The sequence below is a fragment of the Amycolatopsis sp. WAC 01416 genome (genome assembly GCF_003947485.1).
Taxonomy (GTDB): domain Bacteria; phylum Actinomycetota; class Actinomycetes; order Mycobacteriales; family Pseudonocardiaceae; genus Amycolatopsis.
The window spans coordinates 1-57,671 of the sequence record NZ_QHHX01000008.1 but is presented as its reverse complement, the minus strand read 5'-3'; the positions used below and the strand labels follow the sequence as shown (position 1 = coordinate 57,671).

The following is a 57,671-nucleotide window of genomic DNA, read 5'->3' as shown; positions in this document are numbered from 1 at the left end:
GAGGACTTCCACGTGACGGACAAGGAAGCCAGTGCCCGCGCCGACCGCGTCCTCGCCCTGCACCCCGGCGTCGAGGTCGGCGGCGGCACCGTGCCACCCCTGGCACCCTTGACGGCTCAGGCCGCCGCCGAGGGCGCGATCGGCGGTAGCCAGATCGACGCCATCATCCGCACCCTCGCCCGCATCCCCTCCACCGTCCCCGACGAAGACATCCGAGCCGGGGAAAAGATCCTCGTCGACCTGGCCCGGCACGCCGGGCCTCGGCAGATCGCCCGCGCCGGACGGCGCCTGCTGGACAAACTCGACCCCGACGGCAAAGAACCCCGCAACGAAGACCCCCAAGACACCCGCCCAGAAATGCGGTTCATCAAACACCGCGACGGCACCCTCGGCCTGAAAGCCACCCTCGACCTGGAAACGTATGCCCGGTTGAAGTCGGATTTGGATCCGCTGGCCAAACCCCACAAGGCCATCGACGGTGTCCGGGACTCCCGCAGCCAAGACGAACGCTACGGCGACGCCTTCACCGACTACGTCCGACTCAAAACCACCAGCCGGAACCTTCCCGGCCAAGCAGGAGAAGCCACCCACATTTTGGTCACCATGTCCTACGACGACCTCATCCGCGACATCGGCGAAGCCCACCTGGATCTCGTCGGGCCGATCAGCGCCACCGACGCCCGCATCCTCGCGTGTGATGCTCGTGTGCGACCAGGTGTCCTCGGCACCGCAGGCGAACCCCTCGACATAGGGCGGTCGAAGCGGACCGTGTCGCTCGCCCAGAAATACGCACTCACCCTCCGAGACGGTGGCTGCGCCTTCCCCGGCTGTGACATGCCCGTACCGCGCTGTACAGCACACCACATCGTTTTTTGGCGACACCACGGCGAAACCAAAATCGACAACCTCGTGCTGCTCTGCACCAAACACCACCGGCTCATCCACCACAGCGAATGGAAAGTCCAGATCGCCCAGGACGGACTGCCGGAGTTCACCCCGCCCGCCTACCTCGACCCCACCGGAACACCACGGAGGAACACCATGCACCTCAGGATTTAGGCCGACCCCTGTGGACCAGCCGCCGAAACGAGTTGTCGAACCTCAGCTACCCGTCGAGAAACCGGGTCGGCCAAACGACACCGAGTCCCACGACGAGCCCGCATCCTCGACCCATCGTGCCAACGAGCAACCGAGCCTCAACCACCTGTCCGAGGATCGAGCTCAACGGTGCCGTCACCGGCTCCGGATCTCGGTCCCTCGCCTCAGGTTCGTCACCAGCGCCGTCGACTTTCCCGTGACGGCGGCCGCGAGTGGTCGTTCGAGACCAGGAAGGCGTGCCACGCGAAGCAAAAACCGGCGCGCCTGGAGGAGGAGCCGGTTCGCGGGCAGGAACCATCGTGCGCCTCGTCGGGCGACGTGTTGCTTCTCCTTCACCACCGGGCGGACCAGCTTTTCGTACTGTGCGAAGGCGGCCTCGATCGAGCGTGATCGGGTGAGTTGTTCGGCAAGGACGAACGCGCCCGTGATCCCGAGCGAAGCGCCTTGGCCGGCGAGAAGGGAGACTGCGTAACAGGAATCGCCGACGAGGACGACCCGGCCGCGGCTCCAGGACGGCATCTCGATCTGCGCGACCTGGTCGTAGTACACCTCGCGGGGAGGAGGGCAGAGATCGAGGGCCCTGGGCACCGCCCAGCCGAGCGAGCGATAGTTCGCGCGGAGTGCCGCTCGCGCGTCGTCGGGCAGGGCCGGATCCGTCGTGCGGTGCACGGCGAACGCCGCGAGTTTGCCGTCGCGGAGACCGTAGAAGCCCATCTGCCTTCCGATGGTGTCGGTCAGGCAGAACCGTTCCCCCACCTGCGCGCGGATCTCTTCGTCCTCGAAGACGAAGGCCGCCGTGTGGAAACCGAGGTAACGCAAGTACCGGCTTTCGTCACCGAAGACCAGTCGGCGCACGGTCGAATGGATTCCGTCGGCTCCGACCAGCAGGTCGGCTTCGAGCGTCTCGCCGTCCGCCAGGGTGATCCGCACGCGGTCACCGAGGTCATCGACGCCCGCGACGCCAGTGCCGAATCGGAGGTCCACTGTGGATGGAAGGTTCGTACGCAGGACGTGTTCGAGGTCGGGTCGCATGATGCTGCGGAGCCTGCCTCGCACCGACTTGGCGAACTGGACGTAGTCGATCGCCGCCCGGCGGCGGCCACGTTCGTCCAGCAAGCTCGCTTCGTTCACCTGGTATGCCACGTCTTCGACCTGAGGCAGCAGGCCCATCTCCTCAACCGCGTCGAAGCCGGGGCCGAAGAAGTCGATCATGTAACCCTGCTCCCGCGGCCCTGTGGCACGTTCCAGCACCACTACCTCGACGTCCGACGCCGCGAGCCTGTGCGCCAGCGCCAGTCCAGTGATCCCGGCACCGCAAATCGCCACCTTCATCGGGGTTCCTCCCTTTCGGTTCAGCCGACCAGCCTGCGCAGGACGGACGGAGAGACGGCGCGGCCGAGTTCCGGGCCGAGCGCGCGATGCAGCAGAAGCCCGTCCACGGCGGCGAAAAGCACCGCGGCCGTGTCTTCGGCTTCGGCCACGCCGTGCTCCGCCAACCAGCCGCCGAAGCGGGTGCGCATACCGGCGAGGATTTCGCGGATGCCCTCACGCAAGGTGTCGTCACGGGTCGCGGTGAGGTAGGCCTCGGCGAACAGCAACGACATCGGGTCGGTGCCGGAGTACTCGCCGACCGACGCCAGCAGCGCGTCCACCGCGTCTTCGGGCGTCTCGACGGTTTCCAGCGCCGGCTCGAAGGCGACGGCGACCTCTCGCATCGCCCCCAGTACGGCCTCGATCAGCAAGGCCTGCAGCGAGGGGAAGTGGTAGTGCACAACGCTCGGCGTGACACCCGCACGGTCGGCCAGGATCCGGGTGCTGACCGCGGACCAGCCGAGTTCGGGCACGAGCGCGACGGCCGCTTCGAGCAACCGCCGCCGCACGGCCTGACCGCGTTCCGCTGCCGGGGATCCTGCCATCGTCGCCTCCTAGGGCGTTCGTCCTGTACGACTGCCCTGATCGTATGCCCGGATCCAGCCGCCGCGCAAACCCGGAGGTCACACCACGTTCAGGAGCTCCACCACGCGTTCCGCGGTCGCGACGCTGGATTGCGGGTTCTGTCCGGTGACGAGGTTCCGGTCGACGACGACCTTGCTCGACCAGGCGGCCGCCGGAGTGACGATCGCGCCCCGTTCCCGAAGCCGCGCCTCGACGAAGAACGGGCTTTTGTCCCCTAGCCCGCCCTGGCGCTCCTCCTCGTCGCTGAACGACGTCATCGAGCGGCCGGCGAAGGTGAACGAGCCGTCGTCGCGGCGCGCGCTGAGCAAGGCGGCGAGTCCGTGGCAGAGCGCGGCGATGGTCTTGCCGCGCGCGTCGGCGTCGTTCAGCAGGCGGCCGAGGTCGGCGTCGTCCACCAGGTCGGTCATCGGACCGTGACCGCCCGGCAGGTAGAAGGCGTCGTAGTCATCGGCCGAGACGTCGGAGAGCTTGAGCGGCGCCGCGAGGTCCAAGCCCTTGAGGTAGTCGGCGAACTTCGCGCCTTCGGCCGGGTCGACGCCGCCGCGTTCGTCGAGGCTGATCGGGTCGACGGTCGGCCGGAGCCCGGACGGCGTCGCGATCTCCACCCGGTGACCCGCCGCCACGAGCACGCGGTGCGACTCGGCGACCTCCTCGGCCCAGAACCCGGTCGGGTGGTCTCCGCCATCGGTGAGCCGCACGTGGTCGGCGGCCGAGACGATCATGAGAATCCGTGCCATGACAGTTCCTTTCCGTTTCGCGGGGCGGTGTGCCTCGCTGACGGCTTCAACCGCGTCTTCGCCGCGAGTACTCCACGCCGTCGGCTACTATCCATAAGATTTCTTATGGAAGGTGGCTTGCATGCCCAACTTGGATCGGCTGGCGACCTTCCTGTCCATCTACCGTCAGGGCTCGCTCTCCGCGGCCGCCGCCGAACTCGGCCTGACCCAGCCCGCCGTCACCGGACAACTGCTCAAGCTCGAGGAAGAACTCGGGGAGCGACTGTTCGTCCGGTCGCGGCAGGGCGCGGCGCCGACCGCCCGCGCAGCCGAACTCGCGGTCAGGATCGGCACCAGGATCGATGAACTGCGCGGTGCTCTGACCGCTGCCGACGACGAGGGCCAGTACCGCGAACGCGTGGCGTTGGGCGGCGCGAGCGACGGCATGGCGACGCGGTTCTTGCCCGCGCTCGCCCCGCTGACCGAACGCGGGCTACGGCTCACCGTCACGCTCGGGCTCGCCGACGAACTCCTGTCCGCCCTCGATGCCGCACGTCTGGACCTCGTCATCTCCTCGGTCCGGCCGCGGCAGCGCGGTATCACCGCGATCCCGTTGATCGACGAGGAGTTCGTCCTGGTCGCCGCGCCCGCGCTCGCGCGGAGTGTCGATCCCGCGTTGCTCGCCGCCGACCCGGTGCCCGCGCTGGCCCATCTGCCGCTGATCGCGTACGCCGACGATCTGCCGATCGTCCGCCGCTACTGGCGCAGCGAATTCGGGCGGCGGCCACCGAACCGCGTCGCGATGGTCGTTCCCGACCTCCGCGCGATCCTCGCCGTCGTCGTCGCGGGCGCCGGAGCGAGCGTGCTGCCGCGCTACATCGCCGCGGCCGCGCTCGAAGCGGGCTCGGTCGCGGTCGTGCACACCCCGGTGGTGCCGCCGCTGAACACCATCTACCTCGCGCACCGGTCGGGGACGGCACGGCCGGTGGTGACCCTCATCCGCGACAGGTTGCTGGAACGCGCTCGCGCCTGGGGCTCGCTCTGAAACTCCGGACGCGGCAAAAATAACCTCTTTCCGCATCGCGACCACCGCGAGGCTTGCTCCTCCGAAACCTTTCTTGGAGGACACGTGGTCTCGAAACCCCGCCTGGCACTGGGCATGCTCGTCTTGGTCGCGTTGGCGGGTGGATTGCTCGCGTTGCTCATCTCGCTCGATGTCGGCGCCTTCTGGGCCAAGACGCTGCCGCTCGTCTTCCTGGCCGGCGGGGCGGCCTTCGCCCAGTCCCTCGGCCTGTTCAACAAGGCGCCCAAGGATTAGGGGGTTCGTTCAGGCGCGCTGAGGCGCGAAGGTCCGGCGATAGTCCTGCGGGGAGACCCCGACGACCTTGTGGAAATGGTGGCGCAGCAAGGCTCCCGAGCCGAAACCGCAGCGGCGCGCGACCTCGTCGATGCCCATCGTCGTCTCTTCCAGCAGCGACCTCGCGTGCAGGACCCGTTGCGTCGAAAGCCATCGGTGCGGAGTGGTGCCCGTCTCGGCGACGAACTTTCGAGCGAAGGTGCGCTCGGACATCCGGGCCCGGCGGGCGAGATCGGCGACGGAGTGGTCGAGGGCGATGGTGTCGAGCATCCAGGTGAGCACCGGCTGGAGGCTGTCACCGGTGCACTCCGGGATCGGCACCTCGACGAACTGCCGTTGCCCGCCCTCGCGCTGCGGCGGCACCACCATGCGCCGGGCGATCGCGGTGGCCGCGGCGGAGCCCAGTTCGCGCCGGACCAGATGCAGGCAGGCGTCGATGCCGGCGGCCGTTCCGGCGCTGGTGATGATGTCGCCGTCGTCGACGAAGAGGACGTCCGGATCCAGCTGCGCCAACGGGAACCGGTTCCGGAACCTGGTGCTGTGCCGCCAGTGGTTCGTGCAGCGCCGTCCGTCGAGCAGGCCGGCGGCGCCCAGTACGAAAGCGCCGGTGCAGACCGAAAGCAGCGTGGCTCCCCGCGCCGAAACCGCGCGAAGCGCTTCGAGGACCGCGGGCGGATACTCGTCGCGCACATCGCAGGCGGGGACGACGACGAGGTCCGCGTCCTCGGTCGCTTCGAGACCGTGTTCCGGGGTCACTTTGACGCCGTGGCCGAGGCTGAGCGGCTCTCCCGCCCGCTCCCCGCACACGCGGAAGTCGAGCAGTGGCACTCCGTCATCGGTGCGGTCGTAGCCGAACACCTCGCAGACGACACCGAACTCGAAAGGGGCGAAGTCGTCCAGCAGTACCACGGCGACGCTCTTCAGCATGGCCCGAGCATAGCTGGCAGGATCTTGACGCACAACGACAGAACTGCCACTTCTGGCAGGATATCTCGTGGCGCAAACTTACTGCCATGACCGCAATCATCGTGACCCTCGCCCTGATCGCCCTCGTCACCTACCTCCTGAACCGCAACCACACGCGGCACGGACGGCCGGACGTCGCCGGTGGCGACCCGCTCACCAGGCCCTTCCGGCGGGGCGGCGCGACAGTCTGAAGCCACTCCGAAGGCCACGATGTCGATGACCCGGTGTCACGAGAGACACGTTCCCCGCCGGGGCCGCTGACGAAGCCCACATCCGCCGAGGTCAAACCGCATATACCGGTTTAAACCTCTTCGCCCGCATTTTCTGCCGGTTACCAGTTTTCTGGTTAGGGTGCAGTGGTGCAAACGGGTTAACACGGGCGGAAGGAGATCGCGCTGTCATCGGCGCGTGGCTGAACATGAGTTCGCAGGACGGTAAACAAGCGGAAGAAGAGGTAGGCGCGGAGACCGCGACAGACCTCGCCCACGCACCGGATACGACAGGCCCGGGCCATCCGCCCGATGAGCACGTCCCCCTCGACCTCGCCTCCGAACGCCCCGCCGAGACCGACCGGACCGTTTTCGGTGTGGCCGCGGCACTCGCGCTCGCGATCATCGTCTGGGGTGTGCTGGCCCCGGAAAACCTCGCGAGTGTCGCGTCGACCCTGTTGAACGACGCCGTGATCCCGTACGGCGGCTGGGCTTTCGTACTGACAGCGAGCGGTTTCGTGCTCTTCGCGGTCTGTCTGGCCATAAGCCGCTACGGCCGGATCCCGCTGGGCGGGGACAAGGAACTGCCCGAATTCCGGACGTCGTCGTGGATCGCGATGATGTTCAGCGCCGGCATGGGCATCGGCTTGATGTTCTTCGGGGTGTACGAACCGGTCTCCCACCTCGCGAGCCCGCCTCCGGGCACCGCGGCCCCGAATTCCGACGAAGCCGTCCACACCGCGATGGCGACGACGTTGTTCCACTGGACCGTGCACCCGTGGGCGATCTACGCGGTGGTCGGTCTCGCGATCGCCTACAGCACCTTCCGCAAGGGCCGCACCCAGCTGATCAGTTCGGTGTTCGCGCCGCTGATCGGCAAGCGGCGCACCGAAGGCCCGCTGGGCAAGGCGATCGACATCATGGCGATCTTCGCCACCCTGTTCGGTTCGGCCGCGTCACTCGGCCTCGGCGCGCTGCAGGTCGGTGGCGGGATGGGCGCCGTCGGCTGGATCGACGACCCCGGCAAGGGCCTGCTGGTCGCGATCATCGCGATCCTCACCATCGCGTTCATCGCTTCGGCGGTTTCCGGTGTGGCCAAGGGGATCCAGTGGCTGTCCAACATCAACATGGTGCTCGCCGCGGTGCTCGCGGTGTTCGTGCTGGTGGTCGGGCCGACCGTGCTGATCCTCAACATCGTGCCGGGTGCGATCGGCGACTACTTCCGCGAACTGGCGGAGATGTCGGGCCGCACCGGGATGACCGGTGGCGCGGAGATGCAGACCTGGCTCGGCGGCTGGACGGTCTTCTACTGGGCGTGGTGGATCTCGTGGACGCCCTTCGTCGGCATGTTCATCGCGCGGATCTCGCGTGGCCGCACGATCCGGCAGTTCATCTTCGGGGTCATCGCGATCCCGAGCGTCGTGAGCCTGATCTGGTTCGCGATCTTCGGTGGCGCGGCGATCAGCAGGCAACGGGCCGGGACGGACATCGCGGGCGCGGACAGCGCCCAGTCGGCGACGTTCGAACTGCTCGAGACCCTGCCTTGGTTCATCCCGATCGCGATACTGGTGATGATCCTGGTGTCCATCTTCTTCGTCTCCGGTGCCGACGCGGCGTCGGTGGTGATGGGCACCTTGTCCCAGCGCGGAAGCGTGCATCCGAAGAAGACCGTCGTGATCTTCTGGGGCGTGCTGATGGGCGCCGTCGCGGCGGTGATGCTGCTGGTCGGCGGGAACAAGGCGCTGACCGGTCTGCAGAACCTGACGATCCTGATCGCGGTGCCGTTCGTGTTCGTGATGGTCGGGTTGTGCGTGTCGGTCTGGAAGGACCTGCGCAACGACCCGCTGATGAAGCAGGAAGACGCGATGATGTTGTCGCTGAAGGAACTGCACGAGGAACGCACGAACGGCCACGGCCGCCGTCGCATCCTCGGACGGTCGAAGCAGCGCACCTGATCCCGTAAAAAGTACATGAAGGCCCCCATCCTTGCGCCTAGCTACAGGATGGGGGCCTTCATGTACTTCAGGCGCGTCCGATGGCGACGAAAGCGCACAACGCGAGGTAGCCGAGGTCCAGCAGCGCGACCATCGGCTCGCGGCGGCGCAGCCGTACGACCACGGCGCCCGCCATGACCAGCGCCAGCCCGAGAGCGGCCAGCGGCACGAGTTCCGGCGCGATGTCGAGCAGGGCCGGAAGGATCAGGCCGACGGCGCCCAGGATCTCGACCAGCCCGATGAACTTCACGGTGCCCGGGCTGAAGTCCAGCACCCAGCCCGCGGCCGACGCCACCCCGGCGATCTTTTCCCGTTGCAGGAACAGTTTCCCGATGCCGGACACGACATACATGACGGCAAGCAGCCAGGCGACGATCCACAGTGCGATGTCCATCAATGCCCCGCGAACTGGCCGGGCGTGTAGTCGCCCGCCGGCTGCCGGGTGATGACGTTCAGCCGGTTGAAGGCGTTGATGAGCGCGATCTGGGTCACCAGCGCCACGAGCTGCTCGTCGTCGTAGTGCTTGGCGGCGGCCGCCCACGCCTCATCGGTGACACCGGCGCTGTCGGCGAGACGGCAGCCCTGCTCGGTGAGCTCCAGCGCGGCGCGCTCGGCCTCGGTGAAGACCGTCGCCTCTCGCCAGCAAGCGATCAGGTTCAGCCGGGTCGTGGTCTCCCCCGCGTGCGCCGCGTCCTTGGTGTGCATGTCGAGGCAGCCCGAGCAGCCGTTGATCTGGCTGGCCCGGATGTTCACCAGTTCCCTTGTCGCCAAAGGAAGTTCGCTGCTGTCGACGACTTTCGCGGCCGAAGCGAGGTGCTTCACCAGCTTCGGCGCGAGAGCGGTCTTGAGGAATTCGAGCCGTGCCTGCATGGGATTTCTCCTTCTCGTCGGTGTTCACTTACTTCGACGAGGAGGACTCCCGAGAGGTAACACCCATGGCCGCGAGGCGACGCGGGTCACTCACGGACTCGATTTCGACGATGCGGCCGTCGACGATGGTGCAGGACATCACGCCGAGCAGCTTGCCGGTCTTGCTCCACGACACGATCCCCGCCTTGCCGTCGACCAGCGCGGGACGGGTGGTGACGGCGGCGCGCGCCCCGCGCTGGACCCGCGTGGCCACCTCGGCCGCACCGAGCCGCACGACCTCTCCGTGCCTGCTCCGCGAACGCCACGTCACGTCGGGGTCGAGCACCTCGATCAAACCGTCGAAGTCTCCCTCGCGCGCGGCCGCGAGGAACGCCTCGACGACAGCGCGTTGCCGCGGCTCGTCGGCCGGGCGCTGTCCCCGGACCTTCCGGCGAGCCCGGCTGGCGAGCATCTTGGCCGCGTCGGCGGATTTGCCGAGGATCTCGCCGACGTCGGCGAACGGGACCCCGAACAGGTCGTGCAGCACGAAGGCCAGCCGCTCGGCCGGGCCGAGGGTGTCGAGCACCACCACCAGCGCCACGCCGACCGATTCGGCGAGCAGCGCGTCCTCTTCCGGCGAGTCCTCGAGCACGAGCAGCTCGGGCGGCTCCTCGTAGGAATCCTCGGGGCGGGTCTTGCGGGAACGCAGGGCGTCGATGCAGACGCGGCCGACGACGGTGGTCAGCCAGCCGGACAGGTTGTCGATCGTGTCGGCGTCCTGCCGGGCCAGCCGCAGCCAGGCCTCCTGGACGGCGTCCTCGGCGTCCGCGCGCGAACCGAGCATCCGGTGTGCCACGGCCACCAGACGCCCTCGCTGCTCCTCGAACGCGCTGGCCAGGGCTTCGCCGGTCATGTCGATACCTTTCTCGCGCCGAACCCGTCATGGACATGACGAGCGCGACGCGAGAAAGGTAACCGATGGAGCTCGCCTGAAGCCGGCTCAGACGTCCCGGATAGGCGTCTTCACGACCTTCTTCATGCCGGGGTTCGACGTCTTCGGCTTCTTCGTCTTGCCGGGTTCGGGCTCCGGCTCGGGTTCCGGTTCCGCGGTCGAGCCGCCGATGCCGGAGTCGATCGCCGCCGTGACGATCAGGTTCCGCTCGTCGGACGAGATGACCTCGCCGTCGAGGAGTTCCTGCGTCACGGCTCGCACGTAGGTCACGAACTGGTCGTTCGACGAGTAGTCCGACTCGTCGTCGATCACGTCGTTGATCGTGCAGCCGTTGCCGGTGTCGCGGTTCTCGACCTGGCTGTCCGCCGTGCCGAGGATCACGGTGTCACGGACGTCGGAGTCCGGGCAGGCGTCCGGGCCCGGCGGCGGGCCGACGATGGTGAACGCGCCGCCCTGTAGCGCCGAGACGTTGCCCGCCTTGTCCGAAGCGCGGTACGCCAGCGTGTGCGTGCCGAGCTCGGTCACCTTCACCGGCGCGGTGTAGACCGTCCAGGCTCCACCGTCCAATTGGTACTCGATCTTGTCCACACCGGACCCGGCGTCCGTCGCGGTCAGGTTGATGGTCGCGTCTTCGATGTACGACCAGCTTCCGTCCAGGTCACCGCTCACCACCACCGAAACGGTCGGCGCGGTGCTGTCGTCTCCTTCGACGATGGTGAACGTCGCCGTGCCTTCCGCCGAGACGTTGCCCGCCTTGTCGGTGGCGCGGTACTTCACCGTGTGCGCGCCGACGACGGTCAGCGCGAGCGGCGCCGAGTACGTCAGCCAGGGGCCACCGTCCAACTGGTACTCGACCTTGCCGACACCCGAACCGGCGTCGGTCGCCGTCAGGGTCACGGTCGCCTTGCCGACGTAGTTCCCGGCGGTGTCCTTGGTCCCGGTCACCTCGGAGGTCACCGTCGGCGCGGTGGTGTCACCACTGACGATGGTGAAGTGCGCCATGCCCTCCGGCGAAACGTTGCCCGCCTTGTCCGAAGCGCGGTAATGGACCATGTGCATCCCCGGCGCGGAGACCGCGACCGGAGCGGTGTACGCGGTCCACGCGCCTTCGTCCACTTTGTACTCGACCTTGTCGACGCCGGTGCCGGCGTCGGTCGCGGTGAGCTTCACGGTGGCGGTGTCGACGTAGTTGCCCGCGGTGTCCTTGGTGCCCGTCACCTCGGAAGTCACCGTCGGCGGAGTCGTGTCACCTGGCTGCCCGGTGACGACCGTGAACGACGACATCCCTTCCGGTGAAACGTTTCCCACCTTGTCCGACGCGCGATAGTGGACCATGTGCGCACCGGCCGCGGAAACCACCACGGGTGCCGTGTACGCGGTCCAGGCACCGCCGTCGAGCTGGTACTCGACCTTGTCCACACCGGACTGGCTGTCCGAAGCGGCCAGGTTCACCGTCGCGGAACCGACGTAGTTCCCGGCGGTGTCCTTGGTGCCGGTGACGTTCGCGGTCACCGTCGGCGGGGTGGTGTCGGCGCCGCCGCCGTCGGTGACGACGAACTCGCCGAACATCTTGCTGTGCCCCTGGATCGTGCAGTAGAACCGGTACTTCCCCGGGGTCAGCGTCACGGTCGCCTGGTGCTCGCCGTTCTTCTCGTCATAGGGGTTGGCGACGATGTTCAGGTTGACGTCGTGGTTGTAGCCCGGCGTCGACGTGTCGAACGTCAGCGTGTGCGACATCGTCGAGCCGAGCGCTTCGGTGTTCTTGAACAGGATCGTGGTCTCGCCCGCCACCGCGGTGGTCGGCGCGCTGAGGTAGTGGTCGGTGCTGTCGCCCGCGGTCCATTCCAGGGTCTGGACGGGGGCGGCGACGGCGGGGGCGGAGGAGCTCGGTAACACCAGGCCCAGTATCGCGAGCGCCGCGGCGAGCAACGCCGCGACGAGGGTTCTTGGGGACATCGCAGGGAAACCTTCCGTACAAGGGAGACCGGCCGGGCACGCGAACCCGCGCGCCCGGCCGGCTTTCGCGCTACAGCTGCCGCACCCGGATGTTGCGGAACTCCATCAGGTCGTTGTCACCGTGGTTCTGCAGACCGATGAACCCGCTGACGAACTGCCGGAAGTCGGTCGACGGGTCGCCCGCCCGCGACGAGTTGATCCCCGGCGCGTTCTCGAACTCGTTGATCACGACACCGTTGCGGATGATCGTGTACTTCTGCCCGACGACCTTGACTTCGTACTCGTTCCAGGTCCCCTTCGGCTTCACACCCGCCTGGTCCAGCGGCCGCGGGTCGAAGTTGTAGATCGACCCGGTCTTCTGCGGTTCACCGGCGGCGCCGTCGTACAACTGCACCTCGTGGCCGCAGAAGATCGCGACCCATGCCTGCGACGTCCTCGCCGAACCGACGGTGCCGCAGCTGCCCGGCGGACGCTGCTCCAGCGGAGTGCGCGGATCCGGGAACCGGACGAACACACCGCTGTTGGCGCTGCCGTTCGGTGCGATGTCCTTGAACTGCAGCTTCACCGAGAAGTCGCCGAACTGCCGTGCCGAGTACCACAGCATGCCCAGCCCGCCCGACGGTCGCAGTGACCCGTCCGGCTGGATGGCGAACTGCCCGGACGGCGCCTGCGACCAGTTGCGGAACGACTCGGGCGTGCCGTCGTAGATCGCGTCGTAACCGGTGACGCCCTTGTTGCCGATGGGCGACGCGGCGGCCGCGGCGTTGATCTTGTCCGACTCGGCCGCGTTCAGCACCCCGAGATCGCCAAGCCGGTCCACGGCCTGGGTGACGTGGTTGACGAAACCGGCGTGGGAGGTCCACGTGCTCTCGTCGTCGATCATGTCGTCGACCGTGCAGCCGCCACCGGCGTTCCGGTTGGTCACCCCGGTGTCGGTGTCACCGATGGTCACCGTGGCACTGGAATCCGCCACGAAACACCCGACGCTCACCGAGTTCCGCGCGGTCACCGTCTCACCGTTCGCGTAGGTCACGGTCAGCTTGGCGGTGTACAGCCCGGTGCGCGGGTAGGTGTGCCGCGGGTCGGGCTGCGTCGAGATCGTGCCGTCGCCGAACTCCCACTTGTAGGAGACGCCGCCGGACTTCGACCCGGTGAAGGCCGCGGTGAGCGGCTTGTTCTGCACCATGGTCGACGCCGCCGCGGCGGACGGGGTCGCCTCGCCGCCGGTGTAGCTGATCTTCAGCAGCTTCTGGTTGTTGGTCAGGGTGAAGAAGCCGCCGCCGTAGTCGAGCGCGTACAGCGCGCCGTCCGGCCCGAACTTGGCGTCCATCCACTGGTTCAGCTTGTTGTCGCCACCGCCGGTCGGGATGATCTGCCGCACGGTCTCGGCGAACACCGGCGGATCCTGCTTCGAGACGCCGTTCGGGTCGACGGTGACCGCGATCCGGTTCTGCCCGTTGCTCTGGTCACCGATGAACCACTTGTCGTTCCAGTAGGCGGGCCACGCCACCCCGCTGTTGGTGTTGACCAGTTCGCGGTGATAAGTCGGCCCGGTCATGACCGCCTGGCCGCCGCCCTTGAGGTAGGGCTGCGTGTAGGTGGCTTCGGCCGCGTTGTACGTCGGGACGGAGCTGTTGGGCCGGTTGGGGAACACCGGTCCGCCGCCGTCCGGCGCGTACCAGATCATGTTCTTCTTGATCGGCGGCAGGTTCACCAGGCCGGTGTTTCGCGGCGAGGTGTTGACCGGGTTGTCGCAGTCGTACCAGCCGGTGAGGACCGCGGCGTCGGTGCTGCTGCGGTCGCGGTACGGCTGCTTGTTGCCCATGCAGTACGGCCAGCCGTGGTTACCAGCCTCGGTGATGACCGTGGCGGTCTCGTACTTGGCCGGGCCGAGTTCCGGACTCGGCGAGGACGCGTCCGGGCCGACCCAAGCGGCGGTCAGCCAGTTGGTCTTTTTGTCGACTTGCAGACGCGAGATGTTCCGCACGCCCATCACGTAGATCTCGGGCCTGGTCTTGTTCCCGGGGTCGTTGGCCTCGGGGAACAGGTTGCCGGCCGGGTTGGTGTAGGTACCGTCGGCCTCGGGGTGGATCCGCAGGATCTTGCCGTTGAGGTCGTTGGTGTTACCGGCGGTGCGGCGCGCGTCCTGGAACGAGACGCCCTTGTAGTCCTGGGTCCAGTTGTTGCCGGAGTACCCGTTGGAGCCCTGCGACGAGTTGCTGTCACCAGAACCGATGTAGAGGTTCCCGTCCTTGTCGAAGTCCATGCCGCCACCGGCGTGGCAGCAGCTGTGGACCTGGACGTCCCACGACAGCAGATCCTTGCGGGTCGCCTGGTCCAGCGTCTGGTTCTTCAGGTCGTAGGTGAACCGCGAGACCGTGCGCTTGCCGATCCGCTTGTCGATGTCGACCGACGCGTGCGGCATCCAGTAGGCGTACATGAAGCCGTTCTCGCTGAACTTCGGGTCCAGCACGAGGCCCAGGAGGCCTTCCTCGTTCTTGACCAGTTCGTCGCCGCTGCCGCGGTTGCCCATCACCTTCAGCGTGGTGAGCAGCTTCGGCTTCTTGGTGACCGGGTCCCACTGGTGGATCGTGCCGCAGCCGGCGCCGATCTCGGGGTTGGTCCAGTCGTTCGGCGCGGGCACCACGTTACCGGCGCAGGCCGCGCGGCCGATGTAGAAGACCCGGCCGTTCGGCGCGATGGTGAGCCCGTGCGGCTCGCCCATCTGATCCAGCTGACCGGTCTGGTTGATCCCGGTCAGGCGTTCGACCTTGTAGTTGGCCGCGATTCCCGCCTTGCAGTCACCGCGGACCATGCCGGTGGTCCACTTCAGCGCGCCCAGGATGTGGCTGCGGAACTGGGCTTCGCCATAACTCGCCTCGGTCCGGCCCATCCCGGTGTAGAAGGAACGTCCGCCGTCGTAGTCACGGCACCACGAGATCGGGTGGAAGGCGCCGTTCGCGCCGACACCCGGCTTGTAGGTCGATTCCTCGACCTGCGCGACCGTGTGCACGGTGCCGACCGGGTTGACCTCCCAGTTGAGCCACCGGTCCGTGCGGACCCACTTCTGGGGCAGGCCCGCGGTGGCCGGGTTCGCCTTGTCGAGGACGTCGACCGTGGCCTCGGCCGGAGCGTTCTCCGGCGGCGGCGGAGTGGTCGACTGGTCCTTGAACAGCTTGAAATCGGCCAGCTGGGTAGCCGATTCACCGGCGTTGGCGGTGATGTTCAGCCGGTAGTTCGAGTAGGCCGTGGTGTTGGCGAAGGTGAAGGTGCGGCTCTGGAACCGGTCGGCGAACACCTCGTTCGTGCGGGTGTCCAGATCGGTCCACGTGGTCCCGTCGTTGGAGCCCTGCAGGGTCCAGCTCTTCGGGTCACGCCCGGCGAAGTCGTTCGCCGAGACGAGCGCGTAGCTGCTCACGGCGACCGGCGCGGCCAGCTTGTAGGCGATCCACGCCGTGTTCGCGAAGGCCAGCCACTTGGTGTTCTCGTTGTTGTCGGCCAGCTTCTCCTTGCCCTCATTGGGCGCGTTCTCCGCGCTCGCGGTGACCGAGGCGACCGCCTCCGGCGTGGGACGCGCCCCCACCGGACGGGCGCCGATCAGCCCGGAGAACCACTGCGAGCCGTCCTGGGCCCGTGCCGCGTCCGACAGCCCGATGAACCCGCCGCCGGCCTTCATGTAGCTCTGCAGCGAGGTTTCCTGGTCACGGTTCAGCGTGATGCCTTGCGCGGACAGGAAGACGACGCCGCGGTACTTCGCGAGGTTCGCCTGTGTGAACACCGCGGGGTCCGAAGAGGACGAAACGGAGATCCCGTTCGCCTGGCCGAGGCTCGCGATCGCGTCCGTGGCACGCAGGACGGGGTCCTTCTGATCCGCGGCGGTGCCGTGGAAGACCAGCACGTTGATCGGGACGTTCGTCGCGGCTTCGGCGGTCACCGGTGCGATGGCCAGCGGAAGCCCGGAGGTGACGACGGCGCCGACCGCGAGCGCGGCCAGTGACCGTCTGCGGAGCCGACGTTGCGAAAAGATTCGTCTCAAGTTCTCGCTCCTTTCAAGACTGGTGGTGGGTATGGGCTGAAGCGCCGGTGGCGTCCGGAGTGGACGTCGGGTGCTGGTGTCCCTTGAAGCGATCGATCGCCTCCTGGGCGCCCGCGGGCATCCCGCCGTCGGCGTTGCGGACCAGGAACACCCCGGACATGCCGTCGTCCGAGTGCTGCTGGACGTGGCAGTGGTACATCCACGCGCCCGGCCCGACGCCGTCACCCGCGATCACCTGGAACCCGAAGGAGTTCCCCGGGTCGAGGGTCTTGTTGTCGAGGATCGGAGCGTTGTCGGTCGCGCTGGTGAGCATGCCGGTGCGGGTGTCCGCCCAGCGGTGCGCGTGCAGGTGGAAGGTGTGCATCAGGTTGCCGTGCCCGATACAGATGAACTCGACGCGTTCGCCGAGGTTCGCTTCGAAGATCGGCGTGTTCGGGGCGACCTGGTGGTTGATCCACATCTCGGTGAACACCACGGTGAACTGCTTGCTGGGCAGCAGATCCCCGCGTTTGCGCACGATCAGGCCGCCGTAGAGACCCTTCATCAGGCCCACGGTGCCGTGGTCGCCGCCGAACGCGTGGTCGTGGTAGTGCCAGTACCCCGCGCTGCCGGGCATCCAGAAACCGTTGGCCGCCTGGTAGGCCGTCCGGGTCTTCCAGGTGTAGGTCTTGGTCTCGTAGGGCTTGTTGAAGGAGTCGTTGAACGGCGAGCCGTCCGACTTCGTGTCGTAGTTGACGCCGTGCGGGTGGATCGAGAGCCGCTGGTCGGTGTTGTTGACCAGCTCGATCACCAGCGTGTCGCCCTCGTAGCACTCCAGGAGCGGCCCGGGAATCGTCGGCTTGCCGGGCTCGAGCCCGTAACCGACCCGGGTCGAACCGGGAACGTAGTCGGCGTAGACGGTGATGTTGCGGGTCATCCCGGCCGCGGCGGCCGGTGCCGAACCGGCGCTCGCGCTCACCACGACCGGGGCGATGACCCCGGCCGCGGTGCCCGCGAGCATCGATCTGCGGGACAGCCCGCGTTTGTTCTTGTCCATTGTGGATTCCCCAGCTAGAAGCGGACGTTACGGAGATAGGTGAATCCGGTCTGGGCGGTGCTCAGGGGATCCGTGGGGTTGTCGTGCTCGACGATGTACTCGGCGAGGTGGGGACGGGTGTGCCGGAAGACGCGCGGGAAGTCGATGACGCCCTTGCCGGGGTCGACCATCTGCCCGTCCGCGGTCCGGTCCTTGACGTGGTACTGCACCACGCGCGGACAGTGCTGCCGGTACAGCGAAACCGGGTCCATCCCGCCTTCCACCGCCCAGAACAGGTCGATCTCCAGATGCACGTAACGCGGGTTCGTGTTCCTGGTGAGCACGTCGTACGGGCGCACGCCGTCGATGGCCGCGAACTCGTGCGCGTGGTTGTGATAGCCGAGTGGGATACCGGCCTGGCGGAACTTCCGGGCCGCCGTGTCCATCCGGCCGGCGAACTGCTTCCAGCCGTCGATGGTGTCGAAGTTCGCCCACGGCACGTTGGCGCGGGTGTTCCCGAGGATCTTCGCGTCCGCGATGGTCTTGTCGAGGTCACCGTCGATGCCGGTGTGCGTGGACGTCGCCTTGATGTGGTTCTTGTCCAGCAGACCGCGGAACTCCTCGGCCGAGCGGCCGTAGGTGCCCGCCAGCTCGACCTTCCGGTAGCCGATGTCCGCCAGCGCGGACAGGGTTCCCGGCAGATCGGCCTGCAGCGCGGTGCGCAGGGAGTAGAGCTGGATGCTGATCTTCTCCACCGGGACACGGCCTCGACCGTGGTGGCCGTGTCCCTGGGTCTCCGCCTCGTCCGAGGTGGCGGCACCGGCAAGGCCCGGCAGGGCTACCGCCGCACCCACCGCGACCGCCGCCGTCGCCGCGCCGCGGAGGAGCGCCCGTCGAGAGTGGAACTGCTCAGCTTCTTCACCGCACATGAAACCGCCCTCACTTCTGGTTGCTGAAAGCCGCGTCGAAGGCCGCCGACGGCTTGTCGAACAGGAGCCCCCGCAGAAAGGTCACGGCCTCCGCCGCGCCCCGGAGCCGGTCCATTCCGGCGTCCTCCCACTCCACCGAGATCGGACCGGAGTAGCCGATCGAATTCAGTGCGCGGAAGCAGTCCTCCCATGGCACGTCGCCGTGCCCGGTCGAAACGAAGTCCCAGCCGCGTCGGGGATCTCCCCAGGGGAGATGCGAGCCGAGCCGTCCGTTCCGTCCGTCGAACCGCTTCCTGGTGTCCTTGCAGTCCACGTGGTAGATCCGGTCGGCGAAGTCGAGGATGAAGCCGACCGGGTCGAGGTCCTGCCAGATGAAATGCGAAGGATCCCAATTGAGCCCGAATGCCGGACGGTCGCCGACAGCTTCGAGCGCACGTTTCGTGGTCCAGTAGTCGTACGCGATCTCCGACGGGTGGACCTCGTGGGCGAACCGCACGCCCACCTCGTCGAAGACGTCGAGGATCGGGTTCCACCGGTCGGCGAAGTCGGTGTAGCCGTCGTCGATGACCGCCTGCGACACCGGCGGGAACATCGCGACGTACTTCCAGGTCTTCGATCCGGTGAAGCCGATCACCGTGTCCACACCGAGTTTCGCCGCCGCGCGAGCGGTGTCGGCCATTTCCTTCGCGGCCCGCTGCCGGACGCCTTCCGGTTCACCGTCGCCCCACACCCTGGACGGGATGATGGCCTGGTGGCGTTCGTCGATCGGGTCGTCACAGACGGCCTGGCCGACGAGGTGGTTGGAGATGGCCCACACCTTGAGGCCGTGCTCGGCGAGCAGCTTCAGGCGGCCGGGCACATAGTCCTCTTCGGACAGTGCGCGGTCGACCTCGAAATGGTCGCCGGAACACGCGATCTCGAGGCCGTCGTAGCCCCATTCGCTCGCGAGCCTGCACACCTCGGTGAACGGGAGATCCGCCCACTGGCCGGTGAACAGCGTGATCGGACGGCTCATCAAGACTCCTCGAAGGTGATCGCGTCTACGTCGAACAAGCCGCCGGAACCGCCCTTGAACACGAGGAACAACGGGCCGGTGCCGCCGGGGTCGGTGATGGCGGACGCCGGGATGTCGGCATAGGTGTCCCAGCCGCCGGTGTTGGCGACGGTGACCGTCTGGACCAGTGGCCCGTCCACCGCGCCCGAGCGGACCTCGATCGTGCCGCCCGCGCCGCCGGAGGAGACCCGGTAGCCGATGCCGCGGACACCCACGAGATTCACCGGGTCGAATTTGATCCAGTCACCGGATTCGATGTGGCCGACGCGTTTGCCGCCACTGGCGCCGTCGTGCCCGACGACCTCGATCCCGCTCGACTGGGTGTAGAACTCGGCCTGCTTCAGCTTGGGCTGAAGCAGGGACTCCGCCTCGCCGGTGAGCGCCGGAACGCCGTTGGCGCCGTTGTCGGTGTAGCTGGCGTTGATGACGCCGAAGACGTTGGCGTCCGCGCCATGGCCTTCGTCGGCGGGGGTGGCGATGGTGCCTTCACAGCCGGTCGCGCGGCTGAGCGGATGCCCGTGTCCCTCGTGGCCGAGGATGTACTCGACGGTGACCTTCGAGCAGTCGATCGGGTTGTCCTCGGCGTCGGTGACCTCGACCTTGAACGGGACCGTGTCCCCGAAGCTGAACACGCTGCCGTTGACCGGCGTCTTCAGCGTGACCACCGGCGCGGTGTTGCCGACGGTGACCACCACGCTCGCCGCCCCGGTCAGCCCGGTGGCGTCGGTGACCGAAAGCTTCGCCGTGTACTGGCCGTTCGCGGTGTAGGTATGCGAAACCGGGTTGGCCTCGGTGGAGTCGGTGGTGCCGTTGCCGTCGAAGTCCCACGCGTAGGTCAGCGCCTGACCGTCGGGGTCGTTCGTCCCGGCCGGGTCGAACTTCACGGTCAGCGGTGCCTGGCCTGACGTCTTGTCCGCGGCCACCTTGACCTCCGGCGTCCGGCGGCCCTTGGTGTAGTCGATCCGGTAGACGGCGGATTCCTTGGAGCCGCCGAAGTAACCGGTGCCGTAGTCGAGGACGTACATCGCGCCGTCCGGGCCGAACTCGACGTTCATCGGGCGGACGAGGTCCATCGAGTCGAAGAACGGCTTGATGGCGCCGCGTTCACCGTTCGGCCCGACGGTGATCTCCTTGATCCAGCTACGTTCCCATTCGTAGGCGAAGGTCTTGCCGTCGAAGTACTCCGGGAACTTGGTCTGCGACGGGTTCTTCGCGTCGTATTGGTAGACCGGGCCGCCCATCGGGGACTCGGGACCGGTGCCGAACTCGGGAACGGAACCGCCGTCGTAGGGGATCCACGCCTTTTCGACGGGCGGCAGATCGGTCAGCCCGGTGTTGCGCGGGCTGGTGTTCTTCGGTTTGGCGCAGTCGAACGCCGCACCCGACTGGCCGGTGGCGAAGTCGTAGTCGATGAACGGCTGGTTGTCGCCGACGCAGTACGGCCAGCCGAAGTTGCCCGGCTTCTTGATCAGGTTGAACTCGACCGTGCCGCCGGGACCGCGCTTGGGGTCGGCCGCACCCGCGTCGGGGCCGTAGTCGGCGAGGTGGATCCAGCCGGTCTTGCGGTCGACGGCGAACCGGAACGGGTTGCGGAAGCCCATCGCGTAGATCTCGGGCCTGGTCTTGGCCGTGCCGCGCGCGAAAAGGTTGCCCTGGGGGACCGTGTACTTCCCTCCTCCGCCGACCTTGATCCGCAGCACCTTGCCGCGCAGGTCGTTGGTGTTGCCGGAGGTGCGCTGCGCGTCGTAGACCGGGTTGCGGTCGGCGCGTTCGTCGATCGGGGTGTAGCCGTCGGAAGAGAACGGGTTGGAATCGTCCCCTGTGGACAGATAGAGGTTGCCCTGTGCGTCGAAGTCGATCTCGCCGCCGGCGTGGCAGCAGATGCCGCGTTCGGCCGGGACCTGGAGGATCTTCTGCTCGCTGGCGAGGTCGAGGTTGTTGTCGGTGCCCAGTTTGAACCGCGAGAGCTGGTTGTAGCCCTTGAACGGTTCGAAGTCCGCCGGGGTGCCGTTCTGCGGGGCGTCACCGGCCGGGGTGTTCAGCTTGGGCGCGTAGTACAGGTACACCCAGCGGTTCTTCGCGAAGTCCGGGTCGATGGCGACACCCTGGAGGCCGTCCTCGTCGTGGTTGTAGACGGGGATCGTCGCGGCCAGCTTCGTGGTCGCGCCGGAGCTGGTGTACCAGACGCGGCCGTCGCGCGAGGTGTGCAGGACGTCGCGGTTGGGCAGCACGGACAGCGCGATCGGCTCGCCGGTCTTCTCTTCGCCCTTGGCGAGGGTGATCTGGTCGAAGTCCGCGTCGACCGGGTCCTGCTCGGTCTCCTTGGCGCAGCCGGCCGCGCTCAGCTTGGTGGCGTACTTGATGCCGCCCGCCAGATGCTTGAGGAAGGCCGGCTCGGCGTAGGAGGCCTTGGTGTGCCCGCCGCCGGTGTACCAGGAGCGGCCGCCGGAGTTCTCGTGGCACCAGGCGATCGGGTGATCGCCCATGGCGCCGTCGCCGGGCTGGTAGCTCTTCTCGTCCAGGCTCGCCAGGACGTGGACGTCGCTGCGCGGGTTCTCGCGGTAGTTGTACCACTCGTCGGTCCGCGGCCACGTCTCCGGCAAGGCATGAGTGGACACGTGGTCGTGGTCCTCGACCTTGACGTTCGCCTGCTGGATCTGGGGGTGGGACTTGAAGTACGCCCCCACCAGCTCGCCGTACCAGGGCCAGTCGTACTCGGTGTCGGAGGCGGCGTGCACGCCGACGTACCCGCCGCCTCCCTTCACGTACCGCTCGAACGCGGCCTGCTGCTCCGCGTTCAGCACGTCACCGGTGGTGGAAAGCCAGACCACCGCGTTGAAGCGCTTGAGGTTCGCGTCGGTGAAGGCCGCCGCGTCCTCGGTCGCTTCCACCCCGAAGTGGTTCTGCGCCCCCAGTTCCTTGATCGCCTTGATCCCGTCGGGGATCGAATCGTGCCGGAAGCCCGCGGTCTTGGAGAACACGAGCACCGTCGCTGCTTCGTGCGCCGATGCGGTCTGCACCGGTAGCGCGACGCCTGTCAGAGCCGTGACCATGGCTGTGACGAGCACACCCAGTCGTCGTTTCAAAGACATAGCAGTAGCGATCCTTTCGATGAGCGGCGGCGATCAAGGAAGGGGATGCGGAACGAAAAGCCTTTCTCTGCGGTGGGGATGGGGTGTCATGAGTGATTCGGGTCGTTCTGACTCACGACCTACTGGACCGAGGGCCTTGCCGGCCCCGAGCCGGCCTGAGGTGTTGCGAAAGCCACTTTCGCAACGTTGAAGGTTGCGAAAGTGGCTTTCGCAACGTCGGTACCGGCGAGAACAGGCGGCCTTGTCCCGAAAGCCACTTTCGGGACATCAGACGTCGCGAAAGTGGCTTTCGCGAAACGCACCGACCACACCACCTCCGCCACCTCCTCTACTTCAATCCCTGTAGTGCCAACAGCAACGGATGGACGTCCGTCGCACCCACACGACCGGACGGCTGGAAGGCCGGATCCGAACACAACAGCACCGGACCGTCCTCAGTGGAATCCGGCAGCCGTCCGTGCGAGCCGCGCACCCAGCGCGGATCGGTGGGGACGACGTCCATCGCGTACCGGAGCCCGGCGAACTTCTTCGCCAGGTTGAGCCCGGCCCGCGCCTTGGCGAACTTGTCCTCCGGGTCGAAGAACAGCTCGGCGGGGTCGTAGCCCGGTTTGCGGTGGATCTCGACGCCGCGCGCGAAGTCGGGCTTCCGCTCGTCGTCGAGCCAGTAGTAGTAGGTGAACCACGAGTCCGGCTCGGCGACCGCGACGAGGTCGCCGGCGCGCTCGTGGTCCAGCCCATAACGCCCCTGCGCCTCGCGGTCGAGCACCTCGTCGACGCCGGTCAGCTCGCCGACGATCGCGCGAACCCGCTCGATATCGGCGGAGTCGCGGACGTAGACGTGTGCGACCTGGTGGTCGGCGACGGCGAACGCGCGCGACGCCCACGGGTCGAGGTACTCCATGCCCGCCTGGGTGTAGACCTCCAGCAGGCCCTCACGCCGCAGCGCCCGGTTGATGTCGACCGGCCTGCTGACGTTCGTGATCCCGTACTCGCTGAGCGCGACCACGGTCGCCCCGGCGTTGCGGGCGTCGTCGAGCAGCGGCGCGAGCGCGTTGTCCAGTTCCCGCGCCGCCAAAGCTGCCTGCGGCGCGTCGGGTCCGAAGCGCTGCAGGTCGTAGTCCAGATGCGGGACGTAGGTCAGCAGCAGGTCGGGGCGCTTCTCACGCAGGATCTGCCGGGACGCGCCGATCACCCACTTGCTCGACTTGATCGACGCGGTCGGGCCCCAGTACTGGAACAGCGGGAACTCCCCCAGCGCGCCGGTCAGCTGGTCGTGCAGTTCGGGCGGCCGCACGTAGGCGTCCGGCGACTTGCGGCCGTCGGCGTGGTAGATCGGCCGCGGGGTCACCGTGACGTCGGTGCTCATCCCCATCGCGTACCACCAGCAGACGTTCGCCGACGTGTATCCGGGATGCGCCGCCCGCGCGGTCTCCCACAGTTTCTCGCCGCCGACGAGCCGGTTGTGCTGACGCCACAGGAAGATCTCGCCCAGCTCGCGGAAGTACCAGCCGTTGCCGACGATCCCGTGCTGCGCGGGCATGAGCCCGGTGAGGAACGTCGACTGCGCGCTGCAGGTGACCGCGGGCAGCACCGTGCCCAGTTCGGCCTGCCAGCCGTCGCGGGCGACGGCGGACAGGTTCGGCATGTCCCGCAACGCCTTCGGGGTCAGCCCGACGACGTCGATGACGACCAGCGGCTTCACGCGGAAACCCCTTCCTTGACGAGGTTCGCCTGTGCCCACTCGAGTTCCGCGGCGATTCCGCCGACGAGGTCGCCCGCGTCCGGGAGCACGCTCCAGGTGTAGGTCTCGACCTCGATATGCGGATCGCCGGTCAGCCCGGCGGCGACGGTGCGCAGGACGTCCGTGGTGGTGGACAGCGGCGCGGCCGGGGCCTGGTGCAGCGGCATGTGGAAGTGCACGCGCCACGGCCGGTCACCAGGCAGGTCGGTCCACGCGTCGGGCAGGTCGTCGGCCTTGCGCACGACACCGTCGGCGCCGAGCTCCCGGACCTGGTGCAGGTAACGCGGTTCGGCGAACGCCGCCAGCGCTTCCTTCGCCTCGGCGGGATCTTCGACGTGCAACGCGGCGGAGGCCTGCACCTTGACGATGTCCACATCGGACTTCGCGATCGCGGCCAGTGTCTCCGCCGGATCGGCGAACGAGACCGCGAGGTGACAGGTGTCCAGGCACAGCCCGACGTACTCCGGGTCGACGCGGCCGGAAAGCCAGCCCAGCGCGTCGGCCACGGTGTCGAGCACGCAGCCGGGTTCGGGTTCGACGGCCAGCTTGATCGGCCGGTCACCGATCGCCCGGACGACCTCGGCGAAGGCCTCGGCCGCACGGCGGTCGTCATGCTCGGACCACGGCTCGCGCCACGCGAGCGGCAAGGTGGAGATGCTGCCGTACGTGGCGTCTTCGGCGAGCAGCTCGGAGAGCACGTTCACGCAGTCGATCGTGTACGCGACCCTGTCGGGATTCGTCCACTCAGGACGGTAGACCGCGTGCTTGACGACGTCGTCGTGGAAGCCGCCGTACGGGAACGCGTTGAGCGTGTACACCGAAAGCCCTCGGGCGTCGAGTTCGGCGCGGAAACGCTTGCGTGCCCCGGTGTCTTCGGCGAGCCCGCGCGCGACCGGCGCGGAAAGCCACAGTCCGACGCCGAGGCGATCGGCGCCCAGCCGCTCGCGCACCGGGAGCGCGTACCGCTCCAGCTGCGCGACGATGCCGTCGACGTCCTCGGCGGGATGGACGTTCGTACAGTAGGAGATCATTTGCGGGCACCTCGCAGAACCGAGTTGCCCTCGAACGTCACGGCCTCGCCGGTGAAACCGGGCAGCGGGTCGAGGGTGAGCCTGCCGCTCAGCCCGTAGAAGTCGACTGGGTTCTGCCAGAGCACCATGTCGACGTCGGCTTCGGTGAAACCGCCGTCGAGCATCGCCTGTCCGGTCTTGGCGGTCTTCAGCGGATCGGAGCGGCCCCAGTCGGCGGCCGAGTTGACGATCATGTTGTCCAGTCCGTACTGGCGCAGGATCTCGACCATCCGGTGCTCGTCCATCTTGGTGTCCGGGTAGATGGAGAAGCCCATCCAGGCGCCGGAATCCTTGACCAGCTTGACGGTGACCTCGTTGAGGTGGTCGACGACCACGCGCTCCGGCGCGACACCGGCCTCACGGACGACGTCGAGGGTGCGCTTGGTGCCTTCCAGCTTGTCGCGGTGCGGGGTGTGCACCAGGACGGGGAGGTCGTGCTCCAGCGCCATCGCCAGTTGCAGCGAGAAGACCTCGTCCTCTTCCTTGGTCATCGAGTCGTAGCCGACCTCGCCGACCGCGACCACACCGTCCTTGGCCAGGTACCTCGGGAGCACGTCGAGCACCTCGCGGCAGCGGGGGTCGTTGGCCTCCTTGGGGTTCAGTGCGATCGTGCAGTGGTGCCGGATGCCGAACTGGGCGGCGCGGAACCGTTCCCAGCCGATGAGCGCGTCGAAGTAGTCGGTGTACGAGCCGACGCTGGTGCGCGGCTGCCCCAGCCAGAACGCCGGCTCGACCAGGGCGCGGACACCGGCCGCGTACATGGCTTCGTAGTCGTCGGTGGTCCGGGAGGACATGTGGATGTGGGGATCGAAGATACGCACTGGCTCAGTTCTCCTTGAGGAGGTCGAGGGCGTCGGCGGGTACGTCACGTCCGGCCGCCCTGCGTTCGTCGGCGAAGTCGGCGAGCATTCTCCGAAGCTCGTCGTCCGCGCGGGAAGTGAGATCCGCGACGGCGGCCAGCGGCACACCGACGAAGACGCATTTGAGGACGCCGTGGCGCCACGTGTGGTCGTCCAGGAACCGGGCGAAGGCACCCATGGCGGCGGCGACCAACCTGATGTCGTTGGCGCGCAAGGCGTCCTCGACCAGTTTGATCCCGGCGTCGGTGACTTCGGCGCCCGGCGACTCCAGCGAGTTGAGCGCCCGCAGGACCCCGCGCCGCTCGGCGTCGTCGCCGTAGCGGTAGAGATCGCGCAGTTCCGCGGCCAGCGCGGCGTCGCCGAGGACGTCGGCCAAGACCGTCACGAGCCGGACCCGTGCCCGGTCGTCGACGGTGCCGTGGACCAGTCCCTGCGGATCGCTGTCCGGCCGCAGCGCGGCACGGCCGACTTCACGGCCGACGGCAGGGAAGATCGAGCCGATCACCGACGGCTTCTCCCGGATCCGGCGTTCCGCCTTGGCCGACCACGTCTGCGGCATCGCCTCGGTGAGCGCCGCGAAGGCCCGCCGCGCGGTGTCCGGCGCCGCGTGGCTGTGCCGGGGCAGTTCGACCGCGGCCAGCCCGGTGTAGCCGATCTCCGCCAGCGCGGCGAGCGTGCCTGGCAGATCCAGGTGCCCGTCGCCGAACTCCAGATGCTCGTGGACCCTCGGCAGCATGTCGTCCAGCTGCACGTTCCACAGCAGCGGACCGGCCAGGCGGACGCACTCGGCCGCGTTGACCGGCTCGACGGCGACGCAGTGCCCGACGTCGAGCGTGACGCCGAACGGCTCCGGCTCGCCGAGCTCCTTGCGCAGGTCCAGGACCTGGCTCAGATGCTGCACGAGGTGCCCGGGTTCGGGTTCCATCGCCAGCCGCACGTTCAGCCGCGCGGCGTGCTCCAGTACCGCCGCGACACCCTCACGCAACCGGGACCAGGCGACTTCGGTGTCCAGAGTGGACACTCCGGACCAGAACGAAACGCAGTCCGCGCCGAGGTCCCCGGCGATCCGCAAAGCCCGCGCCAGGAAATCGATCCGGAGTGCGGGATCGTCCGACAGCAGGGTCGGCGAGTGCTTGCGCCACGGGTCGAGCAGGTAGCGCGCGCCGGTTTCGATGACGACGCGGTCCAGGCCGAGCGCCGAAAGCCGCGAGGCCACGTGGTCGACCTGTCGCGCCAGATCGTCGGCGAACGGGTCGAGGTGGTCGTGGTCCAGCGTCAGCGCCACCCCGGTGTACCCGAGGTCGGCGATGATCGCGAGGGCGTCGTCGAGCCGGTGGTTGGAGAAGCCGTTGGTGCCGTATCCGAGGGAAAACGTCATGTGGGGCTCACCTTCCGCGACAGCTTGCGGGCGATCGGCAGCGCGGCCGCGACCAGCGCGGCCCCCAGTACCGAACCCTTGGCCGTGATCGCCGCCTGGAGCGGGACCATGCCGTGGATGCCGGACTTCGTCGCCGAGCGCACCGACTTCGCCGACGGGTCGCGGACGGCGTCCGCCTGTGCCCGGCCGACCAGGCCCGCGTAGCCCGAACCGGCCGCCATCGAGGCCGCGCGATGCCAGCCGCCCCGTGCCGGTCCGGTCAATGCCAACGTTGTCGCCGCACAGCTGGTGGCCAGTGCGGCACGTGCCGTACCCGGTTTCGCGCCGTGCACTTCCCCGGTGGACAACGCCGTGACACCGAGCGTGTGGACGCCGACAGCCGCCGCGGCGGTGGCCGCCTTCTTCGGGGAGTCACCGGCGCCCAGCAGGACGTCGAGCGTGCGACAGGCCGCCATCGCCACCGGTCCGGCCGGGGTCGGCTTGAGCACCGTGTCGTAGGCCCACACCGCGCCCGCGACCGGGACCGCGACCCGCATCGCCCGGCGGCCGCCGCCGAGCGCCGCCAGGCCAAGTCCGGCAGCGGTCAGCGCGGCCCCGGTGGTGAGCGCCGCGCCGGCACTCACCCGCCCGGACGGGATCGGCCGCTCGGGACGCTCCACGGCGTCGAGCTTCCGGTCCGCCCAGTCGTTGAGGGCCATCCCGGCCCAGTAGAAGGCGACCGAGGACAGCGGCAGCAGCAGCCGTCGCCCGGTCATCTTGAGCCCCGCCGCGGCGGATCCGGCGACCGTGTCGCCGAGCACCGTCAGCGCGGCGGGCGCCCGCACGAGTTCCACGTAAGCCTTCACAGGGTTCCCGCCCAGGCGATCAGGCGGGCGGTCTGCTCGGCGAAGCGGTGTTCGTCGCTGCCCAGCGGATCCTTGAAGAAGAAGCCGAGTTCGGTCAGCGCGCCGCTCTGGCCGCCGGCGTGCGCCGCGGTCACCAGCCTCGCGAGGTCGAGGATCAGCGGCGCCGCGAGCGCGGAGTCGTAGCCGGTCCAGGTGAACTGCAGGCTCATGCGCGCGCCGAGGAAACCCTCGAACGACACGTGGTCCCACGCGGTCTTGATCTCGCCGAGGTCGGGCACGTTGTCGATGTGCAGCGGCGCGGTGACGTCCTCGCCGAGCAGCGCCGCGAGCCCGCGCGCCTTCGACTCCAGCTTGCTGTTCGCGGTCACCGGGTCGGCCAGGGTCTCGCCGTCGCCGCCGCCGAGCAGGTTGGTGCCCGCCCAGGAGCGGACCTTCAACGCCCGCGCGCTGAACATCGGCGCGAGGACCGTGCGCAGCAGCGTCTCACCGGTCTTGCCGTCGCAACCCGCGTACGGCAGGCCTTCCCGCTCGGCGAGCTGCCGCAGCGCGGGCAGGGTGATCCCGGCAGACGGCGTGAACTCGACGTACGGGCTTCCCGCCTTCATCGCCGCGTAGGCCGACAGGGAACTCGACGGAAGCACTGCCCGCGTCGGGTCCGCCAAAGCCTCTTCGAGCGCGTCGAGGTCGTCGTGTTCGGGCAGGTGGGGGCAGGGGGCCTCGGTGGAGGACACGTTGACCACGACGACCCGCGCGAGGCCGTGCCGGTCGGCGAAAGCTCGGATGTCCGCCGTCAGCCGGGCGGCCGCGCCGGCCTGGGCACCGGTATGCGTCGCCGGGTGGTAGCCGTCGCGGATCTCGGCGTCCACCTCGGCCAGCCCGGACCGGACCGCGGAGAACACCGCGTGCCCGAACACCCCGGCGTGCGCCAGCTGCTCGGCCCGCTTCTCCAGCGGCGTGTGCGCGATGTCGTGCCCGCCGAGGACCAGATCGTCCCAGCCCGGCAACGGAACCCCGGCGAACGCGGGCAGTTCGGTGACGCAGCCGCCACCGCCCGTCACCCCCGCGCGGAGGGCGAGGAGCCCTACCGCGGCCGTGGTGGCCACCGACCCCCTCGCCCCGATCAACCAGATGCCCGTACGCTCGTGAGCAGGCATTTCTCCACCTTTCCCAAAACCCGAAAACGCCAACTGAGTTCACCATCGGATGGTCGGACGTTTCCGGATCGAACCAAGTCGCAGTGATAGCCGTCATGCGACTTTCGGCTGAATCTCTACAGCCGTTACCACTCCGCCTCGTCCTCGGTCTTCTCCATGTCCTCAGCTACTTCCCTTCGTGGTGACGCCGGGCACAGCCGTCCAGCGCGCCTCTTCGGCGGCGCTCCGCTCGACCGCGGCCAAGACCTGCTGAACCCTCAACCCGTCCTCGAAGGAGGGTTCGGGATCCGTGCCGTCGCCGATCGCGGTGAGCAGGTCGGCGACCTCGTTGGTGAAGGTGTGCTCGTAGCCGAGGAGATGCCCCGGCGGCCACCAGACCCCGACGTACGGGTGCTCGGGTTCGGTGACCAGGATCCGGCGGAACCCCGCCTCGGTGGCGGGCTGCCCGCCGTCGAAGAAGGACAGTTCGTTCATCGACTCGAAGTCGAACGCGAGGCTCGCCTTCGACCCGTTGATCTCCAGCCGCATCGCGTTCTTGCGGCCCAGCGCGAACCGGGTCGCCTCGAAACTCGCCACCGCGCCGCCGGTGAACCGGCCGAGGAACAGCGCGGTGTCGTCGACGGTCACCTGACCCGTGCCGCCGTCGCCGTCCGGCCGCTCCTTGACGAAGGTGTTGGTCAGCGCCGACACCCCGGTGATCGTCTCGCCGGTGACGAACTGGGCGGCGTCGACGATGTGCGCGCCGAGATCGCCCAGCGCACCCGAGCCCGCCTTGTCCTTGTGCAGCCGCCAGGTCATCGGCGCCTGCGCGTCGGCCAGCCAGTCCTGCAGGTACACCGACCGCACGTGGCGGATCTCGCCGAGCGCCCCGCTCGCGACCAGTTTCCTGGCGTGCGCGAGCGCGGGCACCCGGCGGTAGTTGAAGGCCACCATCGACCGGACGCCGTTCGCCCGCGCCTTCGCCGCCGCCTCGGCCATCGCTTCGGCCTCGGCGAGGGTGTTGGCCAACGGCTTCTCGCACAGCACGTGCTTGCCCGCTTCGAGCGCGGCGATCGCGATCTCGGCGTGACTGTCGCCCGGCGTGCAGATGTCGACCAGGTCGACGTCGTCACGGGCGATCAGCGCGCGCCAGTCCGTCTCGACGTCTTCCCAGCCGAACCGTTCCGCCGCGGCCTTCGTCCGCACCTCGTCACGGCCGCCGAGCACGGCGAGTCTCGGGATCAGCGGTGGCGCGAAGAACCGGTGCACACTGCGCCACGCGTGCGAATGCACCGCACCCATGAACGCGTGGCCCACCATGCCGATCCCGATCGTTTCCTTTGCCGTGCTCATGCCCCTCCTATGTCTCCGCTTGCGTGTGTCGGGTACGCGGGTTTACGAGTCGAAGCCGACGTCCATGTACTTGTCGACGTTCTCCTTGGTGACCACCGCGGAGTACGTGGTGATCTCGGCGGGGATCTCGTGCTCGGCGAAGTCGCCGGCCCCCTTGCCCTGGCCGAGAAGCCGCGCGAGCGAGATCGCCGAAGACGCCATCGACGGGCTGTAGAGCACTGTCGCCTTCAGCGGCTCGGCGTCGGACTTGATCAGGTTCATCGCGTTCTTCGAACCCGCGCCGCCGACCATCAGGAAGTCCTTGCGGTTGGCGTTGTTGATCGCCGCGATGACGCCGACACCCTGGTCGTCGTCGTGGTTCCAGAGGGCGTCCAGCTTCGGCGCGGACTGCAGCAGGTTCGAGGTCTGCTGCTCGCCGGACTCCGGGGTGAACTGCGCCGATACCCGCGGCCCGATCTGGAAACCCTGACGCGCCAAGGCGTCCTTGAAACCCTTGCTGCGTTCCTGGGTCAGCGGCAGCGAGTCGATGCCCGCGACCTCGCCGATGACGGGGCTCGCGATGTTCTTCGCCTTCATCTGCTGGGCGATGTAGTTCCCGGCGTTGACGCCCATGCGGTAGTTGTCGCCACCGATCCAGGTGCGGTACGCGAGCGGGGTGTCGAAGACGCGGTCGAGGTTGATCACCTGGATACCGGCGTCCATCGCCTGCTGGCCGACCGCGGTCAGCGCCTTGCCGTCGAACGGCAGGATCACCAGCACGTTGACCTTGGCGTTGATCAGCGTCTCCACCTGGGAGATCTGCTGGTTGACGTCGTTGGTGCCCTCGGTCGCGTTGAGCGTGACCTCACTGAACTTCTGCGCCTGCGCGCGGGCGTTCTTGGTGATGGCCGCCATCCAGCCGTGGTCCGCGGCCGGCGCCGAGAACCCGATGGTCACCGGGGTTCCGGGCTGCGAGTTCGCCCCGGCGTTGGCCACGTTGGCCGCGTTGTTCTGCGCCGGTGCCTCGTTCGAGGTGCACGCGGTCAGCAGCGCACCCGCTCCGACGGCCGCGCCTCCCAGCAGGAAACGGCGGCGATGCAGGGATTGTTCGGTCATGACGACTCTCCATCCACGGTGATCAAGTGTTCGTCTTTGTCTTTTTCACGGAGCGGAACTGCAGTAGCGCGGCCAGGACGATGATCACGCCCTTGGCGATGTTCTGGATGTCGGTGTCCAGGTTGTTGAGCGTGAAGATGTTGGACAGCACGGTGAAGATCAGCACGCCGATCAGGGTGCCGATGAGCGAGCCGCGGCCACCGGTGAGCAGCGTGCCGCCGATGACGACCGCCGCGATGGCGTCGAGTTCGTAGAGCATGCCGTTGGTCGAGGCGCCCGCGGTGGTGCGGGCGACGACCATCAGCGCGGCGATGCCGCAGCAGAGGCCGGCGACGCCGTAGACGAGGGCGGTGTGCCGCTTGACGTTGATGCCCGCCAGCCGCGAGGCCTCGGCGTTGCCGCCGACGGCGAAGGTGCGGCGGCCGAACGTGGTGCGGTTCAGCAGCACCCAGCCGATCACGAACACCAGCGCGAACATCCAGATCAGCACCGGGATGCCGAGCAGGTCACCGCGGAAGAAGTCGAGGAAACCCGCTTCCGCCACCACCTGCGTGCGGCGGCCACTGATGCGTTCCGCGAGCCCGCGGGCCGAGACGTACATCGCCAGTGTCGCGATGAACGGCACGATCTTCCCGTAGGAGACCAGGATCCCGTTGACCAGCCCGCAGCCGAGGCCGACCAGGAGTCCACAAAGGATCATCACGAACGGGCCGTAGGACTGGGTGGCCAGCGTGGTCAGCCAGACACTGGAGAGCGCCACGATCGACCCGACCGAGAGGTCGATGCCGCCGGCGATGATCACGAACGTCATCCCGACGCTGACCACCCCGATGGCCGCGGCGAGCCGCAGGATCGTCGAGATGTTGCCGTCGGTGAAGAACTGGTCGGGCCTCGTGACCTGGCCGACGATGCACAGGATGACCAGTACCCCGGCCAGCCCGAGCAGCCGGGTGTCAAGCGAGAAGTTTCGCTTTTCCTTGGGTGGTACAGGTTCCACGGCGGGTCCCGTACGCACCGATTCGGCTTGGTCGGTCACGCCGCACTCCCCTCGAGAATCACGTCGAGCACATCCGCCTCTGTCAGCTCCGCAGACGGCTTTTCAGCCAGGACACGTCCTTCACGCAGCACCAGCACCCGGTCGGACAGTCCGAGTACTTCGGGGATCTCGCTGCTGACGAGCACGATCGCGACGCCGGTCGCGGCCAGTTCCTCGATCAGCCGGTACAGCTCCGCCCGCGCGCCGACGTCGACCCCGCGGGTCGGTTCGTCCAGCAGCAGGACCCGGCAGCCGCGGACCAGCCAGCGCGCGAGCACCGCCTTCTGCTGGTTGCCGCCGGACAGCGTGCGGATGATCCGATGCGGGTCGGCGGGCCGGAGATCGAGGCGCCGCAGGCTTTCCCCGGCGTCGTCGAGTTCCCTGCCCCGCTCGGTGAAACCGAACGTCGCGTACTTGCTCAGGCTCGCCAGGGTCACGTTGTGCACCACGGGCAGGTCCAGCAGCAGCCCCTGGCTCTTGCGTTCCTCCGGCGCCAGGCCGATCCCGGCCTTGACCGCCGCGGACACGCTGCCCGGCCGGACCGGTTCGCCGTCGACCGACACCGAACCCGCGTCCTGCTTGCGCGCCCCGAAGATCGTCTCCAGCAGTTCGCTGCGGCCCGAGCCGACGAGACCCGCGATACCGACGACCTCACCGGCGTGCACGGTGAAGTTCACGTTCTCGAACTCGCCGACGGTGGTCAGGTTCTCCACCTTGAGGACCTCTTTGTCCGGGTCCACGTGCTCCTGATGGCGCGGGCCGAACACGGTTTCGACCTTGCGGCCCGCCATCAGCGCGACGAGGTCTGCGGTCGGGGTCTCCTTGGCGTCGAGGCCGGTGGCGACGGTCTTGCCGTCCTTGAGCACGGTGACGCGGTGCCCGATCCGCCGCAGTTCTTCGAGCCGGTGGGAGATGTAGATGATCGCGACACCCTCGGCGGTCAGTTCGCCGACGATGCGGAACAGGTTGTCGACCTCTTCCCCCGCCAGCGCCGCGGTGGGCTCGTCCATCACCAGCAGCTTCGCGTCGTACGCGAGCGCCCGTGCCATCGAGACCAGCTGCTGCCCCGCAGCGGAGAGCTTGCCGACCTCGGTCGACGGCGTGATCTCGGGATGCCCGAGCCGGGCCATCAGCTTCGCGGCCTTGTTCCGGGACTCGCTGATCCGCGTGAACCCGAACGACGCGCGCTCGCGGCCGAGGAAGATGTTGTCCGCCACGGAAAGCCCGGGCACCAGGTCGAGTTCCTGGTACATGGTCGCGATGCCGATCTTCAGCGCGGCGACCGGTGAGGCCAGCGTGACCGGCTCGCCCTGCCAGGAGATCTCGCCGCCGTCGGGACGGTGTGCCCCGGCGAGCGTTTTGATCAGCGTGGACTTGCCCGCGCCGTTCTGGCCGAGCAGACAGTGCACCTCGCCGGATTCGACGTCGAAATCGACGCCGTCGAGTGCACGCACCCCCGGGAAGGTCTTCACGATCCCCCGGACGGAGAGCAGGGTCATGCCGGAGCCTCCTCGGTCTCGAAAGGAACTAATGTCGGGTCGGCGAAAAGCCGTTCGGTGGCGAGATGCGCGGCGCCGCGCAGCGGGGCGGTGGTGCCCAGCGGCGACGGCTCGACACGGCAGGCGGGCTCGTGCCCGAGCGGCCGCGCGGACAGTTCGCGGCGCACCGGCTCGACCAGCCATTCGCCCAGTGCGGCGAAGTAACCGCCGAGCACCACGACGTCCGGGTCGAGTACATCGACCACAGTGGACACCGCGATGCCGAGCGCGACCCCGAGTTCGGAGACCGCCGCGACGGCGCGCTGGTCACCGCGCTGCACGCGGTGTTTGAGCAGCCCGACCCGGCCGTCGACGCCGAGCGCGGGATCGTGCAGCGGGTCGCCGGGCGAGGCGGCGACGCGCAGGACGGCGTTGAGCCCGGCCTTGGTCTCCAGGCAGCCGACCCGGCCGCACTGGCACTGTTCGCCGGACGGGTCGACGGTGATGTGCCCGACCTCGCCCGCGAAACCCCTGGCACCGCGCAGAAGCGCGCCACCGGACACGAGCCCGCCGCCGACACCCGTCCCGCCGCTGAGGTAGAAGAGCTCCCGCACGCCTTGCCCGACTCCGGCGACGGCCTCGCCGACCGCGCCGAGATTGGCCTCGTTGTCGACCGCGATGGCGTCGGCCCGCAGCCCGAGCCTGGCGGCGAGGAGGTCGGCGATCTCGGCGTCGCGCCAGCGCAGGGTCGGCGCGAACCGCAGCACGGCGGCGGCCGAATCGACCAGTCCCGGCACCGAGACGGTGACGCCGACCGGCTGGTCGTCGAGCAGCACCTGCCTGGCGAGGAAAGCGAGCTCGTCCATGCTCCGGTGCAACCCGAGCGCGGCGACGTCGGCGGTCTCCGTGCGTTCGGCGACGACGCGGCCGTCGAGGTTCGTGACGACGGCGGCGAACCGGTCGGCCTCGACACTGAGCGCGAGCCCGCAGGCGCTGGCGCCGTTCAACTCGACCAGTTGGCTGGGCCTGCCGTTGCCACCGCCCTGGAGTCCGGCGGACCGGACGAGACCGCGATCGGACAGCTCGGTGATCAACCCGGAGACGGCCGCCTTGGTGAGCCCGCAGCGCGCCGCGAGCTGGGTACGAGACAGCGGCCCCGCACGCAACGCCCGCAGGAGCGCGGCGAGGTTCGCCGTGCGTGGGCTGACCGGGTCGAGCTGCCCGGATTCAGTCGCGGCCACACTGCCCTCACTTACGAATCGGCCGTAACAAACTTTGTTACTTAGCCAGCGAAAGTAGGGTGGCTTCTGTCACTCGTCAAGGTGACAACAGGACAGAAATGGGTGTCATCACCCGAATAGCCGTCCAGAACCGCGCAGACTTTCGTACTTGTCGAGCGAAAGTCTGCACGATCTTGACGTTACTAATCGGAATCAGGTGAGTGCCTAACGTGCCGCCGAGCGGTCACTCAGCGCTCCCGGCGGCCCTCCTCGCGTGTGCCTCCCGCGCGCAATGAAGGGGCCTTTCATTGCAGAATTTGCTATGAAAGGCCCCTTCATTGCACGGGCGGGGAGACGCAGGTGAGGCGCCTCAGCTACTGAGCGTGAAGGCGCGGTCCGTAGCGGACCACGCGGCCCCGATGACGCCCGCGGTGTCCCCCAGCTCGGACAGCACGATCGGCAGGTTCCCGGTCGCGAGCGGCAGCGACCGCCGGTAGACCGAGCTGCGGATCTCGGCGAGCAGCTGATGCCCGAGCTGCGCCACGCCGCCACCGATCACGACCATGCCCGGGTTCACGAAACTCACCAGCGAGGCGACCACCTGCCCGAGCCGCCGTCCGCCGTCACGGATCAGGTTGACCGCGCCGAAGTCGCCCGACGCCGCCGCGCGGCCGACGTCCGCGGCGGTGATCGCGCCGCGGTCGGCGACTACGTCGGCGAGGTACGCCGACCGGCCGCTGCGCGCGAGCGTCAGCCCGTCGCGGGCCAGCGCGGCGCCGCCGAAGTACGCCTCGAGACAGCCTGTCTCACCGCAGGCGCAGGTCGGCCCGTAGTCGTCGAGCCGGATGTGCCCGATGTCGCCCGCGGTGCCGGCGACGCCGCGGTACACCTTGCCGCCCAGCACGATCCCGCAGCCGATACCGGTACCGATCTTGACGAACACCAGGTCGTCGGTGGAGCGGGCGACGCCGGCGTGCCGTTCCCCGAGGGCCATCGAGTTCACGTCGTTGTCGACGGTGACCGGGCAGCCCAGCAGCCCGCCGAGATGGTCGCGTACGGAAAACCGGTCCCAGCCGGGCATTATCGGCGGCGCGACCGCCATGCCCTCGGCGAAGCTCACCGGCCCCGGGAGGCCGATCCCGGCGGCGATCAGTTTGCCCGGCGCCTCTTCGCGGATCTTCTCCGCCAGCGCGGCGACGCGTTTGAGCACGACGTGCGGGCCCTGCCGGACGTCGCAGTCTTCGACGGTGTGCACCAGCACCTCGCACGATGCGTCGGTGAGGGCGACCCCGACCGACGTCGCGCCGACGTCGACGGAGAGCACGCGCAGGTCGCCCGCCAGCCGCACCAGTGTGGACCGTCTGCCGCCCCGGCTCGCCGACGGACCCGCGGTTTCGACGAGGCCGACCTCGGCGAGCCGCGCGACCTCGGCACCCACCCGGGCGCGCGGCAGTTCCAGCCGCTCCCCCAGTTCGACCCGGGACATCGGCCCCTCATCCCGCAGCAGGGTCAGCAACTGGGTCTGGTGCCGGGTTTCGACCATCGGATGCTCCGTGGTGGATGCCGTGCTCATTCAGCCGAGCCTACGGTGTTGTCCACTTCGTGTCCCGAATGCCTGTGGACACTCGGCTTCGCCTGAACATCGCGCGGTAGTCCCACGGCCGGTGGCCGGTCAGCCGGGCGAAGACCGCGCTGAACGTCCCGGGATCGCGGTAGCCGACCTCGGCGGCGATACCGGCGATCGTTCGCTCCGTGGTCTCCAGCAGATGCTTCGCCCGGCGCACCCGCGCCTCCTGGAGGTAGCCGAGCGGAGTTTTGCCGGTCTCGCCCCGAAACCGCCGCAGCAGGGTTCGCGCGCTGACGTGGAACGTCGTGGCGAGCAGTCCGAGGTCGTACCGCTCGCGCAGGTTCTGGTCCAGCCGGCGTTTGACGCCTTGGGAGAACTCCCTGCCGGTGGCGGGCAACAGATCCGCGTCGACATACGGCGCCTGGCTCGACCGCGCGTCGTCGACGAGGGCGATCCGCGCGGTCGCGCGAGCGACCCGGCCGCCGTGGTGTTCACGGATGAGCCCGAGAGCGAAGTCGTACATCGCGCTGAACGCGCCCGTCGTGGTCACTCCGCTGTCGGTGACCACGAGTTCGTCCGGGAGGACCTCGGTGCCGGGGCGGCGATCGGCCAGCCGTCCGGCGAAAAGCCACGAGGTGGTCGACCGCCGCCCGTCGAGCAGGCCGGCGTCGGCCAGCAGGAACGCGCCGACGCAGATCGAAACCACCGCGGCTCCCGCCTCCGAAGCGGATTTGACGGCCTCGATTTCCGGGCGCAGCGACCTGAGCTTCGTGTCGAGGTCGAGCCCCGGCGACAGCTCGAACCCGGGGACGACCAGGACATCGACCGGCCGCACCGGCGACACCGTGATCACCGCACCGCCGGAGGCGACCACGCGCCGCCTCGGCGACAGGATCGAAACCTCGTACGAAGGATCCTCGGCCGCGGCGACATGAGAGGCCATCGTGAGGAGATCGGGAACCCCGAAAACCTCCGAAGCGAAACATCCCGGATAGGCAAGCACTCCGACGCGCTGCGCGGTCACCATGATGGCGAGATTACCCGACGATATGGCGATCTCGCCCCTGTCCGAGCCGGCGGGCGCACTGCACGATGGCGCCATGACCCTCGCGGACTTCTCGAAACGGCTCGTCGAAGTCGACGGCGTCGGCAAAACCGTCTACGTCGCCGGATCCGGGGCGGCGGTGGTGCTGATGCCGGAGATGCCCGGCATCAGCCCGGACGTCGTCCGCTTCGCGCGCTGGATCCGGGACGCGGGTTTCACCGTCTACCTTCCGTCGCTCTTCGGTGTCGACGGCGCTTTCCCCACCGCCGCGGACGGGGAGAAGGTCGTCCGCCGCGCCTGCGTCAGCGCCGAGTTCCGGGCGTTCGCCGGCGGCGGCACAAGCCCCGTCGTGACCTGGCTGCGCGGGCTGGCGAGGAAGGCGTTCGAGGAATGCGGCGGGCCGGGCGTCGGCGCGATCGGCCTCTGCTTCACCGGCAACTTCGCCCTCAGCATGACCCTCGAACCGGCCGTCATCGCTCCCGTCGTCAACCATCCTTCGCTGCCGCTGGACGACCCGGCCGGGCTGGAACTCGGCGACGCGGACGCCACCCGGATACGTGAACGTGTCGAGCGCGATGGACTGAAGGTGCTCGCCTACCGCTTCGAGAACGACCGGTGGTGCACCGGGCAGCGCTTCGCCGCGTACCGGGCACTTCTCGGCGACGCGTTCGACGGTCGCGTACTCCCCGACGAGGTGGCCAATCCCGAACCGCCGCCGTTCTTCCGTGACGTCGTGGCCTGCCCCCACAGCGTCGTCACCGCCCACCTAGTCGACCAGGAAGGCCATCCCACCGTCCGGGCCAGGGACGAGATCCTGGCCTTTCTCGCCGACCAGCTCAGCTGAGCCGAACCCCCGGACGCACGCAATTAGTCACCTACTTGCGTCAGGTCAGGCACGCAAGTAGGTGACTAATTGCGGGGTCAGGGCGGTCAGGACCAGAGGTAGCGGCGCTCGGGCCGTCCTGTCCCGCCGTACTTGAGGGTCACCTCGGCCTTCCCCGTCGCCACGAAATGCTCCAGGTACCGGCGCGCGCTCACCCGGGCGACGCCGGTCGCCTCCGCGCATTCGCTCGCGGACATCCCGCCCGGCGCGCCCCGGAGCGCGGTCTCCACCAGCCGCGCGGTCTGGACGGTGAGTCCCTTGGGCAGCACGGGTTTCGCGCTCGGCCGCGAGCCGAAGACCTGGTCGACGTCGGCCTGGCCCGCCTCGGCCAGCCGGTCCAGCCGCTGGTGCAGCGACGCGAAATGGGTGAGCTGATCCCGCAGCGACGCGTACTCGAACGGCTTGATCAGGTAGTGCAGGACCCCGCCCCGCATCGCCTGCCGCACGGTCTCCACGTCCGTCGCGGCGGTGATCAGGATGACGTCGACGTCCTCGGTGGCGCGCAACTCCCGCAGCACCGAAAGCCCGTCGAGGTCGGGGAGATAGACGTCCAGCAGTACCAGATCCGGCTTCAGCTCCCGCGCCAGGCGGAGCGCGTCGGCGCCGGTGTGCGCGACCCCGACCACGGCGAACCCCTCCGTGCGCGCGACGTATCCACTGTGGACTTTCGCGACCATGAAATCGTCGTCGACGACGAGGACCCGGATCATCGCGGCAACCTCGCCGTGAACACCGCGCCGCCGGAGTTGTGCACCTCGACGGAACCGCCACGCCGGACGCACGCCTGCCGGATCAGCGCGAGCCCGAGACCGCGCTGGCCGTGTGCGGCGGCCTTCGTGGTGAAGCCGTGCTCGAACACTTCTTCCGCGATCTCCGGGGCGACTCCCGGTCCGGAATCGCGGACCTCCACCCGCACTTCGTCCTCCTCCTGCCACACGCCGACCTCGATCCAGCCACGCTCACCACCCAGCGCGTCCAGCGCGTTGTCGACGAGATTTCCCAGCACTGTCACCAAATCCGTGGAGAGGCCGTCCTCGACACGGTCGAGTTCGCTGTCGGGGGCCATGCGCAGGCCGGCCCCGCGTTCCGCGGCCAGCGAGGCCTTCGCGATCAGCAGCGCGGCCACCGCCGGGTCGCCGATACGCGAGCCGACCTCGGCGCGCCACTCGCCCTGAGCCGAGCTGATCCGGCTGACATAGCCGCGGACCTCTTCGTATTCCCCGAGTTCCAGCAGCCCGGAAATGGTATGCAGCCGGTTGCTGAACTCGTGCGCCTGCGCCCGCAACGTGTCGGTGGCGTGCCTGCTGGCGTCGAGTTCGTCCCGCAGGGTCATCAGGTCGGTGCGGTCCCGCAAGGTGACGACGGCTCCCCGTACGTCGATCGGCATCCGGTTCAGCGTCAGCACCTTCCCTTTCCGCAGCACGATCTGGTCGGCGCCGGTCGCGCGGCCGGTGAGCAGGTCGCGGATCCGTTCGTTGAGATCGAGTTCCTCGACCGACCGGCCGACGGCGTCCTCCGGCAACGCCAGCAGTTCGCGGGCCTGATCGTTCGCCAGGGTGATCCGGTGCTGCGGGTCCAGGCCGACGACGCCCTCCTTGATGCCGTGCAGGAGCGCCTCCCGGTTTTCCACCAGGGCGGTGATCTCGTGCGGTTCCAGGCCGAGCGTCTGGTTCTTCACGCGCCGCGCCAGCAGCAGCGAACCGCTCACGCCGATCACCAGCGCGACACCCAGCACCCGCAGGGCGTTGTCCGGCGAGTCGAGCACGCCGGCGAAGAACCCGGGCGACTTCGACCCCACCGCGACCATGCGGACGACTTTGCCGCCCTTTTCGTCGAGCACCGGGACGTGCGCCACGATCGAACCGTCGAGTTCGCCGACCCACGACCGTCCAGAGAGGACGGTGCTCTCCCCGATGTCGAGCGGCGTCCGCACCTGACCCGGATCCGGTGACGCGAGCACGTAGCGGTCCGCTCCCGCGATCACCACGAAATCCACCCCGGAGAAGCTTCGCGCGGTCGCCGCGGGCGCGTTCAGTTCGAACGGGCCGTTCTCGAGGTCGCCCACGACACCCTGCGCGGCGACACTCTCCGCGACCGAAAGCGCCCGGCGTCCCTCGGTCGTGCGGAAGTTGTTCCCCGCCTGGACGACGGCCAGCACGCCCACCGCGCACAGTAGGCAGGTCACGACTACGAGTTGCCATACGAGGAGCTGGCGGGCCAAGGAACCCCGAGCACCCATCGCCACCTCCGCGTGACCAAAACGAACACAACAACCATTGGGCCCGCAAGCGGGACATCTCTGTTTACACGAGTGCAACATGTCCAACCACGCGGCAGAGAGGCGGGGATCACAGTGAAGCCCAGTAACTGGTTGGCCATCGCGGCGGCGCTCGTCGCCGTTTTGCTGGTGCCACCGTTGCTCACCCCGGGCGGCGAGGCCGACGAGGGCTCGCAGATCCGGTCGTTGCGGGTGCTCGTGCCCAACGCGCCCGGCGGCGGTTACGACATCACGGCGCGCACGGCGACCAAGGCGATGGAGGACGCGGACCTGCTCGGCAACGCGGAGGTCTTCAACCTCCCCGGTGCGGGCGGCACGGTCGGCCTCGGCCGCACGGTGGCCGAGCGCGGCAACGGCAAACTCGTCATGTCCATGGGGCTCGGCGTCGTCGGCAGCGTGTTCACGAACAAGTCGCCGTCTTCGCTGCTCGACACCACGCCGGTGGCGAAGCTGATCGAAGAGTCGGACATCGTCGTGGTCGGCAAGGATTCGCCGTACCAGAACATCGGTCAGCTGGTCGAAGCGTGGAAGAAGGATCCCGGCGCGGTCCAGGTCGGCGGCGGTTCGTCGCCCGGCGGGCCGGATCATCTGGCGCCGATGCTGATGGCGAAGGCGGTCGGGCTCGCACCCAAGGCGGTCAACTACGTCCAGTTCGACGGCGGCGGCGAGCTGCTCGCGTCGGTCCTCGGTGGCAAGGTCGCGTTCGGCGTCTCGGGTGTCGGCGAGTACCGGGACCAGATCCAGGCGGGCACGCTCCGGGTGCTGGCGGTGACCAGTGAAAAGCGGATCCCCGGCATCGACGCGCCGACGCTTTCGGAGTCCGGTGTGGACGTCAAGTTCACCAACTGGCGCGGCATCGTCGCTCCGCCCGGCATCACCGAGGCGGACCGGGCGAAGCTGGTCGGCCTGTTCGACCGGCTGCAGAAGACGCCGCAGTGGCAGGAGGCCTTGCAGCGCAACGGATGGACCGGGGCGTTCGCACCCGGGGAGCAGTTCGGTTCGTTTCTCAAAGAGGAGAACACGCGAGTGGCAACGGTGCTGAAAGAGCTGGGTCTGGCATGACGACCACGTGGCTGAAGGAGCGCTCCGAACTCGGGGTGAGCGTCGGGCTCGTGGTGCTCGGCGTCCTGGTGCTCACCGACGCGCTGAGCATTCCCACCGACTTCGCCCAGCGCGGTCCCGTGGGACCGAAGGCGGTGCCGATCCTGGTCGGCTCGCTGCTGCTGATCGTCGCCGTGCTGCTGGCGCGCGACGTGCTGCGCGGCGGCAAGGGCGAGGCCGAGGGCGGCGAGGACATCGACCTCACCGCGCCCGCCGACCTGCGCACGGTCCTCTTGCTGTGCGGCGCCTTCCTCGCCAACGCGGCGCTGATCGGCCTGGTCGGGTTCCCGATCTCCGGCGCGATCCTGTTCTGGGGCGCGGCGTACGCGCTCGGCAGCCGCAACCTGGTGCGTGACCCGCTGATCGCGGCGGGCATGTCCGTCGCGACCTTCCTGATCTTCAACAACCTGCTCGGTGTCCCGCTCCCCGGTGGCCCGTTGATGGAGGTGTTCTGATGCTTCAGCAACTCATCGACGGCTTCGGCACCGCGCTGACGCCGACCCATATCGCGATGGCGGCGATCGGGGTCCTGCTCGGTACCGCGATCGGCGTGCTGCCGGGGATCGGCCCGGCCATGGCGGTGGCGCTGCTGCTGCCGGTGACCTACGGGCTGGAACCCACCGGCGCGTTCATCATGTTCGCCGGCATCTACTACGGCGGCATGTTCGGCGGCTCGACGACGTCGATCCTGCTGAACACGCCGGGTGAGAGCGCGGCGGTGGTCGCGGCCATCGACGGCAACCCGATGGCCCGCAAGGGACGCGGCGCGCAAGCGCTTGCGGCGGCCGCGATCGGGCATTTCATCGGCGGCATCCTCGGCACGATCGCGCTGGTCGTGCTGGCCCCGATGATCGCGAAGCACGCCGTCGACATCGGCGCGCCGGATCTGTTCGCGATCATGGTGCTGGCGTTCATCGCGGTCACCTCGGTGCTCGGCAGCTCCCGGATCCGCGGCGTGGCATCGCTGCTGATCGGGCTCACCATCGGCCTGGTCGGGCTGGACGAGATGACCGGCCAGCAGCGGCTGACCTTCGGCTCGCTGCATCTGGCCGACGGGATCGACGTGGTGATCGTGGCGGTCGCGCTGTTCGCCGTCGGCGAGTCGCTCTGGGTCGCCGCGCACCTGCGGCGCAACGCGTTCAAACCGATCCCGGTCGGCAGGCCCTGGCTTTCGCGCGCCGATCTGAAGCGGACGTGGAAGCCGTGGCTGCGCGGACCGCTCATCGGCTTCCCGTTCGGCGCGGTGCCCGCCGGCGGCGCGGAGATCCCGACGTTCCTTTCCTACGTCACGGAAAAGCGGCTCTCGAAGCACAAGGACGAGTTCGGCAAGGGCGCCATCGAAGGCGTCGCCGGTCCGGAAGCGACGGCTTCGGCTTCCGCCGCCGGAACACTGGTCTCGATGCTGACGCTCGGCCTGCCGACCACCGCGGTCGCGGCCGTGATGCTCGCGGCGTTCCAGCAGTACGGCATCCAGCCGGGTCCGCTGCTGTTCGAGCGGGAGTCTTCGCTGGTGTGGGGCCTGATCGCCTCGCTGTTCGTCGGACTGACGCTGCTGCTGGTGCTGAACCTGCCGCTGGCGCCCCTGTGGGCGAAGCTGCTGCGGATCCCGCGGCCGTACCTCTACGCGGGCATCCTGTTCTTCGCCAGTGTCGGCGCGTACGCGGTCAACGCGGACATCTTCGACCTGCTCGTGATGTTCGTGATCGGCCTGATCGGCTTCGCGATGCGCCGCTACGGCCTGCCGGTGCTACCGGCGATCATCGGCGTGATCCTCGGCCCGGCCGCCGAACAGCAGATGCGGCGCGCACTGCAACTGAGCGACGGCAGCCTGAGCGGGTTGTTCAACACCCCGTTCGCGATCGTGGTCTACGTGATCATCCTGGTGATCCTGTTCTTCCCGCTGATCAAGCGTTTCCTGCCTTCCCGGCCCTCCGCTCCCGAGACGGAGTCCAAGGACAAGGTCGACGCCTGACCAGTGGGAATCCGGCCCGGCCTCGACTGCCCCGAGGCCGGGCCTTTCCCTCTCCGGTAGGAGGACACTTGTCCGCGCGAGTGATCTTTCCGGCGCCCCACGGCGACACGATCAGTCTCATGAAGATCCTTCACCGGCCCCCGGCCGTCAGCGACACCGAGCGGCCGGTTCCCCGCTGGGCGACGCGTCTCGCTTACGCGCTTCCCTGGATTCTGCTGCCTTCGTGTCTGTGGAGGCTGCCTTTCGCCTTCCATTTCGAAATGGGGCAGATCCACGATCGCGAGATGCCGGACTACTGGTTGAGCATCCCGTACGTCCTCACGCTGAGCGTGCTTTCCGAGGTGCTCGCACTCCTGGCCATCGGGCTGGTCCGGGGCTGGGGCGAGGTGGTGCCCCGGTGGATCCCGTTCCTCGGCGGCAAAGCGGTCCGGCCGATGGCGGCGGTCGTTCCCGCCGTGCTCGGGGGCTTGATCCTCACCGCGCTCTTCAGCTCGATCCCCCTCGGTGGAAACCGTCAGCTCACCGTGCTCGGCGTGGTCGAAAATGTCGCCTACATCAACGAAGGCTGGGAAACGCTGGCCACGATCTGCGTCACCCCGATCGCCTTGTGGGGGCCGATCGTCATCGTGCTGGGCATCGCTTATCACCGCCGCCGTAAGGTAACGAAAGCATAACGGCGAGGTCGCGTTTTGAACCGGGTGTCCGCCGGGGCCGTTTCAGCCAACACGGAGTCAGTGACGTCGGCGGTGCCGGCGCCGCCTCCCCCGGGCTCCGGGCAACGACACCGAACGAGGTGAACAAGTTCATGCCCCGTAACCAAAGAACCGCCGGCCGCCACCGCATGGCACGTCGTACCAAGGTCGCCACCGGCGGCCTCGCGCTCGCCATCGCGGTCGGCGGGATCGTCGTGGTCACCACGACCGGAACCCCCGACGCGGCAAGGGCCGACGGCGCGGACAAGTCTTTCTTCATCGACATCACGAAGGTCCCCCGCGGCACCAACGTCAACCTCGACCTCGCGAAACGAGGCGCACGGGGAACGTTCACCGTGGACTGCGGCCGCAACGAGAACGGCCACTTCAACGGCGACAACTTCATCGCCCAGCCCGGTGTCCGCAATGGAGCCGAGCACCTCCACGACTACGTCGGAAACCTGTCGACCAACGCGGATTCGAACAACAAGAGCCTGCTGCGAGCGGGCACGACCTGCAAGAACGGCGACAAGTCCGCGTACTTCTGGCCGGTCATCCGGATCAACACCGAGGAAGAGGAAGAAAACGAGGCGGCGAACGAGGAGAAACTCGCCGCCGACCGCGCGAACGCGGCCAAGGACGAGGCCGTCGCCCAGGTCGACTGCCCCGACGTCGCCAGCGAACTCGACGAACTCAGTGAGGTCCCCGACCAGGCCATGCCCGCGGTCGACGAGAACCTCGACAAACTCGACCAGGACTCCGACAACGCGAACAACCAGCTGGCGCAAGGAAAACAAGCGGCCCAGGTGCTCGACGAGCTGAAGAGCAAGCGGAAGCCGTCGATCAAGGAGATCGCCGACACCCTGCGACAGGCAGGCAAACCGGTCGCGAAGAACGAAGACCAGCTCGCCGGCTGCGCGGTGAAGCAGAACGGTGAAGGCGGACTCGACAACGGCGGCGAGAACAGCAACGTCAACGCGGCGGGCGACGCCGAGAAGAAGAAGTCCGACGGCAAGGCGGCGGACCTGCCCGGCGTCGACGACAACAACGAGATCGGCGACAACGAAGGCGAGATCCAGCGCCCCGCGAAGGTCGACCTGACCTTCACCAGCGGCGGCGCCCGCCGGGTCGTCGCGATGCCGAAGTTCCTGCGCGTGCTCTACGGCGATGCCAAGCAGAGCACCAACGGCCCGGCCAACGCACGGCCGAGCTGGACCTGCACCGGCTTCGAGGACCGGCTCACCGAGCTGTACCCGATCTGCCCGCGAGGCAGCAAGGTCGCCCGCGTCCACGCTTTCCCGAACTGCTGGGACGGGAAGAACACCGACAGCGCCAACCACCGCACGCATATCGTGTTCTCCGACCGGAACGGGAAATGCCCGCGCGGCTTCAAGAACGTGCCGCAGCTGCGGATCACGCTGGTGTACGACATCCCGGCGGGAATCCAGGCGGCCGGTCAGTACGCGGTCGACGCTTTCGCGCAGGAGAAGCACAACCCGCGCTCCGACCACGACGACTTCGCGAACGTCATGTCGCAGCGGCTGATGAACCAGCTGGTGAAGTGCATCAACAGCGGTAAGAGGTGCAAGCAGTAGCGGAGCCCGCCTCAAGTCCGTGAAGGCCTCCTTGAGGGACTCTGGGTCCCTCAAGGAGGCCTTCACGGACCGGGCAAGCGAGGGGGCGCGGCGGGGATGACCCGCGCCCCCACCCCCCGCGCCGGGGGTCCGGTTCCCGGCCCGGCGTAGGGGTTCCGGGCCGGGAACCGGCGAGCGGTACGGTTTTCCCTCCCTGGAAACCGGACCGCCCGGTCTGGGTCAGGCCGTCGTGGACAACCGGCTCACCCGGTCGAGCACGAGCGGCACCGCGACGGCGGGGTTCAGTTCGGCGAGGACCGCCTCGGCGTCCAGGCCTGGCAAGTGGATCCACGCGCTGTCCGCGAAATCCGGGGTCGTGACACTGATCCGGGCGCAGCGGGCCGGCGGGACCAGCGCGACCCCGAACGGCTCGACCACGTTGCGCCACACGGATTGCGAGACGATCATCCCGGCGCCGAACTTGTCGCCCGTCGGATCCGAACGGCACCAGTAGCCGACGGCGTCGTTGAAGGTGGAGGCGCACAGCAACCGGGTCAGTGTGATGTACGTGCGGTGGTAACGGTGGTTGTCCGCCATCGGTCCCATGTGGACCGCCACCCGCGCCCGCATCGGGACCCTGGCGTAGCGGTTGCGGGTCCGGAGCAGATGGTCCAGGTGGAACACGACCTCGCAGAGCTGGCCGACGGCGTGGTCCGGATACGCGACCATCAGCCCGTCCCCGGTCTCCCGGAAGTGACGCGCTTCCCCCGGTGCGAGCCCGACCGCGGTGAACGAGCGGGAAACCAGCGTTTCCATCTCGTTCTTCATCGGGTCCAGCAGGTCGTCGCTGGCCTTGGACGAACCGACGATGTCGACGGACAGCACGGCGTGGGTGTGCGCGTTGTATTGGCCTGAGGTCAGCACCTGCATCTCTGCGACCCCTCCCCTGATCGGTGAAAACTGGCGGCAGGAAGCAGTGTTCCCACTCCTCACCGGAAGTTCTGTTCGGAACCGAACAAAACGTGACCTCGCGATGGTCAACGCCAGTGAGCTAAGTCACACCTTTTTCCGTGATCACCCGCAACGCCTCGCGGTCGAGGACGGTGATCGCACGGCGCGAACTGGCCACAACTCCCGCCTTCCGGAGCTTGTCCAGTGCCTGCGCGACCATGGTCCGGCCCATCGGGATGAACTGCGCGAGTTCGTCCTGGCTCAACGGGATCCCGATGCGCCAGCCGGCGGGCGTCCGGATGCCACAGACGTCGACGAGGTAGTCCAGCCGCGTCGCGACCCGCGCCACCGCCTGCGGTTTCCATGACTGCGTCCGCTGACGCTGGGCGAGCACGAACCGGCGGGCGACGCTGACGAGCACCTCCCGCATCGCCGCCGGATGATCCAGCAGGAACCGGTTGAACTCGCTCGCCGCGATGCGCCGGACGTGCACCTCTTCGATGGCGACGACGTCGGCCATCCGGATGCCACCCGCGATCACCGCGATCTCGCCGTGCAGATCGCCGGGCACCCCGACGTCGAGGATGACCGTCGCGCCCATCCGGTCGGCGCTGGTCACCTTCACATAACCGTGCCGCAGCAGCATGACGAAGTCGCCGGGCTCGCCCGAGCGCATCAGCGCCTGTCTGCTCTCGTAGGTCTGCGGGGTGCCCATCTCCAGCAACCGGGCACGGACAGGTTCGTCCAGCCGCTCCAGGAACGGACGTTCTCTCTCTTCGGCGGCCTCCGGGCCCAAACCCACGAAACACCCTCCCAGGCAGTCGTGAACACCTATCGCGGAGAGTAACCGAATCGGCCACCCGATCCGGCGGCGGAACCGTCGTGCGTGGTGAAGATGCCCAGGCGGACCAGTTCCGATCTGATCCACTCGGCCAGCCGGTGCAACGGTCCGTCTTCGGCCTCGACGAAATAACTGTCCACGATCTGGTGTCGCCTATCGGCGTGCTTCGCCGCATAGAGCAGCGCTGACCGTACCTCCGAAACCTTGAGCGGAGCGACCTTGATTCCCGGAGCGGGCCGCACGGTGCTCTTGGCGGCCATCACCGCCAGTACGGCTTCCTCCAGGCTGAACCGGTGCTCCACCGGTACGACCACATGTTCCACGCCCTCGACAACCCGGCGCCCGATCAACGGCATGCTGTCAGATCAGCATGACGCACGGCCGTAGTCTGTTCGGCACCGAACACTCAACCCGGTTCGGCCGCCTCGATGGCCTCTTCGAGCATTTCCCGGAACAGGTGCATCCGCTGGACGAGCATCAGCCGGTCCGGGTTCTCCTCCTCCACCGAACGCTCCAGCTTCATGGTCAACTGGCTGACGGTCATCCGCAGTTGAGCGACGCCCACCGAACCGTCGCCCTTCCGTTTCTCCAGTACCGCCACCGCCCGCCGGAAGGCGCCGGAAAGCTCGGTCTCGCCCGGCAGCAGCGTTTCGATGGCCGTCAGCGCTCGCCCGAGCAGGCTGTAGTTGTCGGTGGCGGCGACGGGTTGCGGCGCACGGACCACTCGCGGCGGCTTCGATCGCCTGCTGTTCAACACCAAGAACGCGGTTTCGGCCGGAATCAGCACGGCCAGGACGGCGACCGCGCCGAAGAGCCAGGCCGCCGGATGCGGGTAGGTCACCGCACGGCCGATCAGTCCGGCGATCAGGCTGAGCACCACCGCGACGACGTGGAACGGGCGGTTGTCGTGTTCGGCCATGTCAGAAGTTGCTGAACACGTTGACGAACATCTTGTCGATGCCGTGCGGGTCGACGGCCTGGTAGCTGCGGGCCTTGGACTTCTGCGCGATCTCGTCGAGGACCCGGCTGTCCGCCTGCGCGCCGTAGGCCATGGTGAAGATCCGGACGGAGTTGTCCAGCCGCTCGGCGTCGACGTTCTGCAGCACCTGCTCCTTGGTCCCGGCCTCGGTGTTCTGCCCGTCGGTCAGGAAGACGACGGCGTTGATGAGGTTCGGGTCGAACTCGCGGCGCATCTTGTCGTTGGCCGCGATCACGGTCTGGTACAGCGCCGTATCCCCTTTCGGGGTCAGGTTGTCGACGAGGCCGAGCATCGGGCCCCGGACGTTCTTCACCTTGCCGATCGGCATCTTTTCCTCATACCCGTCCGAGAACGTCCACAGCCCCACCTCGTCCTCGGGATGCAGGTACTCGAGCTGTTTGCGGATCGCGGGTTTCAGCAGCGCGATCCGGCTTTCGGAATACGGCTTGTCCTTGCGGTTCTTGTCGAACGGTTCGTTCATGGAGCCGGAAAGGTCCAGCACCAGCAGGATCCGGCCGCGTCGCTGCGTGTACTCCCAGCCGTCCAGCATCTTCTGGATCTGTTCACCGGTGGGAAGCTCGATGGGCCGCGGTTCCGCGACCCCTTCGGTGTGCACGCCCTTGGCCAGTTTCTCGTTCCCGCGACCCTCCGGGTCACGGAAGCCGAGGTCACGGAACCGGTCCTGCTGCGCGGGCTCCCGAAGGAAATCATAGAAGTCCTTGGCCGCCGCGCGCTGTTCCGGCGACGCCTTGGCGGTGGTGAGGAAGGGATGGTCGATCAGCATCGTCCCCTCGCTCGGGTGCACGGCGACGAGCGGCCGGTTCAGCGGGGCCGGTTCCTTCCCCAGCTGTTTCGGGTCCCCGGTCGGCGCGCCGTGGTTGTAGAGGTAGACCATCTGTTCCTGCATCGCCATCGCGCTGATGTAGGGCGTGGGCTTCTTCTGGTCCTCTTCGTACAGCGTCTTCAGGAAGGCCACCGAATCGTCGCTGTAGTAGGCGACCGAGGCCTCGATCCCGCGGACGAACTGGACGGCTTCCGCCGTGTCGATCTTGCCGTAGTCGCCGCCGGTCGCCGCGAAGTAGGTCGCGATGGTCGCGGCGAGCCCCGAGGTCGACCGGCGCGGATTGTCCTTGCCCAGTGTGAAGTTGCCCCACTTCGCGTTCTCCGGACCAGTGGAGGCCCAGCCGCCGTTGCGATTGACTTCGAGTACGTCCCTCCAGCCGATGCCCTTCGACGGCCAGCCCAGTTCCTTGGCCATCGGTTCCGGCATCGCGATCACCATCGGGCTCGTCGCGAGCGAGGTCTTCGGACCGTTCGCGATCAGGTCCCCTTTGCCGCGCTGGCGCAGCAGATCGAGCCACAGCGAGGAACTCGGCATCCAAACCTGCGGTTCGGGTTGCCGCTCGTCGATGTCGTTCCAGCCATCGGCGATGAGGTCGAGCGTGGCCCCCGAGGTCTTCTTGAACGCCTCGACCTTCGCGCAGCGCCCGCCGTCGAACGTCCGGCCCGTGTTGTTGTACCGCTCGGCCAGTTCGGCGACCAGGTCGCCCTTCTCCGTGGAGGAACTGGCGACCAGCCGCACGCAGTCGGTCCTCGCCGCGTTCGACGGCGCGGTGACCGTGGTCGCGAGCAGGACGATCACGAGCGTCCCGACGAGCGCGCCGAAGACGAGCGAAACCCAGCCTGATCTCCGCATGCGCGCCCCCTAGCCGTTGTAGCGGGCAAGTGTAGCTACAACGTGGTTCCCGGTTCCGTCTCCTCGGTCACGAGATCGCAGGTTTCGAAACTGAAGCGGGCGAGGGTGCCCACCCAATTCCGATAGACCTGTAGATCATCGAAGGATTCGGCGTCTAGCCGCCATTCAGGTGGAAAGGCGCCGGACAACGATTCCCCGGCGGAAAGGGCGGCGAAGGTCGAACGCGCGGCCTCCGGATCGGCGACCAGCATGGTCAGCAGGACGAGCACCGCCCGATAGGGACCGCCGACGAACCGCGTCAGTTCCGCGTCGGGAATGCCGATGCGGACCAGCCGGTAGAGATTGACCAGTTTCCGTATCTCGCGCGGCGTATTCAGCCTTTTCCTCAGCGAGTGGACGAAATCGCGTTCGACTTCGGTGAGCCGCAGCCGATCCGGCCGCATGTTGTAAAACGTCGGTGGGGGCGTGTCCTCGACGACGACCTCCGCCGTTTCGCCGCGTTCGGTCCGGTCCCCCTCCTCCGGCCATTCTTCGTGATCGGGCGTCGCCGGTTCCGGCGCTTCGATGGGCATGAGGGTGTCGATCAGTTCGTCCGCCGCGGCTCCCATGGGACGCAAGGCGAACACGATCTGGAAGATCTTGTCGAGGTACTCCGCCTGGCGTGCCTCCCCGGTGCCGAAGAGCTCTTCGTGGTGCTGGTCGAGGCAGCGCCGCAACCACCTCGGGTCGACGGCCACCACCACGACGAACGCGGGCAGGGCCAGCAGCAGGTGCACCGCGGCGAGCACTTCGATCACCTTCGACGGCGGGCAGCGGTCGAGGTCGTCGATGTAGAGCACGATCCGTTCCAGCGGCGGCTTGCCCGTGCCTCCGGCAAGTTGCCATTCCCGGCGCGCCTCCTCCAGATCGTCGCTCAGCTTCACGAGGTCCTCCCGGACGCGCGCGAAAACCCCTTGGTAGTCGCCGTATCTGCCTGCCTTCGCCTCCTCGATCAGCTCACCGAGCCGGCTGGCCGCGTCCAGCCGCCGGAGCCGTTCCTCGGTCTCCCGGATTTCGGTCTCGAACCGTTCCGCGCGTTTGTCGACGTCGAACCGCAGTTTGTCCAATGTGGACTTGACCGGCGCGAGGGCCGACCTGGCGGTGGTGAGCGCCGGGGTCAGCACGGCGCCGAGCGCGACGACGGCGCCCGCGACGGCGAGGATCGTGTTGTGCCACAACGCCCAACCGGCGATCGCCGCGGCGATGCCGAGCACACCGGCGAACGCGTAGCCCGCGACGGCGAGCCTCCGCCGTCGGCGTTCCGCCCGGTCCACTCCGGACACCAGTAGACGCCAGCGCCAGGTGCGCGGGGAATCCGCCTTGACCGCGCGCAGGCCGGCCAACCGGGTGCGCAGTTCCTCACGTTCGGCACGGACCTCGCCGGCGTCCGCATGTGTTTCGGGCGCGCCCAGATTCCGGAACAGGTGGTCCACCAGGCCGACCCACAGATGGTCGTCGTGGTACTGCCAGGCGTTGAACCGGATCTGCCGGATCTCGCCGGCGAACACGCTGTTGGCGGCGTCGCCGCGGGACCGGCGGGCCAGTTCGGCGACCCGGTCGCTCACCTGCCGTACGAAACTGGATTTGCCGGAACCCCACGGGCCCAGCAGCGCGACGCACAACGGCGGACTGGTCTCCCGGTCGGCGATGACCGCGGCGAGGGTGCGCACGTCGTCATGGAAGCCGATCAGGTCGACCGGGCTTTCGACGTCGGGCGTGATCCGCGGCCGGGCCCGGCCCGGTTTGGGCTCGACGAAACCGGTGCCGTCGATCTGGTTGCCGAAGCGATCCCACACCCGGATGGCGCGGTCGTCCCCGACCGTGATGATCTTCTCGCCGCCCGCGGTGCAGGCGATCGCGCGGACGTTCCCCCGATGTCCCTTCAGAAGGGTGTAGCCCGCCGGGTCGTCGATCTCGCGGACGCGGACCTCGCCGTCGGAACCGCCGGAGAGCACCAGTTTGCCGTCCGGGCTGAAGGCCAGCGCCCGCACCGCTCCGCCGTGCCCTGGGAAAACGAGGGCCGGATCGCCCTCGCGCCCCCACAACCGGACCGTCTCGCCCTCGCCGGACAGCACGTGCCCGCCGTCGGCCGAGATCGCGACCACGTGGACCGCGCCCGCGCCCCCGAACCGGTAGTGGGAAACGACTTCCTTGTCCCACAGCCGCACCCCACCGGTGTCGTCCCCGGCGACGACGACCCGCCCGTCCGGGGTCACCGCGACCGATTCGACCTCCGGGCCGCCGGTGCGGAGCCCTCGCACCGTCACGCCGTCCAGCCGCCGGACCTCGACCGTGCTTCCCGCGCCGGACACGGCGAATTCGTTCGCCACCGCGACGGCGACGGTCCGCTTGGTGGTCTGGACCTCCGGGGGATGCGCCTCGCGACCGGCGATCCGCCAGCGCCGCACCGTCGCCCCATCGCAACCGACCACGTACTGACCAGAGATGCCCACCGCCAGCACCGCCCGATCGTGCCCGCCGAAGGTGAACCGGAGCGCGCCGGTCTCCAGGTCCCAGACCCGCACCGTCCGGTCCGCACCCCCGGTGACCAGCCGATTTCCCTTCACCGCGACGGCGAGGATCGGTTCTTCGTGTCCGGTGAAACGCGCCGTGGTCATAACCGCACAGTCTTCCGGTCGCGTCAAGATCATGGTTAACGACAGGCGACTATCGGCGGGTACCCCGAGCGCCTCGAAAGGGTCAGGGTCGAAACTGCTCCGAAATTCCAGCACGCCTTAAACGCGAGGAGTTCAACGTGCTTCGACGTACCTTCGCCGCGGTGCTCACCGGCGCCGCGCTCTCCATCTCGGTGCTCTCGGCACCCTCGGCCGGTGCCGCCGAGATCATGGCGACCACCCTGACCTACGACGACAGCCAGGCCGCCGAGTTCAAGGACGCGGTGGCGGCAGGCGTCAACGTCTGGAACACCAACGTCACCAACGTCCGCATCGTGAAGGCGACACCGGGGCAGCGGGTCAACATCCGGGTCATCGCCGACAACGGCTGGCCGCGCGCCACGCTCGGCCCGGTCCGCCCCGGCGGCACGGTCACCGTGTGGATGGGCAGGCAGGCCGTCCAGCAGGGCTACCACACGCCCCGGATCGCTTCCCACGAACTCGGGCACAGCCTCGGCCTGCCCGACGTGAAGCCCGGCCCGTGCTCGTCGCTGATGTCCGGCTCGACCGGCGGCGTCAGCTGCACCAGCGTGAACCCCAACGCGCAGGAGAAGGCCAGGGTCCAGCAGCTCTACGCCGGCACCGCCGTGCAGAGCGCCGACGCGGGCAAGGTCCTCGCGGAGATCGGCTGATCCCGGGGCCAGGGGGTGCCCGCCCGGCACCCCCTGGCCTGGTTTCTCAGTCGTCCGCCGTGATCGCCGCCGCCGGGCACGACTGCGCGGCGTCGCCGATCCCGGCCGGTTCCGGGTCCAGCAACCGGACCCGGCCGTCTTCCTCGTCCTGTCCGAACACCTCCGGCGCGGTCAGGACGCACATTCCGGCGCCCACACACCGTTCCCGGTCCACTTCGATCCTCATCGCGATCAGCCCCAGGCCACCGGGAGCGCGTACACCCCGTAGATGTCGGAGTCCGTCCGCAGCGGGATCTCATCGGCCGGAACGGCAAGGCGCAGCGCCGGGAACCTGCCGAGCAGCCCGGTGAAGGCGACCTTCATCTGGACTCGCGCGAGCTGCTGGCCGAGACACTGGTGCACCCCGTGCCCGAAAGCGGCGTGTCCGGCGGCGTTGCGGCGGAGATCGAGCCGGTCGGGTTCCGGGAACTTCAGCGGATCGCGGTTGGCCGCCGCCGCCGAAAGCGCGACCACTTCCCCCGCCTTGACGACCTGGCCGCCGATCTCGACGTCTTCGAGCGCGGTGCGGACGCCCGTATGAGCGATCGTCAGGTAGCGGAGGAGTTCCTCGATCGCGCCGTCGATGCTCTCCGGGTCCTCGCGCAGGACGGCGAGCTGGTCCGGATGCCGCAGCAACGCGAAAGTCCCCAGCGCCAGCATGTTCGCCGTGGTGTCCAGACCGGCCCCCAGCAAGAGGAACGCGATGCTGGTGAGTTCTTCGTCGGTGAGTTCCGTGGTGACCAGTTCGCCGAGGATGTCGTCGGTCGGCGCGGCCCGTTTGGCCACGATGAGTTCGTAGAGGTAGCCACCCAGCGCGTTGATGGCGGCCTCCTGTTCCTCCATCGACGCGTCCGGCCGGTTCAACGGCGCGACGTTGCGGCGGAAGAACTCGTGGTCTGCGTAGGGAACACCGAGCAGCTCGCAGATCATCAGCGCCGGAATGGGCTGCGCGAAGGCGGGCACCAGATCGGCCGTCGTTCCTTGCCGCTCCATGGCGTCCAGGTGTTCGGTGGTCACCTGCTCGACCCGTTCGGTGAGCTGCCGCATCCGGCGGACGGTGAACTTGCCGGTGAGCAGCTTGCGGTATCGCGCGTGCTCCGTACCGTCCATCTTGATGAACATCCCCGGCTGCGCGGGCGGCATTTCGACCATCGCGGCCGCACCCGGCAGCGGCGTGTGCATCAGCTCCTGCCGGGCACTGAACCGCGGATCCGCGATGACGGCGCGGACGATCGCGTGGCCCGTCGCGAGCCAGCCTTCGTGCCCGTCGGGGAACGTCAGCCGGACGAGCGGATGCTCGTCGCGCAGCGGCCCGAGTTCGGCGGGCGGGTCGAACGGACAGCCCTTCGGGCGTTCGAGGGGCAGTTCCGTGAGATGGGGTACCGACGTGGTCATTGCTGTTCCTCCCAGTTTTTACTGCTACTCAAAGGCTACGTTGCATTTACAGATCACTCAAAGCTCTGGGGTGGCCTTTTAGGCGTAATGGCTGGTAGATTTCCGGAAATCGTTGCAACGTTCTTGTCAGTGAATGCAACGGCTCGTTGCAATGATCTGCGAGTGAACGCACAGGAGGTGCCCATGCCGGGCGGCAGGCTGACGCAGGAGGATCGCCGTCTGATCGCGACCTGGCTCAAAGACGGCCTCGGTTACGCCGAGATCGCCCGCCGTCTCGGGCGCCCGACGTCGACGATCAGCCGTGAGGTCGCGCGCAACAGCGGCCATTCCGGCTACCGCGCCGAAGAAGCGAACCGCGCGACCGGCGAACGCGCGCGGCGCCGCCGCAAGTCGCCCGCCCGCGACGTCGCGGCCGTCTCGCACGGCTACGGCCGGAACCCGGAAGCCGTGCGCGCCTTCGAAACCGAATTCGCCGACATCATGGTGGCGACCGGGCTCCCCCGCATGACGGCACGGGTGCTCGCCTGCCTGTCCGTCAGCGACGACGGTGTTCTCCCCGCGGCCGAACTAGCCCGCCGGCTCCAGGTCAGTCCGGCGTCGATCTCGAACGCCGTCGCCTACCTCGAAACGCAAGCGATGCTCCGCCGCGTACGGGACGGACGCCGGGAGCAGTACGTCATCGACGAGGAGATGCCCCAGCGAGTATGGGACGAAAGCGTCCGCGCGAATCAGGAATGGGTCAAGATCGCCCGCCGCGGCGCCGACGTCCTCGGCATCGCGACACCCGCGGGTGCCCGCATGGACGACCTCTCCCGCTTCCACGCACGCATCAACGACGTCATGCTGGACGACCGCGTCGCCCTGTACGCCGCCGACGCCCTGACCGCACTCGCCGCCCTCCTGCACGCCGGCCGCACCCTTTCCACCGCGGCACTTTCGGCTGCCTTGGGGTGGGGCGAGGAACGGGTCTTGGCCGCTTTGCGGGTGGCGGAAGAGCAACCGCACATCGCCGGCCCGGTGCGGGTGGTTCGTGCCGGCAGGGAGTATCGGGCGGTTGCGGCGGTGGAACGGTTGACTGGGGCGCAGTTGGCGGCTTTGGGGTCTTGAGTTCTGGTGCTTTGCCGGGTCGGGTGTCGCCGTTTCTCGGCGAATGATGGTCGGTGGTGGATCGTGCGGTCGCTGTGGTGGCGGTATTGCTGGGCCGGCGTGGTGACTGTTGCCGCTTTCCGGCGATGATGGTCGGTGGTGGGGTGCGCGAGTCGTAGCGATGACCGTCGCCGTTTCGCGGCGGCTGCCGCGGGGTGCGGCCACTGGCCGTTGCGATGCCGCCGGTTCTATGCGGGCGGCTGTCGCCGGTTTCTGGCAACGGCGGCTGCCTCGGGTGCGGCCACCGGCCGTTCCAGTACTACCCGATCTCCGCGACGGCCGTCGCCGCTCTCCGGCAAATGACACAGTCGGCGAAACGCGCGGCCACCGACGACAGCGGAACCACAGGGCACAGCGAGGCGGCTGTCGCCGGTTGCGGGTGCGCAGCCGCCGACCGTTGCGGCTTTTGCCGGATCGCTGCGACGACCATCGCCGTTTCTCGGCAATTGAGGCCACCGGAGGCATGCAGACCCACTGACGGTGCGATCTCACCGGGGTCGTTGCGGCGCCGCCATTTTCCGGCGATGGGGTTCAGAAGGGTGGCGTCTCCTCGGTCGGTCCGGTGTGTGCGCGGGGTGGGTGGAGTGGTGGTGGGGTGCTGTCGTGGCTTTGGCCGGTCGGGGTGGTGATGGTTAAGGTGCCGTCGGATGTGAGGTGGTAGGTCCAGCCGGGTTCGTCTTTGAGTCGGTGATCTCGGCGGCAGAGGTCGATGAGGTCGTCGGCGTTGGTGGTGCCGCCGAACTGCCACGGCACCGAATGGTCGAGATCGCAGGTCTGT

The 57,671-nt window shown here is 68.3% G+C and carries 50 protein-coding genes (1 of these 50 running past the window's edge); 13 read left to right on the top strand and 37 right to left on the bottom strand.

Translation table 11 applies throughout. The features are described 5' to 3' along the window. On the top strand, positions 1–1,059 hold the 3' portion of the coding sequence (locus DL990_RS26760; RefSeq protein ID WP_125800515.1) for an HNH endonuclease signature motif containing protein. The gene continues 198 nt to the left of window position 1, outside the view; only the last 1,059 of its 1,257 coding nucleotides appear in the window; its start codon lies off the left edge, out of view; the stop codon is at positions 1,057–1,059. 174 nt (positions 1,060–1,233) lie between these two features. On the opposite strand, the gene DL990_RS26755 is transcribed toward DL990_RS26760, so the two are convergent. From DL990_RS26755 to DL990_RS26745, 3 genes are all read right to left on the bottom strand, one after another. After that, complete coding sequence (locus DL990_RS26755) at positions 1,234–2,430, bottom strand: FAD-dependent monooxygenase (RefSeq protein WP_125785824.1); 1,197 nt, start codon at positions 2,428–2,430, stop codon at positions 1,234–1,236. A gap of 20 nt (positions 2,431–2,450) precedes the next feature. Continuing rightward, a complete protein-coding gene (locus DL990_RS26750; protein ID WP_125785823.1) occupies positions 2,451–3,014 on the bottom strand; it encodes a TetR/AcrR family transcriptional regulator in 564 nt (187 codons plus the stop codon). Positions 3,015–3,092: 78 nt separating this feature from the next. Further along, positions 3,093–3,791 (bottom strand): type 1 glutamine amidotransferase domain-containing protein, encoded by a 699-nt coding sequence (locus DL990_RS26745; RefSeq protein WP_125785822.1) that lies wholly within the window; start codon positions 3,789–3,791, stop codon positions 3,093–3,095. Positions 3,792–3,912: 121 nt separating this feature from the next. On the opposite strand from DL990_RS26745, the gene DL990_RS26740 reads away from it, so the two are divergent. Together DL990_RS26740 and DL990_RS26735 are read left to right on the top strand one after the other, a co-directional pair. Then, positions 3,913–4,815, top strand: coding sequence for a LysR family transcriptional regulator (locus tag DL990_RS26740; RefSeq protein WP_125800287.1), 903 nt, complete (start codon positions 3,913–3,915; stop codon positions 4,813–4,815). 84 nt (positions 4,816–4,899) lie between these two features. After that, positions 4,900–5,088, top strand: a complete 189-nt coding sequence (locus DL990_RS26735; protein WP_125785820.1) for a hypothetical protein — start codon at positions 4,900–4,902, stop codon at positions 5,086–5,088. Between the two features lie 9 nt (positions 5,089–5,097). Here DL990_RS26735 and DL990_RS26730 read toward each other — a convergent pair whose 3' ends face one another. Continuing rightward, the gene (locus DL990_RS26730; RefSeq protein ID WP_125785819.1) at positions 5,098–6,054 is read right to left on the bottom strand and encodes a GlxA family transcriptional regulator; all 957 of its coding nucleotides are present in this window, start codon (positions 6,052–6,054) and stop codon (positions 5,098–5,100) included. Positions 6,055–6,140: 86 nt separating this feature from the next. Here DL990_RS26730 and DL990_RS41540 point away from each other — a divergent pair, with 86 nt between their 5' ends. Together DL990_RS41540 and DL990_RS26725 are read left to right on the top strand one after the other, a co-directional pair. Then, positions 6,141–6,284: a hypothetical protein gene (locus DL990_RS41540; protein ID WP_199746612.1), complete on the top strand. Its 144-nt coding sequence runs from the start codon at positions 6,141–6,143 to the stop codon at positions 6,282–6,284. Positions 6,285–6,511: 227 nt separating this feature from the next. Then, positions 6,512–8,257 (top strand): BCCT family transporter, encoded by a 1,746-nt coding sequence (locus DL990_RS26725; RefSeq protein ID WP_199746611.1) that lies wholly within the window; start codon positions 6,512–6,514, stop codon positions 8,255–8,257. 67 nt (positions 8,258–8,324) lie between these two features. On the opposite strand, the gene DL990_RS26720 is transcribed toward DL990_RS26725, so the two are convergent. From DL990_RS26720 to DL990_RS26615, 22 genes are all read right to left on the bottom strand, one after another. Next, the gene (locus tag DL990_RS26720; protein WP_125800286.1) at positions 8,325–8,690 is read right to left on the bottom strand and encodes a DoxX family protein; all 366 of its coding nucleotides are present in this window, start codon (positions 8,688–8,690) and stop codon (positions 8,325–8,327) included. Then, complete coding sequence (locus DL990_RS26715) at positions 8,690–9,166, bottom strand: carboxymuconolactone decarboxylase family protein (RefSeq protein WP_125785817.1); 477 nt, start codon at positions 9,164–9,166, stop codon at positions 8,690–8,692. The genes DL990_RS26720 and DL990_RS26715 overlap by 1 nt, the downstream gene beginning before the upstream one ends. A gap of 28 nt (positions 9,167–9,194) precedes the next feature. Further along, entirely contained in the window at positions 9,195–10,058 is an 864-nt protein-coding gene (locus DL990_RS26710; RefSeq protein WP_125800285.1) for a sigma-70 family RNA polymerase sigma factor, read from the bottom strand. A gap of 87 nt (positions 10,059–10,145) precedes the next feature. Continuing rightward, complete coding sequence (locus tag DL990_RS26705) at positions 10,146–12,053, bottom strand: copper-binding protein (protein ID WP_125800284.1); 1,908 nt, start codon at positions 12,051–12,053, stop codon at positions 10,146–10,148. A 70-nt stretch (positions 12,054–12,123) separates the two neighbouring features. Then, the gene (locus DL990_RS26700) at positions 12,124–16,089 is read right to left on the bottom strand and encodes a ThuA domain-containing protein (protein ID WP_125800283.1); all 3,966 of its coding nucleotides are present in this window, start codon (positions 16,087–16,089) and stop codon (positions 12,124–12,126) included. A gap of 13 nt (positions 16,090–16,102) precedes the next feature. Further along, the gene (locus tag DL990_RS26695) at positions 16,103–17,125 is read right to left on the bottom strand and encodes a multicopper oxidase domain-containing protein (protein WP_125785813.1); all 1,023 of its coding nucleotides are present in this window, start codon (positions 17,123–17,125) and stop codon (positions 16,103–16,105) included. A 14-nt stretch (positions 17,126–17,139) separates the two neighbouring features. Further along, complete coding sequence (locus DL990_RS26690) at positions 17,140–18,033, bottom strand: sugar phosphate isomerase/epimerase (protein WP_125785812.1); 894 nt, start codon at positions 18,031–18,033, stop codon at positions 17,140–17,142. Positions 18,034–18,043: 10 nt separating this feature from the next. Next, entirely contained in the window at positions 18,044–19,048 is a 1,005-nt protein-coding gene (locus DL990_RS26685) for a sugar phosphate isomerase/epimerase (RefSeq protein ID WP_125785811.1), read from the bottom strand. Continuing rightward, positions 19,048–22,140, bottom strand: coding sequence for a ThuA domain-containing protein (locus DL990_RS26680; RefSeq protein WP_125800513.1), 3,093 nt, complete (start codon positions 22,138–22,140; stop codon positions 19,048–19,050). Before DL990_RS26680 ends, DL990_RS26685 begins: the two co-directional genes overlap by 1 nt. A 367-nt stretch (positions 22,141–22,507) precedes the next feature. Then, the gene (locus DL990_RS26675) at positions 22,508–23,881 is read right to left on the bottom strand and encodes an alkaline phosphatase family protein (RefSeq protein ID WP_125800282.1); all 1,374 of its coding nucleotides are present in this window, start codon (positions 23,879–23,881) and stop codon (positions 22,508–22,510) included. Continuing rightward, positions 23,878–24,951, bottom strand: a complete 1,074-nt coding sequence (gene eboE / locus DL990_RS26670) for a metabolite traffic protein EboE (RefSeq protein WP_125800281.1) — start codon at positions 24,949–24,951, stop codon at positions 23,878–23,880. The genes DL990_RS26675 and eboE overlap by 4 nt, the downstream gene beginning before the upstream one ends. Next, positions 24,948–25,811 (bottom strand): TatD family hydrolase, encoded by an 864-nt coding sequence (locus tag DL990_RS26665; RefSeq protein ID WP_125785808.1) that lies wholly within the window; start codon positions 25,809–25,811, stop codon positions 24,948–24,950. Before DL990_RS26665 ends, eboE begins: the two co-directional genes overlap by 4 nt. 4 nt (positions 25,812–25,815) lie before the next feature. Continuing rightward, positions 25,816–27,228, bottom strand: coding sequence for an EboA domain-containing protein (locus DL990_RS26660; protein ID WP_125800280.1), 1,413 nt, complete (start codon positions 27,226–27,228; stop codon positions 25,816–25,818). After that, positions 27,225–28,073 (bottom strand): SCO3242 family prenyltransferase, encoded by an 849-nt coding sequence (locus tag DL990_RS26655; protein WP_125800279.1) that lies wholly within the window; start codon positions 28,071–28,073, stop codon positions 27,225–27,227. The genes DL990_RS26660 and DL990_RS26655 overlap by 4 nt, the downstream gene beginning before the upstream one ends. Further along, the gene (locus DL990_RS26650) at positions 28,070–29,227 is read right to left on the bottom strand and encodes an inositol-3-phosphate synthase (RefSeq protein WP_125800278.1); all 1,158 of its coding nucleotides are present in this window, start codon (positions 29,225–29,227) and stop codon (positions 28,070–28,072) included. Before DL990_RS26650 ends, DL990_RS26655 begins: the two co-directional genes overlap by 4 nt. Positions 29,228–29,389: 162 nt before the next feature. Further along, positions 29,390–30,559 carry a Gfo/Idh/MocA family protein gene (locus DL990_RS26645; RefSeq protein ID WP_125785804.1) on the bottom strand — a complete coding sequence of 390 codons (1,170 nt, stop codon included), beginning with the start codon at positions 30,557–30,559 and terminating at the stop codon, positions 29,390–29,392. Positions 30,560–30,601: 42 nt separating this feature from the next. Further along, positions 30,602–31,654: a substrate-binding domain-containing protein gene (locus DL990_RS26640; protein ID WP_125785803.1), complete on the bottom strand. Its 1,053-nt coding sequence runs from the start codon at positions 31,652–31,654 to the stop codon at positions 30,602–30,604. Between the two features lie 22 nt (positions 31,655–31,676). Continuing rightward, positions 31,677–32,651 carry an ABC transporter permease gene (locus DL990_RS26635; RefSeq protein WP_370451380.1) on the bottom strand — a complete coding sequence of 325 codons (975 nt, stop codon included), beginning with the start codon at positions 32,649–32,651 and terminating at the stop codon, positions 31,677–31,679. Between the two features lie 35 nt (positions 32,652–32,686). After that, positions 32,687–34,189 carry a sugar ABC transporter ATP-binding protein gene (locus tag DL990_RS26630; RefSeq protein ID WP_125785801.1) on the bottom strand — a complete coding sequence of 501 codons (1,503 nt, stop codon included), beginning with the start codon at positions 34,187–34,189 and terminating at the stop codon, positions 32,687–32,689. After that, positions 34,186–35,409 carry an ROK family transcriptional regulator gene (locus DL990_RS26625; protein ID WP_125785800.1) on the bottom strand — a complete coding sequence of 408 codons (1,224 nt, stop codon included), beginning with the start codon at positions 35,407–35,409 and terminating at the stop codon, positions 34,186–34,188. Before DL990_RS26625 ends, DL990_RS26630 begins: the two co-directional genes overlap by 4 nt. 349 nt (positions 35,410–35,758) lie before the next feature. Then, positions 35,759–36,961 (bottom strand): ROK family transcriptional regulator, encoded by a 1,203-nt coding sequence (locus DL990_RS26620; protein ID WP_125785799.1) that lies wholly within the window; start codon positions 36,959–36,961, stop codon positions 35,759–35,761. Between the two features lie 10 nt (positions 36,962–36,971). Beyond that, a complete protein-coding gene (locus DL990_RS26615) occupies positions 36,972–37,982 on the bottom strand; it encodes a GlxA family transcriptional regulator (RefSeq protein ID WP_125800276.1) in 1,011 nt (336 codons plus the stop codon). Between the two features lie 73 nt (positions 37,983–38,055). On the opposite strand from DL990_RS26615, the gene DL990_RS26610 reads away from it, so the two are divergent. Beyond that, positions 38,056–38,844, top strand: a complete 789-nt coding sequence (locus DL990_RS26610) for a dienelactone hydrolase family protein (protein ID WP_125785797.1) — start codon at positions 38,056–38,058, stop codon at positions 38,842–38,844. Between the two features lie 86 nt (positions 38,845–38,930). Here the strand turns inward: DL990_RS26610 and DL990_RS26605 are convergent, their stop codons facing one another. Then, on the bottom strand, positions 38,931–39,593 hold the full coding sequence (locus DL990_RS26605; RefSeq protein ID WP_125785796.1) for a response regulator: 663 nt from the start codon (positions 39,591–39,593) through the stop codon (positions 38,931–38,933). Next, complete coding sequence (locus DL990_RS26600; RefSeq protein WP_125800275.1) at positions 39,590–41,122, bottom strand: sensor histidine kinase; 1,533 nt, start codon at positions 41,120–41,122, stop codon at positions 39,590–39,592. The genes DL990_RS26605 and DL990_RS26600 overlap by 4 nt, the downstream gene beginning before the upstream one ends. A gap of 132 nt (positions 41,123–41,254) precedes the next feature. On the opposite strand from DL990_RS26600, the gene DL990_RS26595 reads away from it, so the two are divergent. The 5 genes from DL990_RS26595 (at position 41,255) to DL990_RS26575 (ending at position 46,521) form a co-directional block, all read left to right on the top strand. Further along, positions 41,255–42,223: a tripartite tricarboxylate transporter substrate binding protein gene (locus DL990_RS26595; protein ID WP_125800512.1), complete on the top strand. Its 969-nt coding sequence runs from the start codon at positions 41,255–41,257 to the stop codon at positions 42,221–42,223. After that, the gene (locus DL990_RS26590) at positions 42,220–42,717 is read left to right on the top strand and encodes a tripartite tricarboxylate transporter TctB family protein (protein WP_125785794.1); all 498 of its coding nucleotides are present in this window, start codon (positions 42,220–42,222) and stop codon (positions 42,715–42,717) included. The genes DL990_RS26595 and DL990_RS26590 overlap by 4 nt, the downstream gene beginning before the upstream one ends. Next, positions 42,717–44,234 carry a tripartite tricarboxylate transporter permease gene (locus DL990_RS26585; protein ID WP_125785793.1) on the top strand — a complete coding sequence of 506 codons (1,518 nt, stop codon included), beginning with the start codon at positions 42,717–42,719 and terminating at the stop codon, positions 44,232–44,234. Before DL990_RS26590 ends, DL990_RS26585 begins: the two co-directional genes overlap by 1 nt. Before the next feature lie 119 nt (positions 44,235–44,353). Continuing rightward, positions 44,354–44,908, top strand: coding sequence for a hypothetical protein (locus DL990_RS26580; RefSeq protein WP_125785792.1), 555 nt, complete (start codon positions 44,354–44,356; stop codon positions 44,906–44,908). 167 nt (positions 44,909–45,075) lie between these two features. Continuing rightward, positions 45,076–46,521 carry a DUF1996 domain-containing protein gene (locus tag DL990_RS26575; RefSeq protein WP_125800274.1) on the top strand — a complete coding sequence of 482 codons (1,446 nt, stop codon included), beginning with the start codon at positions 45,076–45,078 and terminating at the stop codon, positions 46,519–46,521. 219 nt (positions 46,522–46,740) lie between these two features. On the opposite strand, the gene DL990_RS26570 is transcribed toward DL990_RS26575, so the two are convergent. The 6 genes from DL990_RS26570 to DL990_RS26545 form a co-directional block, all read right to left on the bottom strand. After that, entirely contained in the window at positions 46,741–47,430 is a 690-nt protein-coding gene (locus tag DL990_RS26570; RefSeq protein WP_125785790.1) for a hypothetical protein, read from the bottom strand. A 121-nt stretch (positions 47,431–47,551) separates the two neighbouring features. Further along, a complete protein-coding gene (locus tag DL990_RS26565; RefSeq protein WP_125785789.1) occupies positions 47,552–48,253 on the bottom strand; it encodes a Crp/Fnr family transcriptional regulator in 702 nt (233 codons plus the stop codon). A gap of 29 nt (positions 48,254–48,282) precedes the next feature. After that, entirely contained in the window at positions 48,283–48,648 is a 366-nt protein-coding gene (locus DL990_RS26560) for a hypothetical protein (protein WP_007034234.1), read from the bottom strand. 50 nt (positions 48,649–48,698) lie between these two features. Beyond that, entirely contained in the window at positions 48,699–49,211 is a 513-nt protein-coding gene (locus tag DL990_RS26555) for a hypothetical protein (RefSeq protein WP_125785788.1), read from the bottom strand. 1 nt (position 49,212) lies between these two features. Next, positions 49,213–50,967: a substrate-binding and VWA domain-containing protein gene (locus DL990_RS26550; RefSeq protein WP_125785787.1), complete on the bottom strand. Its 1,755-nt coding sequence runs from the start codon at positions 50,965–50,967 to the stop codon at positions 49,213–49,215. 35 nt (positions 50,968–51,002) lie between these two features. Then, the gene (locus tag DL990_RS26545) at positions 51,003–53,624 is read right to left on the bottom strand and encodes a P-loop NTPase fold protein (RefSeq protein ID WP_125800273.1); all 2,622 of its coding nucleotides are present in this window, start codon (positions 53,622–53,624) and stop codon (positions 51,003–51,005) included. Positions 53,625–53,761: 137 nt separating this feature from the next. Between DL990_RS26545 and DL990_RS26540 the strand changes: the two genes are divergently transcribed. After that, on the top strand, positions 53,762–54,313 hold the full coding sequence (locus DL990_RS26540) for a snapalysin family zinc-dependent metalloprotease (RefSeq protein WP_125785785.1): 552 nt from the start codon (positions 53,762–53,764) through the stop codon (positions 54,311–54,313). A gap of 46 nt (positions 54,314–54,359) precedes the next feature. Here DL990_RS26540 and DL990_RS26535 read toward each other — a convergent pair whose 3' ends face one another. Next, positions 54,360–54,539, bottom strand: coding sequence for a ferredoxin (locus DL990_RS26535; protein ID WP_125785784.1), 180 nt, complete (start codon positions 54,537–54,539; stop codon positions 54,360–54,362). Positions 54,540–54,544: 5 nt separating this feature from the next. Beyond that, complete coding sequence (locus DL990_RS26530) at positions 54,545–55,747, bottom strand: cytochrome P450 (RefSeq protein WP_125800272.1); 1,203 nt, start codon at positions 55,745–55,747, stop codon at positions 54,545–54,547. A gap of 162 nt (positions 55,748–55,909) precedes the next feature. On the opposite strand from DL990_RS26530, the gene DL990_RS26525 reads away from it, so the two are divergent. Beyond that, positions 55,910–56,854, top strand: coding sequence for a helix-turn-helix domain-containing protein (locus tag DL990_RS26525; protein WP_370451376.1), 945 nt, complete (start codon positions 55,910–55,912; stop codon positions 56,852–56,854). 570 nt (positions 56,855–57,424) lie between these two features. Here DL990_RS26525 and DL990_RS26520 read toward each other — a convergent pair. Then, a partial coding sequence (locus DL990_RS26520; protein WP_148106803.1) for an HNH endonuclease signature motif containing protein occupies positions 57,425–57,671 on the bottom strand: 247 nt, incomplete at its 5' end.

Bases quoted from the DNA above. Each gene is read 5' to 3' on its own strand.
- DL990_RS26740 (WP_125800287.1), top strand. From the start codon at position 3,913: ATGCCCAACTTGGATCGGCTGGCGACCTTCCTGTCCATCTACCGTCAG.
- DL990_RS26725 (WP_199746611.1), top strand. From the start codon at position 6,512: ATGAGTTCGCAGGACGGTAAACAAGCGGAAGAAGAGGTAGGCGCGGAG.
- DL990_RS26705 (WP_125800284.1), bottom strand. From the start codon at position 12,053: ATGTCCCCAAGAACCCTCGTCGCGGCGTTGCTCGCCGCGGCGCTCGCG.
- DL990_RS26530 (WP_125800272.1), bottom strand. From the start codon at position 55,747: ATGACCACGTCGGTACCCCATCTCACGGAACTGCCCCTCGAACGCCCG.
- DL990_RS26690 (WP_125785812.1), bottom strand. From the start codon at position 18,033: ATGTGCGGTGAAGAAGCTGAGCAGTTCCACTCTCGACGGGCGCTCCTC.
- DL990_RS41540 (WP_199746612.1), top strand. From the start codon at position 6,141: ATGACCGCAATCATCGTGACCCTCGCCCTGATCGCCCTCGTCACCTAC.
- DL990_RS26590 (WP_125785794.1), top strand. From the start codon at position 42,220: ATGACGACCACGTGGCTGAAGGAGCGCTCCGAACTCGGGGTGAGCGTC.
- DL990_RS26600 (WP_125800275.1), bottom strand. From the start codon at position 41,122: ATGGGTGCTCGGGGTTCCTTGGCCCGCCAGCTCCTCGTATGGCAACTC.
- DL990_RS26750 (WP_125785823.1), bottom strand. From the start codon at position 3,014: ATGGCAGGATCCCCGGCAGCGGAACGCGGTCAGGCCGTGCGGCGGCGG.
- DL990_RS26545 (WP_125800273.1), bottom strand. From the start codon at position 53,624: ATGACCACGGCGCGTTTCACCGGACACGAAGAACCGATCCTCGCCGTC.
- DL990_RS26605 (WP_125785796.1), bottom strand. From the start codon at position 39,593: ATGATCCGGGTCCTCGTCGTCGACGACGATTTCATGGTCGCGAAAGTC.
- DL990_RS26620 (WP_125785799.1), bottom strand. From the start codon at position 36,961: ATGAGCACGGCATCCACCACGGAGCATCCGATGGTCGAAACCCGGCAC.
- DL990_RS26560 (WP_007034234.1), bottom strand. From the start codon at position 48,648: ATGCCGTTGATCGGGCGCCGGGTTGTCGAGGGCGTGGAACATGTGGTC.
- DL990_RS26755 (WP_125785824.1), bottom strand. From the start codon at position 2,430: ATGAAGGTGGCGATTTGCGGTGCCGGGATCACTGGACTGGCGCTGGCG.
- DL990_RS26645 (WP_125785804.1), bottom strand. From the start codon at position 30,559: ATGAGCACGGCAAAGGAAACGATCGGGATCGGCATGGTGGGCCACGCG.
- DL990_RS26585 (WP_125785793.1), top strand. From the start codon at position 42,717: ATGCTTCAGCAACTCATCGACGGCTTCGGCACCGCGCTGACGCCGACC.
- DL990_RS26610 (WP_125785797.1), top strand. From the start codon at position 38,056: ATGACCCTCGCGGACTTCTCGAAACGGCTCGTCGAAGTCGACGGCGTC.
- DL990_RS26580 (WP_125785792.1), top strand. From the start codon at position 44,354: ATGAAGATCCTTCACCGGCCCCCGGCCGTCAGCGACACCGAGCGGCCG.
- DL990_RS26660 (WP_125800280.1), bottom strand. From the start codon at position 27,228: ATGACGTTTTCCCTCGGATACGGCACCAACGGCTTCTCCAACCACCGG.
- DL990_RS26570 (WP_125785790.1), bottom strand. From the start codon at position 47,430: ATGCAGGTGCTGACCTCAGGCCAATACAACGCGCACACCCACGCCGTG.
- DL990_RS26695 (WP_125785813.1), bottom strand. From the start codon at position 17,125: ATGGACAAGAACAAACGCGGGCTGTCCCGCAGATCGATGCTCGCGGGC.
- DL990_RS26575 (WP_125800274.1), top strand. From the start codon at position 45,076: ATGGCACGTCGTACCAAGGTCGCCACCGGCGGCCTCGCGCTCGCCATC.
- DL990_RS26555 (WP_125785788.1), bottom strand. From the start codon at position 49,211: ATGGCCGAACACGACAACCGCCCGTTCCACGTCGTCGCGGTGGTGCTC.
- DL990_RS26615 (WP_125800276.1), bottom strand. From the start codon at position 37,982: ATGGTGACCGCGCAGCGCGTCGGAGTGCTTGCCTATCCGGGATGTTTC.
- DL990_RS26535 (WP_125785784.1), bottom strand. From the start codon at position 54,539: ATGAGGATCGAAGTGGACCGGGAACGGTGTGTGGGCGCCGGAATGTGC.
- DL990_RS26715 (WP_125785817.1), bottom strand. From the start codon at position 9,166: ATGCAGGCACGGCTCGAATTCCTCAAGACCGCTCTCGCGCCGAAGCTG.
- DL990_RS26745 (WP_125785822.1), bottom strand. From the start codon at position 3,791: ATGGCACGGATTCTCATGATCGTCTCGGCCGCCGACCACGTGCGGCTC.
- DL990_RS26720 (WP_125800286.1), bottom strand. From the start codon at position 8,690: ATGGACATCGCACTGTGGATCGTCGCCTGGCTGCTTGCCGTCATGTAT.
- DL990_RS26730 (WP_125785819.1), bottom strand. From the start codon at position 6,054: ATGCTGAAGAGCGTCGCCGTGGTACTGCTGGACGACTTCGCCCCTTTC.
- DL990_RS26680 (WP_125800513.1), bottom strand. From the start codon at position 22,140: ATGGTCACGGCTCTGACAGGCGTCGCGCTACCGGTGCAGACCGCATCG.
- DL990_RS26640 (WP_125785803.1), bottom strand. From the start codon at position 31,654: ATGACCGAACAATCCCTGCATCGCCGCCGTTTCCTGCTGGGAGGCGCG.
- eboE (WP_125800281.1), bottom strand. From the start codon at position 24,951: ATGATCTCCTACTGTACGAACGTCCATCCCGCCGAGGACGTCGACGGC.
- DL990_RS26650 (WP_125800278.1), bottom strand. From the start codon at position 29,227: ATGCCTGCTCACGAGCGTACGGGCATCTGGTTGATCGGGGCGAGGGGG.
- DL990_RS26630 (WP_125785801.1), bottom strand. From the start codon at position 34,189: ATGACCCTGCTCTCCGTCCGGGGGATCGTGAAGACCTTCCCGGGGGTG.
- DL990_RS26710 (WP_125800285.1), bottom strand. From the start codon at position 10,058: ATGACCGGCGAAGCCCTGGCCAGCGCGTTCGAGGAGCAGCGAGGGCGT.
- DL990_RS26550 (WP_125785787.1), bottom strand. From the start codon at position 50,967: ATGCGGAGATCAGGCTGGGTTTCGCTCGTCTTCGGCGCGCTCGTCGGG.
- DL990_RS26685 (WP_125785811.1), bottom strand. From the start codon at position 19,048: ATGAGCCGTCCGATCACGCTGTTCACCGGCCAGTGGGCGGATCTCCCG.